The sequence below is a fragment of the Alloprevotella sp. Lung230 genome (assembly GCF_014385435.1).
Taxonomy (GTDB): Bacteria; Bacteroidota; Bacteroidia; order Bacteroidales; family Bacteroidaceae; genus Alloprevotella.
In genome coordinates, this window is record NZ_JACSUD010000004.1 from 115,343 (window position 1) to 167,290 (window position 51,948).

At 54.5% G+C, this 51,948-nt stretch carries 41 protein-coding genes and 1 pseudogene (1 of these 42 running past the window's edge); 20 read left to right on the forward strand and 22 right to left on the reverse strand.

Translation table 11 applies throughout. The features are described from left to right. On the forward strand, window positions 1–82 hold the 3' end of the coding sequence (locus H8527_RS04020) for a co-chaperone GroES (RefSeq protein ID WP_187545817.1). Its footprint begins 191 nt before the window's first position; only the last 82 of its 273 coding nucleotides appear in the window; the start codon falls outside the window, past its left edge; it ends in the stop codon at window positions 80–82. Window positions 83–154: 72 nt separating this feature from the next. Beyond that, on the forward strand, window positions 155–1,792 hold the full coding sequence (gene groL / locus H8527_RS04025) for a chaperonin GroEL (RefSeq protein ID WP_187545818.1): 1,638 nt from the start codon (window positions 155–157) through the stop codon (window positions 1,790–1,792). Between the two features lie 116 nt (window positions 1,793–1,908). Here groL and tilS read toward each other — a convergent pair whose 3' ends face one another. From tilS to H8527_RS04045, 4 genes are read right to left on the reverse strand one after another with little or no spacing between them, the layout of a single operon-like run. Beyond that, window positions 1,909–3,228 (reverse strand): tRNA lysidine(34) synthetase TilS, encoded by a 1,320-nt coding sequence (gene tilS, locus H8527_RS04030; protein ID WP_187545820.1) that lies wholly within the window; start codon window positions 3,226–3,228, stop codon window positions 1,909–1,911. A 15-nt stretch (window positions 3,229–3,243) separates the two neighbouring features. Further along, a complete protein-coding gene (locus H8527_RS04035) occupies window positions 3,244–4,020 on the reverse strand; it encodes a radical SAM protein (protein ID WP_187545822.1) in 777 nt (258 codons plus the stop codon). Window positions 4,021–4,024: 4 nt separating this feature from the next. Then, window positions 4,025–4,690, reverse strand: a complete 666-nt coding sequence (locus tag H8527_RS04040) for a hypothetical protein (protein WP_187545824.1) — start codon at window positions 4,688–4,690, stop codon at window positions 4,025–4,027. 2 nt (window positions 4,691–4,692) lie between these two features. Beyond that, window positions 4,693–5,256, reverse strand: coding sequence for a thymidine kinase (locus tag H8527_RS04045; RefSeq protein ID WP_187545826.1), 564 nt, complete (start codon window positions 5,254–5,256; stop codon window positions 4,693–4,695). A 77-nt stretch (window positions 5,257–5,333) separates the two neighbouring features. On the opposite strand from H8527_RS04045, the gene menA reads away from it, so the two are divergent. Next, the gene (menA, locus tag H8527_RS04050) at window positions 5,334–6,272 is read left to right on the forward strand and encodes a 1,4-dihydroxy-2-naphthoate octaprenyltransferase (RefSeq protein ID WP_187545827.1); all 939 of its coding nucleotides are present in this window, start codon (window positions 5,334–5,336) and stop codon (window positions 6,270–6,272) included. 97 nt (window positions 6,273–6,369) lie between these two features. On the opposite strand, the gene H8527_RS04055 is transcribed toward menA, so the two are convergent. From H8527_RS04055 to H8527_RS04065, 3 genes are all read right to left on the reverse strand, one after another. After that, window positions 6,370–7,272 carry a diaminopimelate dehydrogenase gene (locus H8527_RS04055; protein ID WP_187545829.1) on the reverse strand — a complete coding sequence of 301 codons (903 nt, stop codon included), beginning with the start codon at window positions 7,270–7,272 and terminating at the stop codon, window positions 6,370–6,372. Between the two features lie 658 nt (window positions 7,273–7,930). After that, window positions 7,931–9,277 carry a chromosomal replication initiator protein DnaA gene (gene dnaA / locus H8527_RS04060; RefSeq protein WP_187545831.1) on the reverse strand — a complete coding sequence of 449 codons (1,347 nt, stop codon included), beginning with the start codon at window positions 9,275–9,277 and terminating at the stop codon, window positions 7,931–7,933. A gap of 148 nt (window positions 9,278–9,425) precedes the next feature. Then, window positions 9,426–12,587 (reverse strand): glycoside hydrolase family 2 TIM barrel-domain containing protein, encoded by a 3,162-nt coding sequence (locus H8527_RS04065; RefSeq protein ID WP_187545832.1) that lies wholly within the window; start codon window positions 12,585–12,587, stop codon window positions 9,426–9,428. A gap of 142 nt (window positions 12,588–12,729) precedes the next feature. On the opposite strand from H8527_RS04065, the gene H8527_RS04070 reads away from it, so the two are divergent. The 5 genes from H8527_RS04070 (at window position 12,730) to H8527_RS04085 (ending at window position 16,200) form a co-directional block, all read left to right on the forward strand. Beyond that, the gene (locus H8527_RS04070) at window positions 12,730–13,260 is read left to right on the forward strand and encodes a M48 family metallopeptidase (RefSeq protein WP_187545834.1); all 531 of its coding nucleotides are present in this window, start codon (window positions 12,730–12,732) and stop codon (window positions 13,258–13,260) included. Window positions 13,261–13,966: 706 nt separating this feature from the next. Then, a complete protein-coding gene (locus tag H8527_RS10020) occupies window positions 13,967–14,590 on the forward strand; it encodes a MauE/DoxX family redox-associated membrane protein (RefSeq protein ID WP_370539224.1) in 624 nt (207 codons plus the stop codon). A gap of 6 nt (window positions 14,591–14,596) precedes the next feature. Further along, a complete protein-coding gene (locus H8527_RS04075) occupies window positions 14,597–15,004 on the forward strand; it encodes a DUF1573 domain-containing protein (protein WP_187545835.1) in 408 nt (135 codons plus the stop codon). A 56-nt stretch (window positions 15,005–15,060) separates the two neighbouring features. Continuing rightward, window positions 15,061–15,744, forward strand: a complete 684-nt coding sequence (locus H8527_RS04080) for a bacteriocin fulvocin C-related protein (RefSeq protein ID WP_187545837.1) — start codon at window positions 15,061–15,063, stop codon at window positions 15,742–15,744. A 24-nt stretch (window positions 15,745–15,768) separates the two neighbouring features. Continuing rightward, a complete protein-coding gene (locus H8527_RS04085) occupies window positions 15,769–16,200 on the forward strand; it encodes a hypothetical protein (RefSeq protein ID WP_187545839.1) in 432 nt (143 codons plus the stop codon). Between the two features lie 253 nt (window positions 16,201–16,453). Here H8527_RS04085 and H8527_RS04090 read toward each other — a convergent pair whose 3' ends face one another. The 3 genes from H8527_RS04090 to rsmI all read right to left on the reverse strand — a co-directional run bounded on the left by H8527_RS04090 (window position 16,454) and on the right by rsmI (window position 18,999). After that, entirely contained in the window at window positions 16,454–17,119 is a 666-nt protein-coding gene (locus H8527_RS04090) for a hypothetical protein (RefSeq protein ID WP_187545841.1), read from the reverse strand. A gap of 137 nt (window positions 17,120–17,256) precedes the next feature. Next, window positions 17,257–18,129, reverse strand: a complete 873-nt coding sequence (locus H8527_RS04095; RefSeq protein ID WP_187545842.1) for a hypothetical protein — start codon at window positions 18,127–18,129, stop codon at window positions 17,257–17,259. A gap of 69 nt (window positions 18,130–18,198) precedes the next feature. Then, window positions 18,199–18,999 carry a 16S rRNA (cytidine(1402)-2'-O)-methyltransferase gene (gene rsmI / locus H8527_RS04100; protein WP_187545844.1) on the reverse strand — a complete coding sequence of 267 codons (801 nt, stop codon included), beginning with the start codon at window positions 18,997–18,999 and terminating at the stop codon, window positions 18,199–18,201. A 359-nt stretch (window positions 19,000–19,358) separates the two neighbouring features. Between rsmI and H8527_RS04105 the strand changes: the two genes are divergently transcribed. Then, entirely contained in the window at window positions 19,359–20,474 is a 1,116-nt protein-coding gene (locus H8527_RS04105) for an AI-2E family transporter (RefSeq protein WP_187545846.1), read from the forward strand. 199 nt (window positions 20,475–20,673) lie between these two features. Here H8527_RS04105 and H8527_RS04110 read toward each other — a convergent pair whose 3' ends face one another. Both H8527_RS04110 and cmk read right to left on the reverse strand, forming a co-directional pair. Further along, on the reverse strand, window positions 20,674–21,585 hold the full coding sequence (locus H8527_RS04110; protein ID WP_187545847.1) for a nucleotidyltransferase: 912 nt from the start codon (window positions 21,583–21,585) through the stop codon (window positions 20,674–20,676). Window positions 21,586–21,728: 143 nt separating this feature from the next. Continuing rightward, a complete protein-coding gene (cmk, locus tag H8527_RS04115) occupies window positions 21,729–22,418 on the reverse strand; it encodes a (d)CMP kinase (protein ID WP_187545849.1) in 690 nt (229 codons plus the stop codon). A gap of 179 nt (window positions 22,419–22,597) precedes the next feature. Between cmk and ndk the strand changes: the two genes are divergently transcribed. Then, a complete protein-coding gene (gene ndk, locus H8527_RS04120) occupies window positions 22,598–23,065 on the forward strand; it encodes a nucleoside-diphosphate kinase (protein WP_187545851.1) in 468 nt (155 codons plus the stop codon). Window positions 23,066–23,235: 170 nt separating this feature from the next. On the opposite strand, the gene H8527_RS04125 is transcribed toward ndk, so the two are convergent. Further along, complete coding sequence (locus tag H8527_RS04125; protein ID WP_187545852.1) at window positions 23,236–24,651, reverse strand: alkaline phosphatase; 1,416 nt, start codon at window positions 24,649–24,651, stop codon at window positions 23,236–23,238. Between the two features lie 311 nt (window positions 24,652–24,962). On the opposite strand from H8527_RS04125, the gene H8527_RS04130 reads away from it, so the two are divergent. The 4 genes from H8527_RS04130 to H8527_RS04145 all read left to right on the forward strand — a co-directional run bounded on the left by H8527_RS04130 (window position 24,963) and on the right by H8527_RS04145 (window position 29,533). Beyond that, a complete protein-coding gene (locus H8527_RS04130; protein WP_187545854.1) occupies window positions 24,963–27,635 on the forward strand; it encodes a substrate-binding domain-containing protein in 2,673 nt (890 codons plus the stop codon). A 109-nt stretch (window positions 27,636–27,744) separates the two neighbouring features. Beyond that, window positions 27,745–28,863, forward strand: a complete 1,119-nt coding sequence (gene prfB, locus H8527_RS04135) for a peptide chain release factor 2 (RefSeq protein ID WP_187545856.1) — start codon at window positions 27,745–27,747, stop codon at window positions 28,861–28,863. A 55-nt stretch (window positions 28,864–28,918) separates the two neighbouring features. After that, window positions 28,919–29,059 (forward strand): hypothetical protein, encoded by a 141-nt coding sequence (locus H8527_RS04140; RefSeq protein WP_187545858.1) that lies wholly within the window; start codon window positions 28,919–28,921, stop codon window positions 29,057–29,059. Between the two features lie 6 nt (window positions 29,060–29,065). Then, on the forward strand, window positions 29,066–29,533 hold the full coding sequence (locus H8527_RS04145) for a CYTH domain-containing protein (protein ID WP_187545859.1): 468 nt from the start codon (window positions 29,066–29,068) through the stop codon (window positions 29,531–29,533). A gap of 418 nt (window positions 29,534–29,951) precedes the next feature. On the opposite strand, the gene H8527_RS04150 is transcribed toward H8527_RS04145, so the two are convergent. Genes H8527_RS04150 through nadB form a run of 3 tightly spaced genes read right to left on the reverse strand, consistent with a single transcriptional unit; the run spans window position 29,952 to window position 34,812 of the window. Then, window positions 29,952–32,165, reverse strand: coding sequence for a hypothetical protein (locus H8527_RS04150; RefSeq protein WP_187545861.1), 2,214 nt, complete (start codon window positions 32,163–32,165; stop codon window positions 29,952–29,954). Window positions 32,166–32,177: 12 nt separating this feature from the next. Further along, window positions 32,178–33,206, reverse strand: coding sequence for a hypothetical protein (locus tag H8527_RS04155; protein ID WP_187545862.1), 1,029 nt, complete (start codon window positions 33,204–33,206; stop codon window positions 32,178–32,180). Between the two features lie 22 nt (window positions 33,207–33,228). Next, a complete protein-coding gene (nadB, locus tag H8527_RS04160) occupies window positions 33,229–34,812 on the reverse strand; it encodes an L-aspartate oxidase (protein ID WP_187545864.1) in 1,584 nt (527 codons plus the stop codon). 275 nt (window positions 34,813–35,087) lie between these two features. Here nadB and tyrS point away from each other — a divergent pair, with 275 nt between their 5' ends. Then, the gene (gene tyrS / locus H8527_RS04165) at window positions 35,088–36,383 is read left to right on the forward strand and encodes a tyrosine--tRNA ligase (protein WP_187545866.1); all 1,296 of its coding nucleotides are present in this window, start codon (window positions 35,088–35,090) and stop codon (window positions 36,381–36,383) included. A gap of 25 nt (window positions 36,384–36,408) precedes the next feature. Continuing rightward, window positions 36,409–37,155: a 2,3-diphosphoglycerate-dependent phosphoglycerate mutase gene (gpmA, locus tag H8527_RS04170; protein ID WP_187545867.1), complete on the forward strand. Its 747-nt coding sequence runs from the start codon at window positions 36,409–36,411 to the stop codon at window positions 37,153–37,155. 83 nt (window positions 37,156–37,238) lie between these two features. Here gpmA and H8527_RS04175 read toward each other — a convergent pair whose 3' ends face one another. Further along, entirely contained in the window at window positions 37,239–38,102 is an 864-nt protein-coding gene (locus H8527_RS04175; RefSeq protein ID WP_255498512.1) for a hypothetical protein, read from the reverse strand. Window positions 38,103–39,156: 1,054 nt separating this feature from the next. Here H8527_RS04175 and H8527_RS04180 point away from each other — a divergent pair. From H8527_RS04180 to H8527_RS04190, 3 genes and pseudogenes are all read left to right on the forward strand, one after another. Beyond that, window positions 39,157–39,561: a hypothetical protein gene (locus tag H8527_RS04180; RefSeq protein ID WP_255498513.1), complete on the forward strand. Its 405-nt coding sequence runs from the start codon at window positions 39,157–39,159 to the stop codon at window positions 39,559–39,561. Between the two features lie 115 nt (window positions 39,562–39,676). Next, on the forward strand, window positions 39,677–42,550 hold the full coding sequence (locus H8527_RS10025; RefSeq protein ID WP_222935109.1) for an outer membrane beta-barrel protein: 2,874 nt from the start codon (window positions 39,677–39,679) through the stop codon (window positions 42,548–42,550). 58 nt (window positions 42,551–42,608) lie between these two features. Continuing rightward, window positions 42,609–42,896, forward strand: a pseudogene (locus tag H8527_RS04190) (IS30 family transposase); the annotation flags it as partial. Window positions 42,897–43,023: 127 nt separating this feature from the next. Here the strand turns inward: H8527_RS04190 and rplS are convergent. From rplS to H8527_RS04210, 4 genes are all read right to left on the reverse strand, one after another. Beyond that, window positions 43,024–43,392, reverse strand: a complete 369-nt coding sequence (gene rplS / locus H8527_RS04195) for a 50S ribosomal protein L19 (RefSeq protein WP_187545872.1) — start codon at window positions 43,390–43,392, stop codon at window positions 43,024–43,026. A 314-nt stretch (window positions 43,393–43,706) separates the two neighbouring features. Further along, the gene (locus H8527_RS04200; protein ID WP_187545873.1) at window positions 43,707–46,103 is read right to left on the reverse strand and encodes a zinc-dependent metalloprotease; all 2,397 of its coding nucleotides are present in this window, start codon (window positions 46,101–46,103) and stop codon (window positions 43,707–43,709) included. Between the two features lie 95 nt (window positions 46,104–46,198). Further along, window positions 46,199–47,224, reverse strand: a complete 1,026-nt coding sequence (locus tag H8527_RS04205) for a hypothetical protein (RefSeq protein ID WP_187545875.1) — start codon at window positions 47,222–47,224, stop codon at window positions 46,199–46,201. A 341-nt stretch (window positions 47,225–47,565) separates the two neighbouring features. Next, a complete protein-coding gene (locus H8527_RS04210; protein WP_187545877.1) occupies window positions 47,566–49,164 on the reverse strand; it encodes a DUF6850 family outer membrane beta-barrel protein in 1,599 nt (532 codons plus the stop codon). Between the two features lie 613 nt (window positions 49,165–49,777). Here H8527_RS04210 and H8527_RS04215 point away from each other — a divergent pair. Then, window positions 49,778–50,272, forward strand: a complete 495-nt coding sequence (locus tag H8527_RS04215; RefSeq protein WP_255498514.1) for a flotillin domain-containing protein — start codon at window positions 49,778–49,780, stop codon at window positions 50,270–50,272. Between the two features lie 274 nt (window positions 50,273–50,546). Here H8527_RS04215 and H8527_RS04220 read toward each other — a convergent pair whose 3' ends face one another. Further along, window positions 50,547–51,611 carry a GRP family sugar transporter gene (locus tag H8527_RS04220; RefSeq protein WP_187545879.1) on the reverse strand — a complete coding sequence of 355 codons (1,065 nt, stop codon included), beginning with the start codon at window positions 51,609–51,611 and terminating at the stop codon, window positions 50,547–50,549. Window positions 51,612–51,948: the final 337 nt, after the last annotated feature.

Consider the following 51,948-nt stretch of genomic DNA (forward strand, 5'->3'; position numbering starts at 1 on the left):
ATATGCCGGTACGGAAGTCGAATTTGAGGGCGAGAAGTATCTCATCATGCGTCAAAGCGACGTCCTCGCCATCCTCGGCTAAACCTCTGGTTCTTCCCTCCTTTATGAAGGAAAAATAAATCCTCTCTCAAACGATAAAAAACAACAAGCTATCATGGCAAAAGAAATCAAATATGACGTGGATGCCCGCGAACAGCTCCGCCAAGGTGCTGACGCGCTGGCCAATGCAGTGAAAGTGACCCTCGGCCCTAAGGGTCGCAATGTAGTGATCGACAAGAAATTCGGCGCTCCCCGCATCACTAAAGATGGTGTGAGCGTGGCACGTGAAATCGAACTTGACGATGCTTTCCAAAACGCCGGTGCACAACTCGTGAAGAGTGTGGCTTCCAAGACCGGTGACGATGCCGGCGATGGTACCACCACGGCTACCGTGTTGGCACAGGCCATTCTGACTGAAGGTATGAAAAACGTGGCCGCCGGTGCCAATCCTCTCGACCTCAAGCGCGGTATCGACAAGGCCGTGAAGAGCGTGGTGGAAAGCATCAAAGCACAAGCCGAACAGGTGGACGGCAACTACGACAAGATTGAACAAGTGGCCACCATCTCTGCCAACAACGACAGCGAAATCGGTAAACTCATTGCCGACGGTATGCGTGCTGTGTCGGTGGACGGCGTCATCACCATCGAAGATGCCAAAGGCCGCGACACGGTGCTGAAGACCGTAGAAGGTATGCAGTTCGACCGCGGTTATCTTTCGGCCTACTTCGTGACCGACCCCAAGAAGATGGTTTGCGATATGGAAAATCCCTATATCCTCATCTACGACAAGAAGATTTCGAGCATGAAGGAATTTCTTCCCATTCTCGAACCTGCCGTGCAGAGCGGTCGTCCCCTCCTCATCATTGCCGAAGACGTGGATAGCGAAGCGTTGACTACTCTTGTGGTGAACCGTCTCCGCACACAGCTCAAGATTTGTGCTGTCAAAGCTCCCGGTTTCGGCGACCGCCGCAAAGCGATGCTCGAAGACATTGCTATTCTCACGGGCGGTGTGGTCATCAGCGAGGAAAAGGGCTTGAAACTCGAACAAGCCACCCTCGAAATGCTCGGTACGACCGAGAAGATTTCGGTATCGAAGGACAACACGACCATCGTCAACGGTGCCGGTGCGAAAGAGAACATCGCTGAGCGCATCGAACTCATCAAGAGCGAAATCGCCAACACGACGAGTGATTACGACAGGGAAAAACTCCAAGAACGCCTTGGCAAACTCTCCGGCGGCGTGTGCGTGCTCGAAGTGGGTGCTGCCAGCGAAACCGAGCAGAAGGAGAAAAAAGACCGCTGCGACGACGCTCTCTGCGCTACACGTGCTGCTGTGGAAGAAGGCATCGTGACTGGTGGTGGTGTGGCCTACATCCGCGCGCAAGAAGCCCTCGAAGGCCTCACGGGCGAGAACAACGACGAAACCACAGGTATCCAAATCATCCGTCGCGCCATCGAAGAACCCCTTCGCCAGATTTGCAAAAATGCCGGTGTGGAAGGTGCGGTTATCGTGAACAAGGTGCGCGAGGGTAAGGGTAACTTCGGTTACAATGCCAAGAACGACACCTTTGGCGACCTCCGCGAAGTGGGTGTCGTAGACCCTGCCAAGGTGACGCGCGTAGCTCTTGAGAACGCGGCTTCCGTGGCTGGTATGTTCCTCACCACGGAGTGTGTCATCTGCGACAAGAAGGAAGATACGCCCGAAATGCCTATGGGTGCGCCCGGCATGGGTGGTATGGGCGGCATGATGTAAGCCGACCTGCTCCTTTGAAAACCAAGGTGGCTTTTCCCACCCTTTATAAACGAACCGCCCGAATGCTCAGCCGAGCATTCGGGCGTTTTTTTGTGTGTCGATCTTCGGAAAAGGGGTTATGCAGGTGTCAGGGTCAGCGTGAGTATCTCGCCGGTAGCGGGTGTTACCGCAGCACGGTGGGCGATGGTTTCGCCAACGAGCCAAAGGATGCCGACCTCATCACACACCACGAGCGCACGGAGTTTGTCGATGCGCGAACGATGGCGGTCGGTCAGGTAATCGCTCACGAGTTTGCTGCCGCTCCGCATTCCATAGGGCGTAAAGCGGTCGGCCGGGAGAATGCGTCGCAAAGTTAGTTCACCGACAACGGCATGGGCGTCAATTGTGGCGATGTGGGGTGCGCGGGAGGGGTGAAACGGCGTCGGGCGAGGAACACGGTTTTGCTGTAAAACAGGGAGTGGTGCCAAATCGACCGAAAAGGGAAGTTGCGGGGCTGCATAGAGGGTGCTGAAAGCCGCTACTTCCAAACTGCCGCGGCTCACGGCCGCAAGATGGGTGCGCGAGTAGGCCGTTGCTCCTTCGCGGGCAGTGAGGAGAGCATCTACCGCCTCGGCTGAAAAGCCCAAGGGAGCGAGTTGTTCATACAGCCAAAGCCGTCCCACCTCCCCTTGTTCGCGGAGTGGCAGAAGGGGGTAGCGGGTCGTGCCGCCCTCGGTTCGGGGAGAAAAGAGGGACGTGAGTTGTTGCAGTCCGAGGGTGTAGACGGCTTCCGCGGCTTGCAGATGTTGTTGCGTTTGAAGTAAACCTTTCCGAACAGATGGATTGAGTTCCTGCAACAGCGGCAGCAGACGATGGCGCACAAAATTTCGGCGAAAGGTCGTGTCGGCATTGGTGAAGTCGTCCACGAAAGATTGCTTTTGTTGTGCGAGATAGTGCAGGATGTCGGAGCGGTTTACTGCGAGCAGAGGACGCAGGATGTTGACGCCATTATCAAAACGCATCCCCGTAAGGCCACGAATACCGGTGCCGCGAATGAGGTTGAGCAAGAGAGTTTCGATATTGTCGTCGGCATGATGCGCCACGGCCGTCGGTCGGTCGTGTTGAGCAAACCAAGTATAGCGCAATCGACGGGCGGCCATTTCAACGCTTTCCCCAGTGCGGCGGGCTTCGGCGAGGGTGTCGAAATGCTCTACCTCAAGCGGCACATTCCGCTCTTGACAGAGGCGGCGCACAAAGGCTTCGTCGCGATGGCTCTCCTCCCCGCGCAGGTGGAAGTTACAATGCAGGGCGGTGACAGGGACGCGCAGTTCCTGCAACACCAGGAGCAGCGCCACCGAGTCGGCGCCACCGCTCAGCGCACAAAAAAGCCCCTGCGTTTGTGCCGCTTTAAGATGAGGGGCAAACGTAAGGGCGATATTTTCTGCAAAAGGGGACATAAGCGCAAAAAGAGGTTAGTAAGACACCGAACAAGGCATGCCGAGGGCGCGCACTCGCTCGGCAATGGCATCGAGTGTGGCGGGCGGTGTTTTGCAGAGATGTTTTGCCGGTGTTTCGCGGTCGATGGTGTAGACATAGACCTGTTCGGGCTGAATGCGACGAAGAGCATCGAGCCACGGCAGGAGGTAGCGTTCGGTGGAGTTGTCAAAAGTTTTCCCTTCAAATTCGCCCGTCAGAAAGATGGTTTGTATCTGCACCTTTCCGTTGAAAGTGCACAGCGTCTCAATGAGTTGCTCCACATCGTAAGCGCCGACAGGTCGATCGACGAGCCGGATAAATTCGGCATCGACGGTGTCGAGTTTGAGAATGTTGTTGTCCACACGCATCAGAGCTTCCCGCACAGCAGGACGATGGCTGAAAGTGGCATTGCTCAACACACTCACTTTGGCCAAAGGAAAATAGCGGTCGCGCAGGGCGAGGGTATCGTCGATGACGGCCGCAAAATCGGGATGCAGCGTAGGTTCACCATTGCCGGCAAAAGTGATGACGTCAAGCGGTTTTCCTGCGCTGTGCATCTCTCGGAGGGTTTCGGCCAAGGCATCGGTCACCATTTGGCGCGTAGGAATGGGGGAGCGAGTGCGCCCCGCAGCATTGAAACCGCATTCGCAGTAGATGCAATCGAAAGTGCAGAGTTTCCCATCGGCAGGAAGGAGATTGACGCCCAACGATACCCCCAACCGCCGACTGTGAACCGGACCGAAGATGGGAGCAGGGAAGAGAATGGTGGACATGATGCTATTGTGGGAAATAGATGAAAAGTTTGGAGAGCGAGGCCGGATCTTTCCAACTCCACCAACGATCGTTCATCAAGTTCTTGAAGGCTTCTTTCATTTCAGGGAGCACTTCTTTCTTGATACGGCGTTCGCGGGCTTCGACCACGCGCCCTTTGAGCATAAAGTAATACTCTTGTTTGAGGGGATAACCATGGTTGTCGAGCTGTTCAGCACCGGACAAGTCCATCAGTTGGTTGAGTCCAAAGCCGGCCATGTCGATTTCAAAGAAAGGCAAATCACTGCCACCTCCGGTTTGTGCTTTGTAGCGCTGCATGTCGATGGTGGTAACGCAGAGGAGGAGGTTTTGCCCTTGTTGAGCAATCACCCGTCCCATCGCCACGTCGTTTACTTTCATGTAGCGAATGCTGTCGAACTCAACGCCCACGATGCTCTTATTGACGGCCTGATAGACTTTGTTGTCTTTTTCGTCGAGATAGCAAAGCGCCGCGTTTTTGTAAAGGATATTGGCTTTGGCCTTCACCCGCCGATTGAAAGTTTGCAATACCTTGGCGTTGCGAAATTCGGGGAAGAGCAGTTGGCTGTGGGCACGCAGCTCTTCTTGTTGCTGTTGTGCGGCAAGGGGAAGCAGGGAGAAAGCGGCCAAAAGGAGAAGAAAAATGGGCTTCATGACTATTGCGTTTTGTTGTAGCACTGCCGACAGAGAGGTTCGTACTCTTGCAGTTCGCCGAGCATCACTTGTTTGTCTCCCTCCACGATGCGGTGGCTGACATGGGCAAGATTGCCGCAGCGGACGCAGATGGCGTGCACCTTCGTGACATCTTCGGCAATGGCGCACAAAGCCGGCATCGGACCGAAAGGCACACCTTTGAAATCCATGTCGAGCCCGGCAATGATGATGCGCTTGCCCCGATTGGCCAAAGTGTTGCACACCTCCACCAGCCCTTCGTCGAAAAATTGCGCCTCGTCTATGCCTATCACATCGGCTTCAGTGGCCATCAACAGAATGCTCTGACTGGATTCGACGGGTGTTGAAGCCACGGAATTACTGTCGTGCGAAACGACATCTTCTTCGCTGTAGCGCGTGTCAATCATCGGTTTGTAGATTTCCACTTTTTGCTGCGCAATGCGAGCGCGGTTGAGGCGGCGGATGAGTTCTTCAGTTTTCCCGGAAAACATACTGCCGCAAATCACTTCAATGCGGCCCTGACGGGGAAAATGTTCGTTGTAAGGCATAAATAAGGGAGATGGTTTCAACAGCAAAAGTAGTACTTTTTTTTGGTTGTGCCAAATGAAATACCTATCTTCGCTTTATGAACAATGTACAACCGAACTCTTGGCGAGCCTGGTGGCTGGCGGCACGTCCGAAAACACTCTCGGGCGCGTTGGTGCCGGTGGCAACGGCAGCAGCCTTGGCCTATCATACCTCCCCTCTGCTGCGTCACGCTTGGCTGGCGGGAGCCTTCTGCGCCCTCTTCGCCGGAGGAATGCAGGTGGCCTCCAACTTCATCAACGACCTGATAGATTTCGAGCGCGGCACCGACCGCGCCGACCGCCTCGGTCCAGAACGCGCCTGCCAACAAGGATGGATTTCTCCAAGGGCTATGCGTTGGGGTATTGTGGTCGTACTGACACTGGCCGGCATCGTTGGCTTGGGGCTTTTGGCTGTTGTGTGGGAGCAAACCCCACTCCCCAAACCACAACTGGCGATGGCGCTGCTCGGAATCGGTGTGGCCTGCATGGCCGGAGCCTTTCTCTACACCACTCTGTTCAGCCGCTTGGGACTGGGCGATGTCATGGTGCTGCTCTTCTTTGGTCTTGTGCCGGTGTGCGGCACGTTTTTCGCCTTGACCGGCACCCTTTCGTGGGCGACCCTATGGCTGGGACTGAGCATCGGCTGTGTGGTCGACACGCTGCTGGCAGTGAACAATTTTCGCGACCGCGACACCGACCGTGCCGTAGGCAAGCGCACGTTGGTGGTGGTGCTCGGTGAGTGTGGCGGGCGAGGGCTCTATCTGGCAGTCGGCTGTTGCGGAGCGTTCTTGATGGCTGTTGCGGACGCCTCTCTTCATCAACGTCTCAGCGTTTTGACGCTTTGCATGTTGCCCTATTTGTTCTTCCATTTCCTCACTTGGCGTAAGATGTGCCGCATTGGACGCGGCCGCGAGCTCAATCTCATTCTGGGAGAAACGTCTCGCAATATGCTGCTCTTCGCCCTCCTCACCCTCCTCGGATTGTGGGGAAGTGCCTGAATCTCAACAAGAATAGCTCTCACCACAAAAAATACCCTGTCGTACGATGCCATTTCGCACGACAGGGTATTTTCTTTATGCAAGAGAGAGAGAAAACTTACACCAAGTGAGCAATCAAAGTCTCACGATCGCCGGGAAGATAGTCGATGACGGGAATTTCAATCATCGTGTAAGCGCCCGGTTGCTGCTTCATGGAAGCGCGGGCCACATTCACCAGCACTTGGGCGGTCAGCGCCGGATTGTTGATTTTCATGTTGAACTCAAAGAGCTGGTTGTGCGTCTTGCCCGAAACGCCCTTGCGCGTCAAGTTCACCCCATGCCCCACATCATTGAGTTCGGCCACGCAGGGCACTTGCTGCACGTGGGTTTCGTCGTTCACAAAGTAGGCATCGGCCTTGATGGCAGCCTCCACCGCTTTGAAGTCGGCCCCTTCTTCCAGTTCTACGTACACCATACGGCGATGGATGCTGGTGCCCAAGGGAATGGTCATCGAGAGGGCATCGCGCACCCCTTCGATGGCGCGCACCGCCACGGAGTGTCCCATCGAGCGACCGGGGCCGAAGTTGGTGTAGCTCACGCCTTCGGGAGCGAGACTTTGCATCAGTGTGCGCACCACAGAGTCCGAACCGGGGTCCCAACCTGCCGAAACGACACTCACCGCACCGTGCTTCTTGGCTTCGGCATCGAGCGAACGGCGCAAATCGACAATCTTCGTGTGGATGTCAAACGAGTCGACGGTGTTGATGCCCAGTGCCAGGCACTTCTTGGCATATTCTTCCACTTTGCGAGTGGGGGTAGCCAAGATGGCCACATCCACATCTTTCAACTCGGCAATATCTTTTACCACCGGATAGGCAGCGAGTTCAGAGGGCAAATTTTCTGCACCGGCACGGCGTACAACGCCCGCACATTCAAAGTCGGCAGCTGCTTCAATGGCTTCAAGTGCATAGCGGCCGATGTTACCATAGCCTACGATGGCAGCGCGAATTTTCTTTTCCATAAAAAGGACGGATTTGAGTTGTTTTTAAGTAAGTTGTCGTCCATTCGTAGAGGAGAAATGCGAACTTTTGAGCGTCAAAGCTCCCCTTTCATAGATTTCCTCTCGAACTTCGGATGCAAAAGTAGCAATTAGTCAGTCTCTGACAAAGGAAGAGTGGAATTTTAGTCTAATTTAGTTTTACGCCGATTTTGAAAGCCCCCCTATTTATAGATAGACATCTCACCGACGAAATCAGCCACAAGGCCTTGGATTTAACACAACTTTAACACTCACCATCTGTCCCTGCACGCCGAGATAGACACACTTGCCTCAGAGATAAATCCGACTACCTCTGAACTAAATTCATCTACCTCAGAGATAGTTCAAACTACCTCTGAGAAAAATCATCCCCTCAGCGCTTCGTACGCGCGCGCAACACACTACACTACATTCTTGCATTTTGCCTTCACTGCCTTCACCCATTTGTGTAAACCTCTCAAAATCAAGCATTTCGACAATCCGCCAAAACATGGTCAATGCTCCTCTCTTTGGTGAAGGCAATCTCCCTTTTGCCTTCACCCTTAACGCACTGCACCACAGCGAGATAGACCTTGCGGTGAAGGAGTGAAGGCAAAAAACACAGACTATTGTAGGGTATACGCGCGCGAGGGCAACTCGCTTATTTTTTCTTGAGGGAGGCTTCGATCTCTTCGACTTCGCGGTGGAAGAGTTGGTCCTTGTTAAGGCGGAGTTCGATTTGGGTGCAGGCGTGGCTGACGGTGCTGTGGTCGCGTCCGCCGAGTTCGCGTCCGATTTGGGAGAGCGAGAGAGTGGTGTACTTGTTGGTGAGGTACATCGTGAGGTGGCGGGCCTGCACGTGCTTGCTCTTGCGGCTTTTGGCGGCGATTTCGGAGGGTTTGACCTTGTAGGTGTTGCAGATGGCGGCCACGATGTCGTCGAGGGTGAGTACCTTTTGCGCTTGGTTGACTACGCGGGCCACAACGCGGCGGGCGAGGTCGAGGTCGATGGCGCAGAAGTCGCGGAGGGAGAAGGCGATGAGGGAGTTGACGGTGCCTTGGATTTCACGCACGCTGTCGGAGACGTTTTCGGCGATGTACTGCGTCACCTCTTCGGAGAAAACGATATTTTCACGGCGGAGTTTGGCTTCGAGGATGTCGCGGCGGAGGCGTAGGTCGGGGCGTTCGAGCTCGGTGATGCCGCCCCATTTGAGGCGGGTGAGCATGCGCTCTTCGATGCCTTTGAACTCGGCGGGGGCGCGGTCGCAGGTGATGAGGATTTTGCGCTTGTTGGCCTGGAGGTGGTTGAAAATGTGGAAGAAGGCGTTTTGTGTCTTTTCACCCGTAATCTCCTGGAAGTCGTCGATGATGAGGACGTGGATGCTCTGGTAGAAGTAGATAAAGTCGTTGGTGTTGTTGCGTGCGTCGGTGTATTGGGTCTGAAACTGGCGTGCCGAGACGAAGAGGATGCGCCAGTCGGGGTGGCGCTCGGCGAGGGCGAGGCCGATGGCGTTGACGAGGTGGGTTTTGCCCACACCGGAGGGTCCGTAGAGGAAGAAGGGATTGAAGAGTTGCTGCTCGGGATGGTCGACGATGGACTTGCCCATGGCCAGCGCCACGCGGTTGCTCATGCCTTCGCAGAAGTTTTCGAAGGTATAGTCGGGGTTGAGGTAGGACTTGAGGGGAGCGGGGGCGCTTTGCCGCTGGGGGGTGTAGGGCGTGCCTTTGCCCACGGCAGCGATGCCGGCGCGTGCATTGGGATTTTCATCCTTGGGCAGCACCCAGCGCACTTTGGCCTCCTGACCGAAGTGCTGATAGATGGCTTCGGTCAAGGGTTGGCGTATCTCCTTGACCATGACATCGGCAAAGACCTGCCCGGGCACTCCGATGGCGAGAAGATTGTTGTCAAAGGAGTCGAAACGCAGTTGCTGCACCCACGTGGCGTAGAGTTCGGGGGTGAGCGTTTGTTGCAGTTGTTGCAGGAGGGCGTTCCATTGTGGGTTCATCATGGGGCGGAGGTGGGTTAGGGGATGAGGCCAATAAGAAGTCCTCCGTGGACGTGGAGGACTTCTTATGTTTGTTCAAGGCAAAGGTACGAAATCTTTGCTAATTGGGAAAGGTTTTCGGAGCGAAATACCTACTTTTTTATGGTGCGTTTTATCGAGCAGCTTCGATGATGAAACTCCATTCGTAGTCTTGCTCGTTGAGAAGATACTGATCAAGCGGCCATGCGCCCCAGCTGTCGATGCAGCCCAACCCCATCTGCCGAAGGGCGATATCGACCACCGAGAAGGGGCGCGGGGTGAGGTCGCCTTGGTGCACGTGGCGCGCTTCCTTGACCGGGCCGCCGTCGAGGTCGTCGGTGAGGTAAGGGAGGGTGGCGCATTCCAGCGGTTGCAGGCCGAGGAAGGTGAGGCCGATGCCGGTGCTGTCGACCACGCTCCACGAGCGCACATCGGTGTGGTTGCCCGTCTCTTGCGGACGAACGTAGTTGCCGAGTTGATCGGCTACGCGCTGAGTGTAGCGTCCCAAAAACTGGCTGCTCTTGCGGTCCTGATAGTTCTCCACTGGTCCACGACCGTAGAAGTCGATGCGGTCGTAGCGCTGCGGCATGATGAGCTGCATACCGACACGGAAGGGTTGGTGCTTCTTGTCAACATCGGTGTGGAGGCGTTGCGTCACGATGAGGCGGCTGTCGGGAGTGAGGGTGTAAGTGAGGGTGAGTTGCGCTTTCACCTCGGGGAGGGAGTAGCGTGCCACAACGATACGGGAGTCGCCGATGACGCTGTCGCTCAGATGGGTGAGTTCCATCTTCGGTTGCTTCCAGGCTTGCTTGATGTTTTGCAGACCGGCACCATAGTCGTTATCGGTCGGGGCGCGCCAGAAGTTGGGGCGGAGCGAGCGGCGGTCTTCGAGCATCGGCCGACCGTCGAGGTCGAGGTAGTCCACCCATCCGCCGTCTTTGCCAAAAGTGACGGTCATTCGTGGGGAGATGAGCTGAATATAAGCCAAAGTTTCGTCACGCTTCACGAGCGGAGTTTTTGATGCTTTTTTCGCCTTGGAGGCCACTTTTTCGGTGAGTGCGTTGAAGGTGGGGAAAGCATAGTGGCTGAGGGTAAACTCCTGTTCGGCCAGCACATGTCCTTTCGTGAGAATAGGATCGTCTGTCACCACATAACGTATCACCAAATTGCGCTCTTTTAGTGTATCGCTTGGCAGTTGCCAACCCGACAACGTGAGCGTTTGACGGCCTTGTGCCGGCACGTTGATGCGCCCTGCGTTGCCACTTTGCACCACACGTCCTTCCTCACGCAGTTCCCAGAGCAGTTCGGCGTTGTCGATGGAAGTAAAGCAGCGTTCATTCTGCACCGTCACACTACCGCGCTGTGCATCGAAAGTAGACCATAAGTCTTGATGCTGATATTTGACTTCCGCCGCAGAAGGATGTGGTGTGCGGTCGGGAGCGATAAATCCGTTGCAGTTGAAATTGTGGTCGGTGGCGGGGTAGCGGCCGTAATCGCCTCCATAAGTGAAGATTTCTTTTCCTTCGCGGTTGGTGTCGCGCACGGCTTGATCTACAAAGTCCCAAATAAATCCACCTTGGTATTGGGGTTCGCGGCGAATGAGATCCCAGTATTCTTTGAAACCACCCATCGAGTTCCCCATGGCGTGGGCATATTCGCATTGGATGAGCGGCCGTTCATCTTTGCCTTTGAGATAGTGTTCGCAGCCTTTGGGCGAAATGTACATGGGGCAGAAAATGTCCGTGGCGCGCTCCTGTCCGGCACGCTCGTACTGCACGGGACGCGTCTTGTCCCACGCTTTGAGATAGTCGTAGATGCGGTCGAAGTTTACTCCATGTCCCGCCTCGTTACCCATGCTCCACGTGATGATGGAAGGATGGTTCTTGAGCACTTCCACGTTGTTGAGGTTGCGCTCCAAGTGGGTTTGGTAGAATTCGGGACGACGTGCCAACGTGCCTTCTCCATAACCCATGCCGTGAGTTTCGAGGTTGGCTTCGGCCACAACGTACAGCCCCATTTCATCGCACAGTTCGTACCAACGTGGGTCGTTGGGGTAGTGGGAGGTGCGCACGGCATTGATGTTGTGCTCCTTCATGATGCGGATGTCCTGCTTCATGCGCTCCACACTCACCACGTATCCGCCGTCGGGGTCCATCTCGTGGCGGTCGGTGCCTTTGATGAGGAGCGGCACACCGTTCACACAGAGCTGTCGGAACGTCTTGCCGTTGTGGGTGGCGGGGAGCAATTCCACCTTGCGGAAACCCACTTTGCGCGTGCAACTTTCCACCACCCGGCCGCGAACATCGAGCAGGTCGAGCGCAAGGGTGTAGAGATGGGGCGTTTCGGCCGTCCAGGCTTGCACGCCTTCCACCGTCCATTCCAACTGCCGACGCCCTTGGGCATCGAGGGCTTGGGTGTCGGTGGTGACCACAGCACCCCGACCGTCGCGGAGGGTGGCGCGGAGCCGGTGGCCTTTGGCACCGGTGGTGGTCACGTCGAGGGTGAAGCGGCCGTCGCGGTAGTGGTTTTCAAGGTCGGCTACATAGCGGAAGTCGGCAATCTGCGCCTGCGGACGAGCAAAAAGGTAGACCTCGCGGGCAATCCCCGTGAAGCGCCAAAAGTCCTGATCCTCAAAGTAAGAACCGTCGCACCAGCGCATCACCTGCATGGCGATGAGGTTCTTTTGGCCGGGACGCAGATAGGGCGTGAGGTCAAACTCTGCCGCTACTTTCGAATCCTCCGAATAGCCTACCCATCGACCGTTCACCCACACGCTGAGGTTGCTCGTGGCCGACCCTACGTGCAGGTAGATGCGTTCGCCCTTCCATGTGGCCGGAATTTCCACCTCTTTGCGGTAAGACCCCGTGTAGTTATTGCGCTCTTCGACGAAGGGCGGATTGTTTTTGAACTGCGTGGCCCAAGCATAGCCGATGTTCTTGTAGATGGGCACACCGTGGCCGTTGAGTTCGAAGACGCCCGGCACGGGAAAATCCTCCCACGCCCGGTCGTCGTAGTCGGGGCGTTCGAAGTCGATGGGCCGCTTGTTGTGGTGCTGGTCGAAGCGGAAGCGCCACTTCCCTTCGAGCGAGAGGTAGCGCTGCGACTGTCGCTTGTCGCCGCGGAGGGCCAAATCGGGATTTTCGTAAGCAAAGAAGTGGTCGTGCGGCGCAAGGGTATTGACGCGGTTGATGTCGGCATTGCGCCATGCCTCTTTGGGCGGCGTTTGTGCTGCGAGGGGCAGTGCGGTCGGGGTGAGCGCCAGCCCGAGGAAGAGAGAAAGAAGAGCGTGTTTCATGGTGAAAAAAGAAAAAGAAGTCGAGGCAAAAATACGTAAAAAAGAGGAAGCCACCAACGGATGACCTGACTTTTTTGAAGTGGGACAGAAAAAGCCACGGCCCCCTTTGGCAATGTGGACGAAATACCGTAATTTTGCCGTTATGCGTTTTTACATCACCCCCGATTTCCACATCTCCACCGACCTACTGCAACTCACGCTCACCGTCAAACCCGGTCTCACTGCTGCCCAACTCAACGCCCACCCCGGCGAGGCGCACATCGCCCTGCCCGAAGGGCTGAATTTCGAGCAAGCGGCCGTGCAAGAGTGGCTCAACCGCGTGGTGGTAGAGGCGCTCCGCAAGCAATGCCACTGGTTGCTCACCCCACGCATCCACCATCTGGCGCAGCAAGGCGGGCTCTCTTTCGGACGCATCACCTACAAGGACGTGCGCTCGCGCTGGGGCTCTTGCTCTTCGTTGCGCAACCTCAACTTCTCAGTGTGGTTGCTCCTCGCCTCCGCGCGTTGGGTGGACTATGTCGTGGCGCACGAATTGGCTCATCTCTCCCATCTCAACCACAGCCCGCGCTTCTGGGCAGAGGCCGATCGCCTGCTGGGCGCTCCCGGCTTGGCGCGCCGCTTAGACCGAGAGATGAATGCTTTCGCACGCTCCCTGCGTGGTCGGCTGCGGTGAGTTTTTCCTTAACACAACCCCTGCAATATCAATCGCACGTGGATGCTGGGAGTGTCCTCATCAGAGGGTTGCTCTATTTCGCCCCTGTTGCTATTGGACCTCGGAGGAGTGGGAGGAAAACACATCCCGATAGCCCCGTCCGCAAGCATTCTCCCTCTCAAAAAAACTCAGAGGTAGTTGGATCTACCTCTGAGCTGCGTAAAACTACCTCTGAGGTAGAATCGACTACTTGTGCCGTATAAAAAAAGGACCGAGAAGGGAGTGTCGATGGGAAGAACCCTCCTCGATCGTACATATCCCCCGGCCGACCTCCTCACCTGCTCCTCACGCGCGCACGCACGCGTACGCACTACACTATAAAGTCGTGTTTTTGCCTTCACTGCCTTCACCGTCTTACTTAAACTCAAGAAGTGAGAAGGGGACGGTGAAGGCAAAATTGCCATTTGCCTTCACCCATAAACAAGAGATTATCAGTGCATTAGCAACGAGGTGAAGGCAGTGAAGGCAAAAAACACGCACTATATAGTGTATACGCGCGCGAGAGCAGAGCGCCCTCAATAGCCTTGCAGTACTCCAAAGAAACCTGTAAAAATAAAATTCAAAAAAAAGACATTTTATTTTGTTATCCCAGAAACAATATCTATATTTGCCATCACAAAAGATCATTAGTACTTTAATGGTTTTCATTATCTTAAATATTGAAAATATGAAATCTGCACATGTATTTTCTATAAAGTTCTTAGGATTTGTTTTTATCTTATCTGGAGTACTTAAATCTTTTCATATTGCTGCATTTTCTATTGAATTAGCAGAATATGGGGAATTTTTATTAGGTATATGGGTCATTCTTCATAATAATTTGATAGCGATATTATTATGTAGTATTGAAATACTACTAGGTATCTATGCCTTCTTTTCATACCAAAAATCTCTTCCGTCGTTATGTGTTTTCATTCTCTCTGTATTGTTTTTACTTCTTACGGGAATAAACTATTTATACTTGCCACCAAATGAACGCATTAATAATTGCGGATGTTTTGGAGAGCTTATTGTACTTACCCCTAAATACTCTTTCTATAAAAGCATTCTTTTGATGGGGATATCTGTAATATCTCTAAAAAATATCCATAGCCCTCCTTCCGAGTCCTTTTTATTGAATAGATATTTATTTTACACTTTTATTCTCTGTCTTATACCACCAATTTACTCCTTCTATTTTTATGATATCATGCGTAATTCTCTTTACACTTTTCTGTTTATAATGTTAATCACCTTTATCCTTGGAATCTCTTATAGACTTGTAAACTTACGCACCTCCAACTTTAATTAAGAGAAGATGAAATATAGTTATCACGTTTTTAAGCAATACTACGTATGGGTATTATTCCCAATTCTTCTTGCTTTCTTCACCTCCTCATGCAAAGGAGATAATAACGCGATTATAGTAGACCATAAAAAGTTAGATTTACATAGTTTTTCTACAAAAGATCGGGATTCTATTGCCTACACATTTACCTTAACCAATAATTCCGAAAAAGAAATTGCGATTAACGATATTGATGTATCTTGTAGTTGTGTTGCCGTTCATACTAATCCGAGTACTATTGCACCACATTCCAGTATAAGCATCAATGGGAAAATTGGAACAGAGTCATTACAAGGGAAATTTAGAAAATCAATCTATATAAACTATGCAAATAATGAAATCCTTATTCTAAAAATTATAGGAAAAGCTCTGCCTTAAGGTAGGTATTTCATAACGTCATCTATACAAAATGTTTAATCCTAAAAAGTATTTCTATGATTCGTAATCTTCTTATCATCCTCTCGTTAGGACTATTTTTATTCTCTTGTTCAGAAGAGCAAGAGGTCGTATATAGCTGCGACCAAAAAGAAAATGCATGGGTGAAACAACATCTAAATGAAATAAGAAAAATGAGTCGAACTAATTGGCTGTCATTACCTGCTAATCTTGAGATTCCTGTATTTCGTGCTTTTTCTCAAAAACAAAAACTCCAGGTTTGGAATGAAAAGCTTAATGAAACTACTGAGATATTAAGGAACTCAGCTGAAATTTCGCATATCAATAAGGTTAAGCAATTTATTAACGACAATCCTTATTTATTCGATGGTGATAAACTATCAGAATCTGAGGAAGAGAAAATTGAGAAGTTTTTCTATAGTTGGGCAAAAGAAGGTGAAAAACGATTCAACTGGAATAAGTCCACTATATATTCTATTGTTGGTACTTGTCGTCCAATTACCAATCAGAAAAATAGAGGTATAAAACTACTTAGTACGGTGCCTCGTGTTGATTTTATTAACCCAGGGCTTAATTACAAGTGCAATTGCCATAAAAAATGCTTAATAGCATGTTTCCCTGAGACTGTATTTTGCGAATCAGATCCAGATTGTGAAGAGACAAATAAAGGATGTGGATGGGTATTTGCTCAAGAGTGTGATGGGCGCTGCGATGGCTTATAATTCCCAAACTATAAAATATTTATTATGAAACAGATTTCTTCTCGCACCGCCTTTTGGCTGATCACAGGGATGGGATTTCTCCTCTTTGCCAGTACCTGGTGGTTTATGGCTTTCTCAGGTACTACCGCCACTTGGGTACAATCCGTATGTTTCTTTGCATTGGCTCATTTCTGTGCAGCTCGCTATCGCGACCAACTTTCATTAGGTATGATTGGGTTGGCACTGATTTTAGGACGCTTACTTCTTGAGCTTCCAGTACGTATTATGGATATTCGAAGCGGTTTCGCAACTCTTATCGTGACGTTCATTTGTATTCTCAGTATTATCTTAGGCATCTTGTGCTACAAGGAGAAACGCCCCATTGTCTATGCACTCTCCATCGTTATAGGCGTTGTATTGAACACTTTTGTTTTGCAGCAATGGGCTGCTATTTATTCTCCTAACGATCCATTCTAAAAAGGATTGAACAAACAATTTGCGCGAACTCATTCTTTTCTAAAAGAGCGAGTTCGCGCTTTTTATACAGTTATAACATTTATCAAGAAGAGCACTTCTATAGTGAAGTTTTTCCTATGTGAAATCCTTCATACATAATCTTCTCTATCTCTGCAACGTCTCTCCGTTGGTGAAGGATTGAAGGCAAAAAACACCTACTATAATAGTGTATACGCGCGCGAGGGCAACCCGTGGAGCGCTGTCCCCGATTGCCTCAGCGGGCAGTGCGGATGCTGAACTCCTGCATGACCAAAGGACGGCCGGCGGCATCGGACACCAAGATGGAGAAACCAACCACGCGGTCTTTCAGGCGGCGCTGCGCCACGACGGCTGCCTTGTAGCGCATGCCCTGACCAGGATAGAGGTCGCCGATGATGGCGGTGGGGGAGATGGCGATGCGCTTCTCGTTGCAGCCCACCACGGGAGCGACATTGAGCACGGCTTGCGTGCCGCGATTGTAGATGTCGCAGGTGATGTAGGCCCGTTCGCCTGACTCCAGGACGTGGTTGTTGTTGGCATCGGCAAAGACGATGTTTTCGATGGAGAGTTGTCCGGCCGTGGCAGAATAGTTCCTCGTTTCGTCATAGCGGCCGTAGGAGGGTTCGATCGGCTGTGCGGAGCGATACGAGTTTTCGGCCGCTTCGCGTCGGCGGTTGGCAGCGGCTTCGGCACTGGCGGCCCCCACCACACCGCCCACAGCGCCACCGATGAGTGTACCGGCATCGGCACCACGATAGCCACCCACGATGCTGCCGATGGTGGAACCAAACATGGCGCCGAGCGACATGCCCGTGGTGGTGCGGCTGAAACTGTCGTAAGAACCGCAACTCGTCAGGCCGATCAGGGCGGCCAGTGTGAGGAGAAGGAGAGATTTGTGCATAGGGAATGATTTTGGGGTGGGAAGCAAGCCCCTCTTCATGCTCCGCGTGAGGGAGGCTTTGCTTTGCAAAAGTCCCACTCCCCCCAAGGTGGAGGAATGGGACTCGCAACATAGTTTTTGTCAGTAATTGAAGGGGCTTACTTGACCGTGATGACCAGATATTTGCTCACGCTCCAGAAGCGGGTGGGGTCGGTGATGCGGAGGGTGTACTGCCCTTTGGCATCCTTGTCGAGCGAATAGCTGTCGGAGGGGTGAGTGGTCATCAGGCGTGCGCTCTTGGAGTAGAGGTGGATGACCTTGTCGACGCGAATGTCGATTTTGGTGAAGTAGTCCTTGTTGAAGTTGCCATTCTGCAACACCTCGCCATGAGAGAGGATGTTCTGGTCTTTGAGTTCGCGCTTGGTGCCAAACACGTAGTAGGCCGTGTTGAGTTCTTTGTCTTGCGAAGCCACGGTGCGCGCCTTGGTCTCGTTCTGTACGGCCAGTTCGTTGACGTTGCCTTTGAGGTTGGTGATTTGCTCGCCCTGTTCGGCAATCTTGATGTCCTTTTCGGCGAGTTGTGCGCGAAGGGTCTCCATCTGCTTGGTGAGGTCATCGAGCTGGGCGGTGAGGGAGGCGATGGTGGCTTCCATCGTCTTGCGGAGGGCAGAGTTGCTCGATTTCGACTCCTTGACCTGTTGGCGCAGGTTGGCAATCAGTTCTTGATTGAGGCGCATGGTGTGCTGGATGACCTGCATATCTTCGATGATGGCGGCCTTCTGGTTTTGTTCGCCCTTCTGGCGCTCCACGCTGATGCGACCTTGGGCTTCGTTGATTTTGCGGAATCCGTCTTGGATTTCATTGAGGGTCGACACCATGTCGCTCAGTTCGCCTTCTTTCTGGCTGAGGATTTGTTGGAGCGAGTCGGCCGTGGTGATTTCGACGGCGTTTTCTTTTTCTTTCTTGGTTTCGCAGGAGGAAATCAAGCCCATGCCTACGGCGGCGATGAGGAGAAATGCGATTTTCTTCATAACGTCTGTTTTTTTTGAGAAGTAGCAATAAAGTTGAAAGTGGCTGATCTCATCAAGGCTTATCGAGACTTATCGGTGCTTCTTGCTGCGCCGTTGCTGCGCCTTATCGATGAGGGCCGGGAGTGGTGCGTCAAGCGGTTGTCCTGTGATGGGGTCTACCGCTGCGTGGTTCGTTTTTTTCATCGTGGTGGGCAGTTCGGTATCTTCCGCTGCCCCTTCGACGATGAGGACAAATTCGCCGCGCGGTTCGATGGATTGAAAGTGGTGGAGCACTTCGGTCAGTGTGCCGCGAACGCTCTCTTCGTGGAGTTTGGAAATCTCACGGCAGGCAGAGCAGCGGCGGTCAGGTCCGAAGACTTCGGCCATCTGTTCAAGCGCTTTGACCATGCGGTGGGGACTTTCGTAGAAAATCATCGTACGCGGTTCGGTGCGAAGGGCTTCGAGGCGCGACAATCGGCCCTTCTTCTGCGGCAGAAACCCCTCAAAGCAGAAGCGTTCGCAGGGCAGTCCGCTCACCACGAGAGCCGGAACGAAAGCGGTGGCACCGGGCAGGCACTGCACCTCGACGCCACGCGCCACGGCAGCACGGACGAGCATGAATCCGGGGTCGGAGATGGCGGGTGTGCCGGCATCGCTGATGAGGGCCATCGTTTCGCCGGCAGCGAGACGTGCGGCAAAGGATTCGGCCGTCTGGTGCTCGTTGAACTTGTGGTGGCTCACCAAGCGCGCCGCGATGTCGTAGTGTTTGAGGAGTTGTCCGCTCGTCCGGGTGTCTTCGGCCAGTACGACATCGACCTCTCGGAGGATGCGGAGGGCACGGAGGGTGATGTCTTCCAGATTGCCGACGGGCGTGGGGACGAGGTAGAGCATGGCGTTGAGATTGAGGGTGAAAAAGGGGTTGTGGTCGTGTCTGTTCCGCCCGATTATATCTGCAAAAGTAAGCCTTTCTTCCTATTGCAACAAATAAAATTGACAAAATTCATGTAGAGATAATCGAAAAAGCGTAACTTTGCAGCGCTTCAAACCCTTCTACTTAAGTAGGTGTTCAAAATTAATGGATACTATATTTGTTCCCATTTTTCGTCAAGTCGTCTTTGTCAAGAAGGAGTGTAGCGAGCTACACGAGGGATGAACAAAGGCGAGATGGCGGAGCAGGGAAACAAAGATGGTGTCAGAGTAGAGGACTCCCTACGCAGAAGATGGTTACGATTAATTTTGAAGATCTAATTATGTCCTTTCTCTCAACCCCGATTACTTTCGACCGCTTCGTGCGCGGTCTGCTCTTTTTGGCCGGTGCCGCCGTGCTCATTGCGGCGCTGCGCTGGCTGAGTCCGGTGCTCATCCCCTTTCTGGCGGCATGGGCTTTGGCATGGATACTCATCCCTGTGGTCCACTTCTTTCAGTACACCTGCCGTCTGCGTTCGCGCGCTTTGTCGGTGGGCGTCACCCTCTCGCTGGCGGTTGCGGTGATGGTGCTGCTGGCGTGGTGGGCGATGCCGATGGTCATCGACGGGCTCACGCACATCAAAGACGCCACGTTGCGCTACCTGCAAAGCGATGCCAAAACGCTCCAGCTGCCCGAATGGCTGCGACACTATGTGGAAGAAGGCGTGGCGGCACTGCGCTTGGAGGAGATGCTGCGCGAAGGCAAACTGATCTCAGCGCTGCGCAATGCGCTGCCGCACGTCTGGGGGGTGTTTCTCTCCACGGTCGATGTGGTGATGGGCTTGACCTCAGTGTTTTTCAGTGTGCTCTACCTCCTCTTTCTGCTCATCGACTACGAGCGTTTCTCCACCGGCTGGTTGGCCTATATGCCGCAACGCAGCCGTCACTTCCTCAGCGAACTGGCACACGACATTGCCCACCACATGCGCGGCTACTTTCGAGGTCAGGCCCTCATCGCGCTGTGGAATTGCATGATGTTCTCCCTCGGTTTTTGGATTATCGGACTGCCGATGCCCATTGGGATGGGCTGTTTCGTGGGGTTGATTAGTTTTGTGCCTTACGTTCAGGTGGTGGGCTTCCTGCCCGCTGCGTTGCTCGCACTGCTCCAAATGGCGGAGACGGGCCGTTCGTTCTGGATGCTCATGCTGCTGGTGCTGGTGGTCTATGTGGTGGTGCAAATCATCCAGGACGTGTTCATCACCCCGCGCATCATGGGCGGCATCATGGGGTTGCGACCGGCCATCATCCTCCTCTCCCTCTCGGTGTGGGGGTTCATAGGCGGCATCCTCGGCCTGGTGGTGGGATTGCCGCTCACCACCATCCTCATCGACTACTATCGGCGCTACCTCGTCCCACCCACGGCAGAGGAGACTGTTCCTCAAGAGGGCAAAACCGAATAGCCGCAGTAGGTCGCAAAGTACTGGTAAACCAGCCATGTGGGGACGAAAGTTTGTTTTCCTTCCCTCATCAAGACAGCAACGTCCTTTCTCTACTCAATACAGCAACAGCCCGATGGTGCAAGAGGTGCACCATCGGGCTGTTACTATTGGAGGAGGAAAAGGCGGAGGTGGCGCACTGAACACCGACCTGCGGCCTTACTTAAAACATCTTTTCGGGATAGACACCTTCGGCCCCGAGACGAGCAAACTTTTCCACGACTTCGGGACGGTCCTCGGGATAGGTGACACCGAACCACTTAGAGGTGGTATCGAGCACTTCACAGGTCGCTTGGCCGTTGCGGATGAGGTGGTCGACCATAAGGGGAATGAAAAACTCGCTCTTCAAGTTTTCCATGTTCTTCGGGTCGGAGAGGAACGTCTTGAAGAAAGCTTCGGAGTGGGCAAAATAGTCAGGAGTGAAGCCCCAGAAGTTCATCGAGACGGGGGTGGTGTCGGGGATGCCCACCCACTTGTCGTTTTCGTCGAGAAACTCTACCTGTCCGTTGTGACGCTCAATCTTGGTGCGTTCCACCACGGAGGTGAGGAGGTGGTCGGCGTTCATTTCACACACACCGCGGCTCACGGTGCCACTCTCAGAGAGGGTATTGCCCACACGGAAACCCACCATGGCGTAGCGGCCGGTGCTGCCTTCGGGAAGCTCGGAGAGGAACTTGCCCATCACGCGGAAGGAGTCGCGGTCGTAGAAGTCGTCGCAGTTGAGCACGGCAAAAGGCTCTTTGATGACACCGGCGCCCATCATCACAGCGTGGTTGGTGCCCCAAGGCTTTTGGCGGTCGGCCGGGCAGGTGAAGCCTTCGGGGAGCGCATCGAGCGACTGGAACACGAGTTCGCAAGGGATTTTGTCTTGATATTTGGTGAGCACGATGTTGCGGAAGTCTTCTTCGAAATCCTTACGGATGACGAAAACGAGCTTGCCGAAACCGGCATGGATGGCATCGTAGATGGAATAGTCCATGATGGTTTGCCCCTGAGGGCCGAGGGTGTCGAGCTGCTTGAGGCCGCCGTAACGGCTTCCCATTCCTGCAGCGAGGAGAAAGAGAGTGGGTTTCATGATGATTATGAGGGGTAAATGTTTGTTCTTATGGAAGGCGGTGGCCGAGAACTACCGCAAAGTTAACAATTCTTGCTGAAACGAAAGTGCTTCGCCGGTAGTTTTTTTTGCTGCCTCATCCTCAGGTTGTGTCAGAAAGAGGGTCACTGCACGGCCTCGTGGAAGCGTTCGAGAAGCCATTGACTTTGCTCTTCGCGCGTAAGGTGTGAGTTGTCAAGCACGAGGGCATCGTCGGCTTGGCGCAGCGGGTTGAGCGCGCGATGGGTATCGATGTAATCGCGCTCTTGGACGTTGCGCAGAATGTCGTCGTAGGACGCCGGCATCCCCTTGGCCTGGAGCTCGTCGTAGCGACGCCGGGCACGCACTTCGGCCGAAGCGGTGACGAAGATTTTGAGTTCGGCGTCGGGGAACACCGCCGTGCCGATGTCGCGGCCGTCCATCACGATGCCTTTGGTTTCGCCCATCTGCTGCTGGAGCTGCGTCATGGCTTCACGCACAAAAGGCAGCGCGGCCACCGGACTCACCTGACGGCTCACCTCGATGGAGCGGATGGCTTCCTCCACGCATTCCTCGCCGAGGTAGGTGAGGGGGAGGTTTGTCGCCGGATCGAGGCGGAAATTCACGCGGATGTTGGGCATCTCGCGGTGCAGCCCTTCGGCATCGACGCTGTCGTCGGGCAGAAAGAGGTGGTGGCGCTGCGCATAGAGGGTGACAGCACGGTACATCGCACCGCTGTCGACGTAGATATAGCCCACTTCGCGCGCCAGCTGTTTAGCCATCGTGCTCTTGCCACAAGAACTGTGGCCATCGATGGCAATCACGATTTTTTTCATATCAAGGTTTGGAGTTTAAGCAAAAAAAGAAGGGGCTTTCGGCCCGGGCGAAGCAAAGTTAGCGCTTTCTTTTGGGATAGGCAGGGAGAAAAGGAGAAAAACATTTGTTCAGTTTCCACTTTCTCCCTATATTTGCGTTTGTATTCTCGCATTATTCATCTCTAAAATACCATAATACTATGGCACTCGAAAAGACCCTCGTACTCCTCAAGCCCTGCGCCGTGCAACGCGGCATCATGGGCGAAGTTCTCAACCGCTTCGAAAAGAAAGGACTGCGCGTGTGCGGCATGAAGATGATGCAGCTCACCGATGCCCTCCTCTCCGAGCACTATGCCCATCTCTCCGAAAAGCCCTTCTTCCAGCGCGTGAAAGACAGCATGATGACCGCGCCCGTTGTGGCGCTGGCGCTCGAAGGCGTGGATGCCATCGAAGCCGTGCGCACCATCGTGGGCCCAACCACAGGACGTAAAGCCCCGGCCGGCACCATCCGCGGCGACTACAGTATGTCGTTCCAAGAGAACATTGTCCACGCCAGTGACAGCCCCGAGACGGCCGCCGTGGAACTCCGCCGCTTCTTTGCTCCGGGCGAGATTTTCGACTACAAACTCGCTTACTTCGATTTCCTCTATGCCAATGATGAGTTTTGAGGTCGTCTGATTGACACCAAACAGCCATCCTCCATAAGGGATTCTTCCCCGACAGAAAAACTCCCCACCACATCGGCCGATGTGGTGGGGAGTTGCTGTTGAGGCACCGCCATGAGCGTCAAGACGGATGCGTCGAAAAATTTGGGTAAGGAGATGACAGAACGATGAAGTCACTGCATCTCATATCGCGCAATCTTGGCAATCGTCTTAGGGATTTCGGTGTTGTCGATGCGGCCGCGGAAGGCTTCGGCACCGGCACCGACGGCAAAGACGGGAACGTAGCCGTTGGTGTGGCCGCCCGTGGTCCAGCCGATGTGAGCGTGGGCGCTCATGCACTCTTTGGCGCGGGCTGCGAGCATACATTCAGAGGCATAGAGGCTTTCGGCCGCCTTGTCCGTGCCGTCCACCATGGCTTGGTAGGCATCGCGGAGGGCTTTTTCTTCCTTTTGGGTAATCTTGATGTGCTTCCAAAAACCAAAGTTTTCCTCCAAATCGCGGCGCACCAGTTCCCAGGTGAAGTCTTTTCCTTTTTCCTTGCGGAGCTGCTTGAGGTGGGTGCTGTACTCGTAGCTGCTCATGCGTTGCAGACTGAGGTTGCGGGTGTGGAGGGTGTAGTCGCCCGTGCCGAGGCCGAGGCCGCCGGTTTCGTGGTCGGCGGTGATGAGGATGAGCGTCTCGTCGGGGTGCTGCTCGTAAAATTCATAAGCCACGCGGATGGCCTCATCGGTGTCGATGACTTCGCGCACCATGGCCGCGGGGTCGTTGGTGTGGCTCGCCCAGTCGATCTTTCCGCCCTCAATCATGCAGAAGAAGCGGTCGGGATTTTTCTTTTGCAGAAAAGTGATGGCAGCGCGGGTGATTTCGGCTAAAGTGAGGTCGCCCTTTTTGCGGTCGATGGCATAGGGAAGGCTCGCATTGTCGCGGCGGTTGGCGGCTTCGCTTTGGAGGAGAATCATGCGGTCGGCCTTGCGCTGGAGTTTTTGAAAATCCTTGTAGCCGTGAGCAATGGTGAACCCGGCATTGCGACAGAGTTGGTAGGTATCGGGGGCACCGGGCGTGGCGGGTGACGGCTTGAGGAAGTCGCTCCCGGCGAAGAAGTCGAAGTTGGAAGCGGCCAGTTCGCGTCCGATTTCCGCATACATCTTGCGGTGCTTTTGGTGGGCGTAGAAACAGGCGGGGGTGGCGTGGTCGACGCTCACGCTCGTGGCGATGCCCACGGCCGCACCGGCATTTTTCGCCCAAACGGCAATGGAGTTGATGGGGGTGATGCTGTCGGGCATCAGACCGACGCACTGGTTGTAGGTCTTGCGGCCGGTGGAGAGGGCCGTTCCGCCGGCGGCAGAGTCGGTGATGCCGTTGGTGTAGCTTTGGGTGTTGACCAGCGCCACGTTGGGAAAACTCGCGAAGAGCAACGGGCGGATGCCGATGCGCCCTTCGAGCGCGCCAAGGTAAGTTTCGGTGCAGTTCACTTGGTTGACGCCCATGCCGTCGCCGATGAAGTAGAACACGTACTTAGCGGTCGTTTGCGCCCATGCGCCGAGCGCGCCGAGGAGCACAAGAGTCAGAGAGAGAAGTGTGCGTTTCATTGAAATGAGAAGTTGTTGGGGATAGAAGTTGTCGTTGCTGCGAAAGTCCGCGCCCTCAGGAGCGTGGGTCGGCACTTTCGCTCGTGCAAAGTTACGTTTTTTTTAGAACACGTGTGCGCTTTTCTCCATTTTTTCGTCCATCGGCCGTTTTTCCGAGGCGTGCGGACTTTCATCACCGCTCCTTTTCATTAAGCTGATGATTGGTGCAACTTCAAAACTGGGCTGCATATGGGGCGATTTTTCAAGAATTAAAGCATCGGCTTGGTGCGATCAACATTTTTTTGTAGTTTTGCCGGGTCAAAATCTGTGTTATGAGACACTTCGCATTACCCTTCGCCTTACTCCTTCTGTTTTCCCTCCTTTGCCTCTCCTGCGCTCGAGAGGAGCGGCACTACGTGGTGGGCGTCTCACAATGCTCCGAAGACATCTGGCGCGACAAGCTCAACGAAGAACTGCGGATGGGGGAGTACTACCACAACAACCTCACCCTGCACATCGCATCGGCCAACGACAACGATCGGCGGCAGATTGCGCAAATCGATGAGTTCATCGCCCAGAAGGTCGATTTGCTCATCGTCTCGCCCAACCAGTTGCACACCATTTCGCCCGCCATCGAACGCGCCTATGCGGCCAAAATCCCCGTCATCCTCTTCGACCGCAAGACCGACTCAAAGAAGTACACCGCCTTCATCGGCGCTGACAACTACGAAATCGGGCGCACCATGGGGCGCTATCTAGCGCTGCAACTCGGCGGGCGCGGCAAGGTGGTGGAGGTGATGGGGCTGAAAGGGTCGTCGCCCGCCATCGAACGCCATCGCGGCATGATGGAGGCGCTCAAAGCCTATCCCGAGGTGAAGGTGGTGGGGCGCTGCCACGCCGACTGGCTGGAAGGGGCGGCGCAGGCGCAGATGACCAAACTGCTCGCCACACTGCCCGACTTTGACGCCGTGGTGGGACAGAACGACCGCATGGCCGTCGGAGCACGCAAGGCAGTGGAGGCGGCCGGACGCGGGCACGACATCATCTATATGGGCATCGACGCGCTCCCCGTGGCGGGCGGCGGACTGGAGCAGGTGCGCGACGGCGGACTGCGCGCTTCCTACATCTATCCCACTCGCGGCGACTTGGTGGTGCGACTCGCCATGAACATCTTGGAGGGCAAGCCCTACGCCCGCGACAACTACTTGAAGTCGGCCCTCGTGACGAAGGAGAACGCGTCCCTCCTTCTCATGCAGGACGAAGAGCTCCGGCAGCAAAGTGCAAAGCTCGCCGTGCTGCGCGGTCGGGTGGACACCTATTTCACGCAGTATCAGCACCAGAAGGTCTACCTCGCGTTCATCGTCATCATCTTCCTCTTGATTTTGGGCGTACTCTTCGGGCTGTACCGCTACATTTCGATGAAGCACCGTCTCGTGGAAGCAGCGACACAAGCCCGATTGCAGTTTTTCACCAACCTGAGCCACGAGTTTCGCACACCCCTCACGCTCATCATCGACCCTATCGACCGCCTGCTCGACGACACGCCTCTCGACGACCAGCAGCGCTCGCTCCTCCAACTAGCGCGACGCAACGTGCGTGTGTTGTTGCGGCTCGTCACGGAAATCCTCGATTTGCGCAAGGTGCAGAATGGCAAGATGCAGCTCGTGCTCACGGAGTTTGACCTGCGCGAGCAGTTGCAGGAGTGGGTGAATGGCTTCATGCCCGCCTTTGAGCGCCGCGGCCTGTTGCTCCACCTCGACCTGCCCGATGCGCTACCCATGCGCGCCGATGCCGAAAAGACGGAACAGATGCTCAACAACCTCCTCTCCAACGCCATCAAGTTCACCCCGCGCGGAGGCACCATCAGTGTGCGCGCCACTCTCGAAGATGGGCAGGTGCGCATCGTGGTGGCCGACACGGGAGTGGGCATCGCCAAGTCACGCTTGTCGCACGTGTTCGACCGCTTCTACCAAATCAACGCCCACGACGGCAAAGGCACCGGCATCGGACTGGCCATTGTCAAGGCTTTTGCCGAACTCCAAGGCGGCAGCGTTTCGGTGGAGAGCCGCGAGGGCGAAGGCGCACGCTTCTGCATCGTCCTCCCCTGCCGGCAGGAAGGAGACTCGGAGGCCGACAACAAGGCCGAAACCACACCGCCCGCCGAAGCCTCCGACCATCGTCCCGAACCCGACTTTTTGGAGCCGGACGAGGGCACGTCTCCTACGCTTTCGCCTGAGACTGACCGTCTCACCAATCCCACGCCCCCCGAAGAGCGTCCCCTTGTGCTCATCGTGGACGACAACGAGGAGGTGCGGGAATATGTGCAGTCGCTCCTCGTGCCTCACTACGACATCCTCACAGCGGTCGATGGGGAAGAGGGACTATCGAAGGCACTGGCCCGAGTGCCCGATGCCATTATTGCCGACGTTTCGATGCCGGGCATGAGCGGCATCGACCTGTGCCGCCGCCTCAAAGCCGATGCCATCGTGGGGCACATCCCCATCCTCCTCCTCACCGCCCACGCCCAGCACCGCCTCGAAGCCTACGACTGCGGCGCCGATGCCTATTTGCTCAAACCTTTCAGCAGCAAGGTGTTGCTGGCCCGCGTGCAAAACCTCCTCAGCAACCGCCAACGCCTCAAACTGGTGTTCTCCGGTGAAGACAACCTGCCGCCCAAGCCTGCCGATGCCGACGAAGCTTTTGTCCGCGCCTTCCGCGACAAGGTGCAGCAGCACATGGCCGACCCCGATCTCAACGTCGAAACCATTGCAGCCGAAATGGGCATGAGCCGCGTGCAGCTCTACCGCAAACTCAAAGCCCTCACCGGCAACAGTCCCGTGGAGCTCATCCGCACCACGCGCCTCCGCCGTGCCGACCTCATGCTCCGACAGGGCGGCCGCACCATCGCCGAGGTGAGCTACGAGGTGGGCTTCTCCTCCCCCTCCTATTTCTCGAAGTGCTTCAAAGAACATTTCGGACGTTCGCCGGGCACCAAGCCGGCGTGAGGATGGGCTAAAGGGCGCTTCTCAGCCTTCCAAAATGCGTTTTTCAGGGTTTCTTTTTGTAAAGCCACAGTTTTCTCGTACCTTTGTAGACGAAAAGAAATTACAGACAATGATTACAGCCGAACAACTCAAAGCCGTCCACGACCGCGTGGCGCAACTCCACCGATACCTTGACATCGACGCCAAGCAGATGCAATACGAAGAAGAGCAACTCCGCACGCAAGACCCCGCTTTCTGGGACGACCGCGAGCGGGCCGAAGAGCAAATGAAGCTCGTCAAGGGCATCGAAAAGTGGATTGTAGGCTACAAGGAAGTGAAGTCGCTGGCCGAAGAGTTGCAACTCGCCTTTGAGTTCTACAAGGACGAGATGGTGAGCGAGGAGGAAGTCGACGCGGCCTATACTAAAGTGATTTACGCCCTCGAAGCCCTCGAACTCAAAAATATGCTCCGCCAGGAAGAAGACGCCATGGCCTGCGTGCTGAAAATCAACTCCGGTGCCGGCGGCACAGAGGCGCAAGACTGGGCCTCTATGCTCATGCGTATGTACCTGCGCTATGCCGAGGCCAATGGCTACAAGACCACCATCTGCAACCTGCAAGACGGCGACGAAGCGGGCATCAAAACCGTGACGATGGAGATAGAGGGCGACATGGCCTACGGCTACTTGAAGAGCGAAAACGGTGTGCACCGTCTGGTGCGCGTCAGCCCCTACAACGCGCAGGGGAAGCGCATGACCTCGTTTGCCTCGGTGTTCGTCACCCCGCTCGTCGACGACTCCATCGAAGTCTACGTCGATCCCGCCTGCGTGAGCTGGGACACCTTCCGTTCGGGCGGTGCCGGCGGTCAGAACGTCAACAAAGTGGAGACGGGTGTGCGCCTGCGCTACCAATACAAAGATCCCGACACGGGCGAGGAGGAAGAAATCCTCATCGAAAACACCGAGAGCCGCAAACAGCTCGAAAACCGCGAAAACGCCATGCGCCTGCTCCGCTCCCAACTCTACGACCGCGCCCTTCAAAAGCGCAAAGCCGCTCAAGCCAAGATTGAGGCCGGCAAGAAGAAAATCGAATGGGGCTCGCAAATCCGCTCCTACGTCTTCGACGACCGCCGCGTCAAGGACCACCGCACTAACTTCCAGACTTCGGACGTGAACGGCGTGATGGACGGCAAGCTCGACGGCTTCATCAAGGCCTACCTCATGGAGTTTTCCGGCAACGAGGAGGAGTAAGCCGCCGCCCTCCTCCATCCTTCCCCAGCACCATAACTCCCTAATCCATACTGCCATGAAACGCAAAATCATCCCCCTCCGCAAGCAGCGGCGCGCGGCCCGTGAGGCCGAACAAGGACGCCGCGTCATCGTGTCCATCATTGCCGTTTTGGTCTTTTTCATGGTGCTCGCCATCATCGCCTACACCGTGCTCTAATCCCCTATGCCTCTCGAAATCGAACGCAAATTCTTGGTGCGCGGCGACTACAAGTCGCAAGCCACCGCCCATGCCCACATCTGTCAGGGCTACATCTGTGCACAGCCCGGGCGCACGGTGCGCGTACGGCTGCGCGACGACCGCGGATTTCTCACCATCAAAGGGCCATCGGCCGACGGCGGTCTCTCGCGCTACGAGTTTGAGCACGAAATCAGTGCCGCCGAGGCGCGCGACCTGCTCCACCTCTCCGAAACGCCCGTCATCGACAAGGTGCGCTGGCTCGTCCCCGTGGGAGCACACATCTTTGAGGTCGACGAATTTCACGGCGACAACGAGGGCCTTGTGGTGGCCGAAGTGGAATTGCAACACCCCGACGAGCCTTTCGACCGCCCCGACTGGTTGGGACAGGAAGTCACCGGCGACCGCCGCTACTACAACGCAGCGCTCACCCGCTGCCCCTACTCCACGTGGTGACCCTTCGCCACGGCCTTTGACCGACATTCCCATCGTTCACGCTCCGAGCGTGGTCGATGGGAATGTCGTTTTTTTGTATCCACCCCGAAACGAAGTTCCTCTCATCTTCGGAAAAAGTCATTTTCCTCAGAAGAAAAGTTACGTAAGCACCGCCCAAACTATAAACCAAGCTTTGGTTTATATAAACCAAGCTTTGAATTACACAAACCAAACCTTGAATTACATAAACCAAACCTTGGTTTATAGAATACATCAAAGGAAATCAACTTTGCGCGCCGCTCAGCCCACTTTGAAAAGGAGAGGGGCAAGCTCCTTCCGGCAGCCTCGATGCTCCACAAGGGGCCTCCACAAAAAAAAGCTCCTGCACCCACCGAAATGGTGGTGCAGGAGCTGAGACGGGAGGAAGCGGTGGTCCGCGTCAGTCAAACAGGTTGTCGGCCGCAGACGGCATTTTGCCTTTGGAGGAGTTCTTACCCTTTTTTCCAAATTGTCGGCCGAAGTCGGTGAGGACGTCGCAATAGGTCACGTAATGGGGCAGGACTTTGTGCGTGCGCTTCCAGCGGTAGAGGTCGAGCATCGCTTTGAACTGCCTCGATTGCGGTTTCCACTGCCAGATGAGGTCGTAGTTTTCGTTGTATTCTGCGACGCACATCGGGTCAAGGGGGATGAACGCCTCGGCATAGAGCACCTTCACGCGTAAATCCGGGTCGGTCGTGGTGCGTGCCGCTTTGAGATAGTGGAGTGCGAGGTCGGCCAGGTCGACCGCCCCGATGGGCGTTGGTTCGGCCGCACTTTTGCCGTAGTGACTGAGAAACCAGCAGTCGCCGTGGCAGGAGGATTGGTAGAGTGCGGAGGCGAGGCGGTAGGCTGTGGCGCAGCGCGCTTCGCCGGCAGGTTGCGCTTTGAAGTCGGCTTCAAGTTGCACCATCTCGCGGCAGAAATCGAGTTTGACATTGCGCTGCAAGGAGGTAGGCGTTGGTTCGCCGCCGTAGTAGTCGTCGCGCAGAGGCTGACGTTTGAGCCACCTTTCCACCTTGTAAGAGCGGCGCGCAGCATAGTAGGCGATGTTCTGCCGATTGAGGAAAGCGAGCGAAATCGGCTCAAAGTGAGGAATGGCTTCGGCAAAACGGCCTTCACGAAGCAGATGCGTGCCGATGAGGTCGTTGAAATAGTCTCGATCGCGGCAGAGCGAGTCGAGCACCAAGGCTTCAAATCGGCTCGTGGGCTTGGCGTTGAGGTAGCGCACATAGTCCACCGTTTGGTCGGCCGATAGAGAATCGAGTTGCTGTGTGTAGTCGTTGGAGTAGGAGTAGGCAAATTGTTCCTCTTCGGTGTCCTCTACACGATATTTGATGTCGCTGTTCCACCCGAGCACAGCAACGGCAGCGTTGTGCAAGCCCTGTTGCTTGAATTTGGGATAGAGGATTTCGTAGACGATGCGGTCTTTCACACGCGCCATGTGTTCATCCCGATTGGCCATCTCGGTGAGCCATTTGACTTCGTCGACTTCGGTAGAAGCCGCGGCGAGCACACCCTCGGTGCTCCTCAGCACGATGTAGAGCCTCAGGGCGCGGGCGTTGCTTTGCATCAGCGTGGTGCCGTCGGCTTGCTGTGCGGCCTCGATGAGGGCAAGCGCGGTGGTGTAGTCCTTGTGGTAGGCGCTGAGCAGGGCCGCTGCCGACAGCCACATGGACGGCACGCGGGTGCGCTTCTCGCCGACCACCTTCTGCGCCCATCGGACAAAGTCGTCGGCCTCGGTGTAGCCCACCACGCGGCGGCCGATGGCACGCATCCAACCATCGGGCTCGTCTTGAACCTCCGCCCCACTCTCACGGATTTGGTCGAGCGTCTCCTGCGCATTGTTCACGAAGTCCTGCACGAGATAGGGGAGGAGCGGCGAGTTGGGGTTTTCGGCGTAGATGCGGCGGATGCCGGCCAAATTGCGCTCGTCGCGCACCGCCCAGCGCAAACTCTGCAGGTCGCCCTGTTCGGCATATATGTCCACAGCCTCGGCACGATGTCCCGTGCGGAGGAGTGCGCCGGCATAGAGGTTGCGCATCCAGGCTTTGTAAGGCGAGTCGGGGAGCGACTTTCCGGTGGTCTTCCAGAGGTCGACCACGTCCTGATAGCGTTTTTCCTCGAAAGCACAGCGTGCCTGCAAGAGGGCATATTGTGCGGCCAGGGTGCGCCCCCGATAGCCCCGTGCGGCAATGCCCACCTGCGCCAGTTGCGTGCGGGCCTGGGTCAGGGCTTCGGCCGTGGGATAGTCCCAGCTCTGAGGGTGGAGCGTGGCGATGGAGTGCTGATAGAGGGCAAGATTTTTGAGGTAGTCCAGCCGTTCGGTGTCGTGCTTTCGGCGCACGGCTGCAATAAGGGGATGGCTCGTGGTGTCCCATTGGGCAAAGTCGATGCGGTCGAAATCGAAGAGCTGGTAGCGGATGTCGTCGGTCGGACGGTCCACGTACCGAGCCCAGTCTTCGACCGTCTGCTCCAAAAAGGTGGGCTCTTCCCCGGCATCGGGGAGGATGCGATAGAGGTAGTAATTGTGGGTGATTTCGAAAATGCACGACGAAGCGGGCAGAGCGCTCCACAGCGTGAGGAGGAGCAAAAGTAAAGGGCGGACGACTTTCATGCCAGAACAGACTTAGGGGTGAAAAATGTGCCGGTAGTTTGCGGGCTTGTGGCGCACGATGTTGCGGCGGTCGAGCGGATAGAGGATGACCTGCCGGTGGAGCTCGGGCCGCAGACGCGACAAGCGGGCTTTGACGGCGAAAATCTCCTGTGGTTCGCTTTCGTGCACAAATATCGTATCACCTACATGAAGATGAACATCACTCTGAGCAGTGCTACCAACATAAGTACTCACATAGCGGCTTTGGCGCACGAGGTAGGTGCGGTCGTTCAGCGGTAGGAAGAGGGTCGAGTCACTAAGGTTGGCGTCATAAAGAAAACCCTTAAACCGACCTTCTCCCACCAGACGATTCCACCGAAAGTCGGGATAAGCCGCACAGAGTGGCAGGTCGTAGGTCGAGAGGTAGCGCTCGTAGGGGCGCACATCGCGGTGGTCGAGGATGGGGTTGCGGCCGGTGGGGTGGGTTGGGTCGGCGGTGTTGTAGAGCATCAGCACGCCATAGTCCACCGGCGGGGGCGTCATCGAGAGTTGGTGCAGACGGATGGTGGCCGAGAGGCCGACGCCACTCTCGCGCAGATGTTCGCGCATCTTTTCCAAGAAGTCGAAATAGGCCGCTTGGGAGCGCCCCGTCCAGTCGCAGTCTATCTGTATCTCGCGCACACCACGCACACCGTGGGTTTCGACCATTTGCAGAACGCGTTTGGCCACCTTCGTGGCAAAATCCTTGGGAGCATGACGCAGGCACGGCTCGGTGATGAACACCACCGGCACCACTTCCAGTCCATCGGGAAGAGACTGTGCAAATTGCAGCGTGGCCACGGGCATGGGCCGCGCATCGGCATCGAGGGCCACGTCAAAGAAGCGCACGTACATTTTCTTCACGCGATAGTGGCGGAGAAAGTCGCGCTCACACCCATCAAGGGAGAGTGTGGTGCGCCAGAAGTAGACCGAAGGTGCGGGCCGCGGCACCGACGGGTGATGCCGCTCACAAGCCGCCAGCAGAAGAGGCAGCAGAAGAAAGAAAAGCCATCGTTGAAGCATAAACAGAGCGCAGCGCCGGGGTTTAGATGGTTTTGTGAGGATAGTCGATGGTGTAGTGCAGGCCGCAACTCTCCTTGCGCTCCAGGGCTTGGCGCGTGATGAGGTAGCCCACGTTGATCATGTTGCGCAATTGGCACAGTTCGGTCGTGGCCGTGACGCGCTTAAAGAGTTCCTCGGTCTCTTCGTAGAGGAGATCGAGCCGCTCCCAGGCGCGATGAAGGCGCAAATCGGAGCGCACGATACCCACGTAGGCCGACATACACTGCCCCACTTCGCGCGCCGCCTGCGTGATGAGCACCCGCTCTTCGTTGGAGAGCGTCCCCTCGTCGTTCCATTCGGGGATGTCGTTGTGGAAGGTGTAGTCGTCGAGGTGCTGCAAGGAGTGTTGCGCGGCGGTTTCGGCATAGACCACGGCTTCAATCAAACTATTGGAAGCCAAGCGGTTTCCCCCGTGCAGCCCCGTGCAGGAACATTCGCCCAAGGCATAAAGGCGATGGATGCTCGAACAGCCGTTGAGGTCGACCTTGATACCGCCGCAGAGATAGTGGGCTGCGGGCGCTACAGGGATGTAGTCGCGGGTGATGTCGATGCCGATGGAGCGGCATTTGGCATAGATGTTGGGAAAATGGCGGCGCGTCTCTTCGGGATCTTTGTGGGTGACATCGAGGCAGACGTGGTCGAGCCCGCCGCGCTTCATTTCGGCATCAATGGCACGTGCCACGATGTCGCGCGGAGCGAGCGACAGGCGTTCGTCATATTTCTGCATAAACTCTTCGCCAGTGGGAAGGCGCAGGATACCCCCGTAGCCGCGCATCGCTTCCGTGATAAGATAGGCGGGGTGTGTTTCGGCAGGATTGTAAAGTACCGTGGGGTGAAACTGCACAAACTCCATATCTTGCACCGTGGCTTTGGCGCGGTAGGCCATGGCGATGCCGTCGCCGGTGGCGATGTTGGGGTTGCTCGTGGTGGAATAGACCGCACCGCAACCTCCGGTGGCCAAAATCGTAACCCGCGAGAGGAAGGTGTCGATTTTGCCCGTGGCTTCGTTGAGGATGTAGGCCCCGTAGCACTCGATGTCGGGCGTGCGGCGCGTCACCCCCATGCCGAGGTGGTGCTGGGTGATGATTTCAACGGCAAAATGATGCTCAAACAAAGTGATATTCGGCACAGCACGCACGGCGGCTATCAGTCCACGCTGAATTTCGTAGCCGGTGTCGTCGGCATGATGCAGAATGCGAAATTCCGAATGCCCTCCCTCGCGGTGGAGGTCGAAAGTACCATCGGGCGTACGGTCAAACTTTACGCCCCACTCCACCAGGCGGCGGATGCCTTCGGGAGCGCGCTCCACCACCAGGCGCACGGCTTCGGGGTCGTTGATGTGGTCGCCGGCGATGAGGGTGTCGGTGATGTGCTTTTCAAAATTGTCGACCGCCAAATTCGTGACGGCCGAAATGCCGCCTTGGGCTTTGGCGGTGTTGGCCTCGTCGATGGTGGTTTTGCAGACGAGGGCGATGCGGCGGTCGGGACGTGCGGCCGCCACTTGCAGGGCATAGCTCAAGCCGGCCACGCCCGAACCGATGACCAGAAAGTCAAATTGATGTGTCATGGGAGGAGTGAGATTGTACGACACAAAAGTAATCATTCTTTTTCGCTCAGCGAAAGATGCAACCACAAAATGCAACAAAAAACACCGCGAGACGAGAAAATAGATTAAAAACTTGGCAACCCCACGGATAAGTCGTACTTTTGCACCACATAGGCGCACTCCTCTTTTATGGGACGAACAGCCTTGAAGGACGTCGACCTGCGAGGCAAAACTGCCCACAGATTTCAGTCGGCACATAGGATCACTCACAACCACTCAAAAACAAAATACAATCGATGAATTTCGTAGAAGAACTTAAATGGCGCGGTATGCTCCATCAAATGATGCCGGGAACGGAAGAATTGTTTGACAAAGAGCAAGTTACCGCCTACGTGGGCATCGATCCCACGGCCGACTCCCTCCACATCGGGCACCTTTGCGGTGTCATGATGCTTCGCCACCTTCAGCAATCGGGACATAAGCCCCTCGCCCTCATCGGCGGCGCTACCGGTATGATTGGCGACCCATCGGGAAAAAGCGCCGAACGCAACCTCCTCAACGAAGAAACGCTGCGCCATAACATGGCTTGCATCAAAGCCCAATTAGCGCGCTTTCTCGACTTTGAAAGCGATGCTCCCAATGCCGCCGAACTCGTCAACAATTACGACTGGATGAAGGACTATTCCTTCCTCGACTTTGCACGCGAAATCGGAAAGTGCATCACCGTCAATTATATGATGGCGAAGGACAGCGTGAAGCGCCGTCTCAACGGCGAATTTGCCGAAGGTATGTCTTTTACCGAATTTACCTATCAGCTGCTCCAAGGCTATGACTTCCTCCACCTCTACCAAGAGAAGGGCTGCAAACTCCAAATGGGAGGCTCCGACCAATGGGGCAACATCACCACCGGAACGGAACTCATCCGCCGCAAGCTCGGCAGCGACAACGAGGCTTTCGCCCTCACCTGTCCCCTCATCACCAAAGCCGACGGTAAGAAGTTTGGCAAAACCGAGCAGGGCAATGTTTGGCTCGATCGCCACCGCACCACCCCCTATGCCTTCTATCAGTTCTGGCTCAATGTAGGCGATGAAGAAGCCGAACGCTACATCAAGATCTTTACCGACTTGAAGTGCGAAGAAATTGACGCCCTCATCGAGGAGCACCGCCAAGATCCCGGCCGACGCCTGCTCCAAAAGCGTTTGGGCGAAGAGGTCACCATTCTCGTACACGGCCGTGCCGACTACGAAATGGCGGTCGAAGCCACCAATATCCTCTTCGGAAAAGCCACGAAAGAAAGCCTCCTCAAACTCGATGAAGCCACCCTCCTCGCCGTCTTCGATGGTGTGGAGAAGTTTGAAGTCAGCCGCGACCAAGTGGTCGGTGCCAAAGCCGTAGATCTTTTGGCCGAAACCACAAAATGCTTCCCCTCAAAGGGCGAAATGCGCAAACTCACCCAAGGGGGCGGTGTGAGCCTGAACAAGGAAAAACTCACCGCTTTCGATCGTGAACTCACCGCCGACGATCTCCTCGACGGCAAATATCTCCTTGCGCAGAAAGGTAAGAAAAACTACTACCTGATTATCGTCAAATAACATATCATTCAAATACCCCTTACACATGAAAAGAATTGTTTTGCTCCGTCACGGAGAGAGCCAATGGAATCTCGAAAACCGCTTCACCGGTTGGACCGATGTAGACCTCACTGAAAAAGGTATGGGCGAAGCCCGCAAAGCCGGTCAAACCCTCAAAGATGCCGGATTTAAGTTTGGCATGGCCTACACTTCCTACCTCAAGCGTGCCATCAAGACGCTCAACAACGTGCTGGACGTGATGAACGAGGATTGGATTCCCGTGCAGAAGAGCTGGCGCTTGAACGAGAAGCACTACGGTATGCTCCAAGGTCTGAACAAGAGCGAAACCGCTGCCAAATACGGCGAAGAGCAAGTGCTTGTTTGGCGTCGCAGCTTCGACATCGCTCCCGATGCCATTGCCGAAGACGACAAGGAACGCAATGCCAAGTACGAAGCCCGCTACGCTGAAGTGGCCGACGCTGAACTGCCCCGCACCGAAAGCCTGAAGGACTGCATCGGCCGCACCCTCCCCTACTGGACGGCTGTGATTTTCCCCACCCTCAAGAAGGTAGACGATCTCCTCGTTGTGGCTCACGGCAACAGCCTCCGCGGTGTCATCAAGCACCTCAAAGGCATCAGCGACCAAGACATCATCAGCCTCAACCTTCCCACGGCACTTCCCTACGTCTTCGAGTTTGACGACGACCTCAACCTCGTGAAGGACTACTTCCTCGGCGATCCCGAAGAGATCAAGAAGCTCCAAGAAGCTGTGGCCAACCAAGGCAAGAAGTAAGCACTTCGCCTCTCTAAAATTCATCTGCGCCCCTCGAAAATCTCCTTTCGAGGGGCGCAGTGCTTTCTGTTCTCTTCGGCTGCTTACTCTGCTACGCCTGCCGCCTGATCCCTCGTGCGATAATCCGGCTGGATATCCAAATAGTTTTTCAGTACCGCCCTGAATTTCTCTTCGGCGAGTTCTTCCTCTGCCATGTGAATGTAGTACTTTTCATAGAGGTAGGAATAGCGCGTCTCTTCCGTCGGTTTCTCAAGGTCTACACAGATATAAACCTGCTCGTTGAAATCAAGCACATGAGAGTGCACAAACACCCACTTCGCCATTTTTTGAAACCGGCGTTCATATTTTTTGCGAAGTTCCGTCACATCGGTTTCCGGATTTATAAAAATCAACTTAAATCCACCATAATGGGTCGAAAAGTTGATGCACGGTTGCCCCTTCATATAGTCCTCGGTCACTTGGACTTCCCAACTTTCCGGCAGTTCGTACGACTTGAAGTGCTGTGTCAGTGAGTCGATTTGAGGAAAGAGTTGCCTAATGACCTCCGGCTTATTTTCCTTTACAGCGATGCAGGACTGCTCCAAAACATCAATCAAACTCCCTTTGCGCATCTCTTCTTTCCGCAAAGCATATTGTGCCCCATCTTGCAAATCGAAGAAAAAGCAGGTTTTCAAAAAACCTATTTTCTTACGCACAAAATGACTCGAAGAGAGGACGGCAAAACGCAGCAAAGAAGAGATTTTCATTTGACACACGCTGTCGCTGTTCATCGTGTACTCTCCCGTTGCATCCTTGAACACAAGCGCGTGCTTTGGGCGCTCTAAGAGGCTTCCCTTGATGACTTGCAGAGCATACTTCTCCGGCTGTCCATCCACCACAATGTATTGTTGCGAGGCCAAAGGGTTGAACCACTTTGCAAGCTGCGAAGCGTAGAGTTCATAATCCATTTTGTCGCAGGGTGAAAGCCGGTTTTGCGCAGTCGCCATCACGATGGAGAGTAGGAACAAAAAGGACAACAACAGCCTCTGAACTATGGTTTTGCTACATTTTCTCATGGGATAAAAACTTGATTATTGAGGATATTCTTGACGGAGGAGAGCGAAAAAGTAGACCACTTCTCCTCGACAGAGGGAAGCAAAGATACAGAATTATTTTCTACCGATGAGCCTTCTCGGTTCGCTTTTTGAGGCAGGAGAAGAAAAAACCGAAGTCTTGGAAAAATGCTTACTATTTCCTTCTACTTGGGCAATGGAGTCTTTAATCATTATCGGCTCTAATTATATATAGACATCTCGACCTCTATTCTTACCACTCCCAGCCTACTTTAACACAAAATTAACATCTTGCCAAACCCTGCGATGATTCCTTGAGATGGCGGCTTCGCGCGCACACGTATTCCCCACTATAGGTGTGGTTTTTATCCTTCAAACCTTCACCGCTGCTTCTTTCTGTCTGTATATCAAAGCATTGTGTGTGAAGGATGTGAAGGAACAAACACGAATGTCGTGTAGTGTATGCGCGCGATGATGCACGCGCGAGGGTGGTAGACAAAAATGGGGAATTGTGCAACGTACCTCAGAGGTAGAAAAAACTACCTCTGAGGTAATTTGATTTAGCTCTGAGGTAGTTCGATTTACTTCTGAGAGAGTTTAATCTGGTTCTGAGAGAGTAGTCTCTCCTCCCTCACGTATACGCGCATCACTTACCTAAGTTTTTGTTTTTTTCGCCTTCACCATCATTCATAACGCGCAAGAAATGGACAACTTACGGGTGAAGGCAAACGACATCTGCCTTCACCTTCAGTATCCTGTTATTCAACAGATTAGATCGAGTGGTGAAGGCGTGAAGGATTTTTGCACGCTCTATTGTAGGGTATACGCGCACGCACGCGCGAGTATTATTTTCAGAAAGCCACTGCGGTGTGAGGCGCTTTCGATTTATTTTCTTATCTTTGTCCAAGAAAAAATCTTTACCCTTGACCTTCTGTACAAAAATTATTCTATGATGAAGAAAATCCTGTTCTCCCTTCTCTTGAGTTTCATTGCCCTCAGTGCCGTCGCACAATCCCAGAAATTCTATTGCGAAATTCATGCCGTCGAGCAGAACGTGCCCACAGGTTTCGAATTCTTTTTCGACTTTGGCAGCAACAATGTCTATTCCCGTTGGGGAGGGCTGAGCGAGAAGCAGCAGCTCGTGGATGAGGATGGCAGATACATCAAATTTAAGAGTATGGTCGGAGCCGGCAACTACCTCGCAGAGCGAGGGTGGACGTTCCTCCAAGCCTACACGTCAGTCTATAAAGGGCTGAACCTCCTCCACTGGGTTTTCTGCAAAGAAGCCGAAACCCCGGAAGAAGCCTACCGAGGGCTCATAACGAAAGAGGAATATAAGAACCGGACGAAATAACGCACATCCGTACTACCAACTATCGTAGAAGAGTTGAATCAGCTGAATTTATTATCTAACGAGGAAATACTTTTGTTATTTTCGCAAATTCTTCATAACCAGAATAAAAACTACAGTGAAAGTGAAAGCTACCACACGCGATAAGGTATCCCTTGTTTTTATTGTGCTATTTTTTGTTTCTCTCGGAGTCTCAGCACAAGAGCATTATTTTTATGGTGGCGTCTTTGATGCAGCAACGAGAATTATTGTGGATAGTGTTAAGGTGACCTTGTTCTCGGAGAATGGAGTCGCCCAAGACTCTATGGTGACGGATAAGAACGTCAAAGTGGGCTACGATAATGCAACATGGTACTTCTGGTGTGGTAAGCATGTACCGAAAGGGAAGTTGCTATTCTCTGCGGTTGGGTATGAGGAGCGTGAGATAGAGTTGCCTGCGATTAGTTTTAAGTCAAGAGAAACTATGCGCCAAATGCCCAACGTCTATTTGCGAAGAAAACCGAAAGAGAAAGTGTTGGGAGAGGCGGTAATACAGGCTACAAAAATCAAGTTTTATCATAAAGGCGACACGCTTGTGTTTAATGCCGATGCCTTTGAGGTAGGCGAAGGGTCGATGCTCGATGCACTTATTCGGCAGCTGCCCGGGGTAGAGTTGAAAAAGGGCGGAGAAATCTTTGTCAATGGCAGGCGCGTGGAGGATCTACTGCTGAACGGACAGAAATTCTTTGGAGAGGACCGCAGCCTAATATTGGACAATTTGCCGGCATACACGGTGAAGCGCGTGCAGGTCTTGGAAAAAAGTACAGAACTGAGCCGTCGTATGGGCAAGGAAGCCGAGAAAAAAATCTTTACGATGGACGTTCGGCTGAAGAAAGCGTATAGTGTCGGTTGGCTGGGGCATCTTCTAGGAGGAGTCGGCACGCATAATCGCAAAGTGGGGCAACTCTTTGCGATACGCTTCACGCCTCATTCGCGACTCTCGGTGTATGGCAATGCGAACAATATCAGCGACGAACACAAGCCTGGGGAAAACGAGGACTGGACGCCAAACGACCTTTCTGACTACCAAGTGACTACTAAGAAAGGTGGATTTGATTACCTTTTCACCCATCCCGAAGAGCGCTACAAGGTCTATGGAAACACGCAGGTACTCTCGCAAAAGAGTTTTGCGGAACAACAAGAGACGGGCATTTCCTTTGTGGCAGACGGCAGTCTGTGGAAGTACAAAACCTTGGAGGACCACCAACGTGACTTTGGCGTAACCACACAGAACACTTGGGAATTTCATCCTTGGAAACACACGTGGACATGGCTGAGCCTCAATGCATCGTATCAGGACATGAAGAAGCAGGGCGCGAACTTGCAAGGGCTTTTTTCGCAATCTCCCTTTACGCAGTTGGGCCTCACGGACAGTCTTCGTGTGCTGTCGCCACATGCCACCTGGGGACAATCGCTTTTGCACCGACTCACGTCGGAGTATTTGAATAAGCGTAAGGCGTTTGTGGGGAATGCTTCCTTCAGTCTGCAACGGAGAGTGTGGGGCAATGACATGATTTTGGCGAATAGTTCGATATCGTATTCGCAAGAAAGGAGCAAGGATTTTCTGAATCGTTTGGTCGTCTATCCCCATTCACAGACGGTGGCTAGCAATTTTGACCGACTTTTCAGTAAAATGGATCCCTCCTCGAGTCTTTCGGCAGAGGGCAGTGCGACCTATATGGCGTGGATGAACGCTACCTTGCTTTTTACCGCAGATTATAGTCTCCGATATAGTAGGACACGTCAGGATTTCCGACATTATTTGCTGGGCAGAGTGGCTGGCTGGGGCGAAAACGCTCGCCGTGAGATTGGGACTTTGCCCTCCGAGGTAGAGTATTTGAAGCATATTGACCGACAGAATTCTTTTGAACTGTGTTCGCACGCTGTGTGGCACAATTTGGCGTTGAATTTGAAGTACGAGACCTCCCTATGGTATGTGTTGCTGAAATTCCCCTTCACGCGCGAGCATATTGATTTTAAATACGCGCGAGGAGGATTCGATGGAAGGATTCGGAAGAACTATCTTTTCTTTGTCCCAGAAATTGACCTCCGCCGCCGCTGGGATGAAGGAAATAGTTATGTAAATTTCAAGTATAGCCACAGCGCCCAACAGCCCACGACCACCGACTTGGTCGAGGAGGACAATACGCTCGACCCGTTGAACATCATGAAGGGAAACAGTGCCTTGAAGCCGGAGCATACACACAACTTGGAGGCGGAATTGCAATGGAAGCCTAGGGAAGATAATACGACCTATAGCCTTAACTCCTCTTTGAGTTGGGAGCGCAATAGCATTGGCTACGCGTCGGTCTACGATCGGCACACGGGCGTCACGGTCTATACGCCTCGTAATGTGGATGGCAATTGCAACTGGGACATCAAACTGACGCACTCGCGCTTCTTAGACAAGAAGCAGCAGCTGAGTTTGGAAATCACGTCCTATCTTATGCTGAATCGAGGAGTAGATTTTCTTGGAGCATCGAACACAGTCCCCTTACGAAGCGTTGTGCATACGCTTTGGACGACCTCCGATATCGAATTAGGCTACAACCATAAGAATTTTTCTTTAACGCTTCTCGGTGGTGGTGGCTTTAACCAAGCAACAAGTAAGCGTGCAGATTTTACAGCCGTTCGCGTTGGAGAGTTCCACTATGGTTTCACACTGAAATCTCCTCGCCTATGGAATTTTCAGCTTTCTACGGATTTGAAAATGTATAGTCGGCGTGGGTATGAAAATCCTGCGGCGAATACCAATGAACTCATCTGGAATGCGCGTTTACACCATGAGTTGAGTAAGCGGTGGAGCGTAGAATTGGAAGGTTTTGATATCTTGCGCCGTTTAAGTAATACGACACAGACCATCAATAGTCAGGGACACGTTGAAACCTTCAAGAATGTGATTCCCGCTTACTTTATGCTGAAATGTCGCTTACAACTAACTAAAAGGGGGTAGTATTAAGTAGATGTTGAGAATTAGTTTATATCAGATATTTTGCGTACTTTTGTAGCAACACATCAAGACCATTACCACTGACAATGGTCTTGAATTTGCAGCACACAAGCTGATTACTAAATATTTGGGAGCGGTCGTCTATTTCGCCGATCCTTATGCTTCATGGCAAAAGGGGGCTATAGAAAATACAAACAAACTCATCAGACAATATATCCCAAAGCACACCAACTTCGACGAAGTTACAGATAAAAAGATTGCGCGTATACAAAAGAAAATCAACAGCAGACCTAGGAAAAAATTAAAGTTTGAGACACCAAAAGCTGAGTTCTTCAAAAGAATAGCTTAATTTTGCACTTGCTGGTTGACTCTACGCATCTCTCTTTGGAGAGAGCTTGTAAACAAGAATAAAGGCAAATCCCTCTTTCGAGCGATTTGCCTTTATGGTGTGGAGTTGTGCGGTTCGCAGCTTGTGATTAAGCCTGAGCCTTGGCAACGGTACGCTTTTCTTTGATGCGTGCCTTCTTGCCGGTGAGACCACGGAGGTAGTAGAGCTTGGCGCGGCGCACCTTACCTACCTTGTTGACTTCGATGCTTTCGATGGCGGGAGATTCGAGGGGGAAGATACGTTCCACACCGATGGTTCCGGACATCTTGCGCACGGTGAAGCGCTTCTTTTCACCATGACCTACGATTTTGATAACAACGCCGCGGTACAGCTGTACGCGCTCTTTGTTACCTTCGACGATTTTGTAAGCTACCGTGATGGTGTCACCAGCCTTGAAAGCGGGGTGTTGCTTGCCGGTAGCAAATGCTTCTTCAGCAATTTTCAGGAGATCTGCCATTGTTTTGGATCTGTTTTAATTGTTCATCGCCCCAGCCCAACATTCTCCGGATTCTACTGCACTCGGTGGCGAGAGTCGCCTACGTGGATGAGTGCGCCGGACAGCGGTTGAGCGGAAAAGCGGTGCAAAGGTACTATCTTTTCGTGAAACCACAAAGAGATGTCACTGAAAACTAAGCACAAAGGCTTGCGTAGAGTCAACGCATAGAGTCAACCGGCAAGTGCAAAATTAAGCCAATTCTTTTCTCAGTTCACCTATTGCACACTTCATTTTATCCTGTTGACGAAACGGCAATGGGAAATCGCATCGTGGAATTACTTTCCTTCGAAGGCCAACTTGATTTGCTGACGCAGGTCGTCGTAGTGGGCTTGGGTGGCAGCATCGGCCGAGCGAACGGTGGAGAGGCGACTTTGGATTTTGCGAAGGAGGGCAGCGGTGTAGGGGCGACCATCGCTGTCGGGCACCATACGCCAAGCCTTGAGGAGGCGCAGGACGGCTTGCTGCTGGATGAAGCGGCGCCAAGTGCCGACGCGCGCCCCAGTGGTCGTTTCGCGGAAGAAGATGTGGAAAAGGTCGTCGACGTACTCCGTGGGCGTGTAGGGCTGCGGGCCGTAGGCATAGCGTGCCAGGCGGTCGAAAGTGGTGGCCGACACCAGCGGAGCAACGGCCATTTCGGCCAAGGGGCGGATGAGGGCTTCGGGCGAAGTGCCCAGGCGAGAAACGTAGTCTTCGGAAATCATCCATCGGGGTTGGGTGAAGACATTGGCATCAATCCAAGCGAGGGCACGCTTCTGGCGTTCGCGCGTCATGGGGGTGTAGACAGCGCCGGTTTGCTCTACGCTCTTATACTCGTGGTGAATGCCACCGATGTTGCGAGTGACGTGTCCGATGTAGCGGCGGAACTGTCCGAGCACACTGCCATACATCTGTTCAAGATTGGTGCCGAGATCGCCTTCTTCATAGGTCCACTGCGGGAGATGCTTGACGATGTAGCGGAGATTTTTCAACCCGTAAGTGCTCGCTTTCATGGCGTCGTCGCCGAGGTCTTCGGTTTGCGCGCAAGGGTCGTTGTCGGAGCCTTCACCGCCAAACCAAAGTCGGCGATTGCCGGTGATGCGGTTGTTGGTGATGCGATTGAGGGCGAGGCGCTCTTCTTTCTCGCTTTGGGCATCGGGGAAATACTTGTAGCCCCACTCGATGGCCCACATGTCGTAGTCGTTGATGCGGGGGAACATTCCGGCATCGCCGATGTTATCTTCCGGCTGGGCAACGTAATTGAAGCGCGCATAATCCATGATGGAGGAAGTATGGCCGTGCTCTTCGACCCAAGCCTTGTTGCGAAGGTTTTCCACGGGAGTGGCACTGCTGGCCCCCATGTTGTGACGCAAACCGAGGGTGTGCCCCACCTCGTGAGAGGAAACAAAGCGAATGAGCTGCCCCATGAGTTCGTCGTCAAACAGCATCTTGCGAGCACGCTTGTCGACGGCACCGGCTTGCACCAAATACCAATCGTGCACCAACTTCATCACGTTGTGGTACCAACCGATGTGGCTTTCGAGGATTTCTCCGCTGCGAGGGTCGTGGATTTGCGGCCCATAGGCGTTGGAAACGGGCGAGGCGAGGTAGCGAATGACCGAGAAACGAGCATCTTCCATACTCATCGTCGAATCGTTCGGCCATTCGTAGGCACGGATGGCATTTTTGAAACCGGCTTTTTCAAAAGCCTTTTGCCAGTCTTCAACCCCCATGATGAGGTATTTACGCCACTGCTTGGGGGTGGCAGGGTCTACGTAAAAGACAATGGGTTTCTTGGGTTCGACGAGTTCGCCACGGCGATATTTTTCCATATCCTCAGCACGCGGTTCGAGACGCCATCGGGTGGCAATCATCTTGCGGCGTACCGACTGCTGAGCATCGGTGTACTCCACGAAAGAGTCGGTGAAATAGCCCACACGCGGATCGAAGGTACGAGCGCGCATCGGTTCTTTGGGGAGCAACACAAAGGAAGTGTTCAGGCGGAAGGTCATCTGCCCCGTCAAGTAGGCCGAGGGATTGCTGCCACCAGGCTTTGCGCCGTAGGTCTTGACAGAAATGATTTCGGTGTTGATGGGAAAAGTCTTGATCGTATCGACATAGGAAAGTTCTCCTTTGAGAGCGGTGACGTTGAAGCGCGTTTTGCTCATCTGGTTCATTCCGATGACGGCATTGTCGCCTTTCAGCAAGTCGGTCACCTTGACACGATAGCCACGGCCACCGGCAGCGAGAGCAGTGCGGTTGGCACTATCCTTAGGGGTAGCTTCGATTTTGAGGGAAGCGATGATGGGGTTTTCGGCACTGTTGCGCACAGCGGCGGCAATAGCTGCGGTGCTGTCGGCGGTGGAGTCGAACATCAGGGCGCGGAGCAGCAGTTGGTCGCCGCGTTTCTCCCAGTAGAGCACCTGATTGTTGGCCAACTCTCCACCGTGCACTTCGATGCCCACGGGTGTGGTGACAAAGCGCGTGACGGTCAGGATGGGGCGAGCGAGCAGACTGTCGGGGATGACAAAATACCAATCGTCCTTCTGATGCTGCACGCCGAACAGTCCCGGACGGACGGGGGCGAGCGCTTCTTCCTTTTTGGGCGGTTGGGGCGTTTCTTTTTTCTTCTTGGCTTCCATCGGCAGACCTGTGAGGAGGAAAAGGCCGAGCAGCAAGACATACAATTTGTTCATAAAAAGTGGGATATTGAAATAGAGTGGATAAGCGAGCAATGGTGCAAAGTTACGCATTTTGCCGCTTATCCACTCTAAAAGGATGCAGAAGTTGCTTATTTCACGAGGGTTTTCGTGCCGTCGATGATATAAACACCGGCCGGCAGACCGCGGGTCGCATCACAACGGCGTCCGTTGAGGTCGAACACTCCCTTGGCTTTCGGCGCGTCATCGGCGAGGCGCGTCAGGCCGGTGATGTGATCTTTGTTTTTCCAAGGGATAAAGGTCAGGTCGGTGGCTGCGGTGCCGAGCAGCGCACTGACAGCAGCGTCGTTCAAGCGGGTGTAGACCTCGCGCGGAGAGTCGAGCATTACGGTGCTGCCATCCCCATCACCGCGCACAAATCCGGTGCGTTCGGCAGTGCTGACGAACTTGTAGGCAAAGCGGTTTTTCATCGCTTTGCTCCGGCCTTTCACACCGGCGGAAAGGGACGTGGTGCCGGGGCCGGTGTTGGAGTCTTTGTCCACCAGCACCACAGCATAAGTGCCGGGGCGGCCTTGGAGGATATAGCCGGCACTGCCGGCACCGACCACGGTGGTATTGGCCGCCAAGACTTTGTAGGTGAAATCGCCTTTCGATTTGGCCGAGGCGCTGGCACTCACCACCTGCAGTTCGCGCTCGTTGGGAATGGTCCAGTTGCCGCCGGCCCAGAAGGAGGCGTAGCCCGTGGCACCCACTGTGAGGTGAAGGGCATTTTCGAGACGAGCAACGTGGAAAATCAAACTGTCGCCCGACTTTTTGAACACGCCTTCAAGGAGCAGGTCGTGCTTGTTGTCGGCATCGTTCAAGCCTTCGGCCATGTGATTGCCTGCGCGTGCCACGAGAGCGTAGTGTGCATTGCCCACGATGAAGGACGTTTCCCGTTCGGCGGCCGCTGCGAGAGGTGTCGGCACGCTGTTGCCAAAACCGAGGAGGTCGGCGGTGAGAAACACGGATTTGCCCGCTGCGACGAGGGCATCGGCCTGCGCCTGCACTTCGATGGGTGTGAGGGGCGATGCCTTTGTGCCGTCGCCGGCTTGGGCGGTGAGGGTTGCGGCTGCACAAAGGGCGAGCAGCCAGCGCTTGGAAGTAGAATTTGTCATAAGAAAAGAGTTGAGTGAAACCATTGTGTTGAAGTCATTCCCTGGGGAATGGGTACTGTATAAATGCAAAATCGCTGCCGGGCAGTTTCGGAGGCTCTACGCAGGAAGTTCAAATTGTGTGCGCATTCTTTTGAAATTGTCTTATAAGAGAATTCAAATTGTCTTATAGGACAATTTCAAATGTCTTATAAGACAATTTTGACGCCCTGCGCACCCTCTGATTATCAACCTATTAGAACATTCGGATTTGCAGCGCTCAAAAGGGGAATTTTGCCCACACGGCGAGGGATTTGGATGGGCATATCATCCGCGGCTGATACGAAGAAGTTTGCATTTATACATCAATGAAAGATGCCGAATGTCAAGGCGGCGGCGCAGGCTTCCGTGTGGCGGTCGGTGCGCAGATAGTGTCCCTCGGCACGGACAAAGCAGGGAAGGCGACGGCCGTGCAGGGCGAGAGGGAAGCGGTAGGTGAGGGCGGCCTCGGCATGCCCGTGGTGGGCGCCGTAGTAGTCCCGATCGGGCCGGAGCACGGCCTGCGCATAGGGCGCGGCGGCATCGGCGAGCGAGAGGCGCGAGTGCAGGGCAAAGTGGTAGCCGGCGCGAACTTCGGCCCACCACCTTGGGGCGATGCGTCCGCCGCATTCGGCGCGGAGGTCGAGGGCAGCACGCCGGAAGGTGGAGGTGGGCACGATGTGCTTGAGGTTCACCGCGGAGAAGTCGGCCAGCAGACCGGCAAAGCGCGTGACGGTTTCGCCCTGAGCGGCCGGAATGCGATAGTGGAGCACGGCATCCCAGCGGTGGGTTTGGTAGCGCTTCTTGAAGGTGAACTGCGTGTCGTAGCGGCGCGAGATGTTGCCCGTTGCGGGATCGGTGGTGAGCACCTGCTGTTGGCGGTATTCGTCGGCAAAGCCTTGTCGGTATTCGGCCCGAAGGTCGAAGGCATGGATGGCGCTCGCGGTGCGCAGGCGATGCCGGGTGGCGGCAGCGTAGCGATAGGCCACATATCGACCCGGCGAGGACTTGGTTTGTCCCCAGACGTCTTCGGCGGCGCGGGCGATGCCCAACGTGGTCACGCTCCGATGGCGGTCGGTGTGGCTAGCGTAGGCAGCCTCTGCCCCCAGCTCATGGTTCACCCACTCGCGCTGATAGCCCGTGTAGGCACCGGCTGAGCCTTCGGCGTGCTCCAGCCCCGTGAAGACGTAGTAGAGCAAGTTGGGATCGGTCTGCACGGTTGTGATGTTGGCTATTTTTTCCTTGTCGCGGGCATACCATCCGGTCAGGCCCAAAGTCTGGTGGGCATCCAGGCGAAGGGTGGCGGAAGGGGCAAGGCGGTAGGCCAACTGCGTGGCGCGGGAGCGAGGGTCGCGCAGTCGGGAGAGGTCGCCCACGCGGTAGTCCACGGCGAGGCCGTAGGTCAGCGGCCCCACGGACGTAGTGGCGAGGCGGAAAGTGAGGTCGAACTTCTGATGGTCGTAGTTCGCCGCAACAGGACTTCCCGAGAGATAGGGATTTCCCTCGTCGGTGCGCGACACATCGCTCCACGCCCGATGGTGGGTGCGCCCCATGTCAAAGCAGAATGTGCCATAAGCGCGCAGCCACGTTCCGATGGGCCGAAACTGATGGGATCGGAAGCGCAGGCCGTCGCTGCCATCTCCCTCTTGCACGCGGAAGTGCGTGCCGTCGGTGTGGCGATATTGGAAGAAACTGCTGCCGCGCGCAGCCGTGCTGTCGAGCGACAGGCCGGCGGCGTTGCGGGTGTGCTGCCAGAGGAGCAACTCATCGGCATAGCGGTGGGCTTCGACGGGGGAGAGGTCGGTTTGCGCCGCACCGGGCAGACGGCCACTCCCCACACCACAGGAAGCGAAAACACCAAAAACTCCGCCACACCGAACGAAGGCGCGAAAACCACCGCCGCACCGACCGGCACTTCGCACCATTCCTCCTCGTCAAGCGAACACAAACCGGCCACGCCCGTGCAGAGTGCGCCGGCCGAAAAGAAAACCGAAGACTGAAGAAACAGGCGAATACACGAGCACGACTGCCCGCATCGCCTTCTTCTTCGCTCACCGATAGAAAGCCGTCCGGCGAATCCACCGCGATTCGCCGGACGGCGCTTTTGTTTCCGCACCAACTCCCCACGGCGCACATCGCGGTTCGCTTTTTGTCGACGGCGGCACCCTCCTCGGCCACACCTTCCCAACTTTGAATAAAAAGCTCACGACTTTTGTGCGAAACACCACTGCTTTTCGCTTTTTTCTCTCTACTTTTTCCTGCAAACACCGCGAAGCGTAGAAAAAACGCCACGTATTGCCAAAAAAACAGACACCTTCGATCTGCACTAACTTCTTGAAAGAGAAAGAATAGCGCATTTTTCTCAAAAACGAAAAGCCGAAACGACAAAAAACGAACACCTTTTTTTGGAAAGTAAGAACTTAGTCTGTATATTTGCGGTGTGACTCCCGTTCATTTTGTTCGGAGTCCGCAAAGTCCACCGGGGTCGCTCGACCATGCGTCCCTTTTTCTGAAAAACGCACACGAGCTCAAGTCCGGATGCAAGCCAACGTCATCGTGGCACAAGAGGTGGAAAAGCGCCGTATTGTGATCGAAGCCGAGGCCGAAGCCGAACAAAAACGTGTACAAGCCAAGGGTGAAGCCGATGCCATTTTTGCCAAGATGGGAGCCGAGGCAGAGGGTCTTTATGAGATTCTGACCAAGCAGGCCAAAGGTTACGACAAGATGATCCGCGCTGCCGGCGGCGACGCCAACAAGGCCTACATGCTTCTCCTCCTCGAGAAACTCCCGGAACTCGTGCGCACGCAGGTGGAAGCCATCAAGGGTATCAACATCGACAAGGTGACCGTTTGGGACAACGGCGGACAAAGTGCCGACGGCAAGGGTTCGACGGCGAACTTCGTCAGCGGTTTGCTCAAATCTGTTCCTCCGCTCGCCGATCTCTTCGAGCAAGCCGGTATGAGCCTGCCCGAATATCTCGGCAAGCGCAATCAGTCCGGCGAGAACGAAACGGCGGAAGCAGAAGAAGTCTAAACCTTCGTTTCCCTCACGGGAACCTCTTTTTGAAAGCTGCGCGCCACCCGCACCTCGGCGCGCCTTTCCTACTCATTCGTGGGAAAGTTTTTTTCCAATGACCGCAAAAAAGCGGCCGTGCAAGTCCGAATGGGACTGCACGGCCGCTCTTTTTGGGTACGTTGAGGATAACCGATGAAAAAGGGAAATAGTCGAGGTGCAAGGTGAATGCACTTGGAGAAATGCACAGCGAAACTATCGCCTGCAGAACCTTGTTAGCACATCAACTGAACGGTTAAAGCAGATTCGCCACAATCTCTGTGGAGGTGAGGCCAATCATTACGCCCCCAATCAAGACAATGAAGAGGCCGATGTAGACATTCCACAATTCCCAGCGTGTCTTGCGCTCACCGAGGATGTAAATACCGCCCAAGGTGGCGAGAATCACGTTCATTTGCGTCAGTGAGGCGGCAACCGACACACCATTCAAATTGATGGAGATCAGATAGAGCAGGACGGCCACTGCAAAGATGAAACCGCCGAGCATATTCTTCACACTCGCCCGCGAGAAAGGACGCTGCTTGAGATAGAAGAGCGAGAAGAAGAGAGCACCTATCGTCATGCCGATGGCTTGAGGCAGAAAAGCGGCGCGCCCGTCGACGTGGAATCGCGCAGGGAAAAAGGAGAAGCCGACATAGCCTATCGTACCGATGGCCAAGACAAGAATGCCGGTCTTCATATTGGAAGTCGCATCGGCTGCGGAGTTTGCATTCTCCGTGGCAGTCACTTCATGCGTCCGTTCCACAATGTCATCAGTCCCCGATTGCACGGCATGACCCTCATCCGTCGTTCTAAGCGCCGCTGAAGCCTTTTCGCCTATTGAGTCGACACATTGTCCGGATTGCGCATTCGTCGCGAGCTGAGGGGATTTCTTAGCCGTTTTGGCAGGATCTCTGCGTGTAGTGAGCCAGATGCCGAAAATGATCAAGGCTATCGCGCTGAAACCGACCAAGCGCTGCCCCCAAGTCGGCCAGTCCCCGAGAAAGAGCGCGCCGACGATGGAATTCGCCGTCAACTGCATACCAGTAGAAATGGGCATACCACCGGAAACGCCGATCAATTCGAAAGAACGATACTGCAACATTTGCGCACCGGCCCACATGGCACCGGAAAGAAAGCACCACCAGAAGTTGGCCGTGGTAATATCGGGTTGTACAATGAGGTAAACCACAATAGCCACGAGCAGTGTACCGGTTGTGGTACCGATAATTTGATGAATGGGACGACCGCCGACCTTAGAAATAGCCAACGGGAGTACTCCCCAAAGCAGAGCGGGAAGTAGGGCAATCAAAAGGTTCATCTTGAATTATTTTTTGGTGTGTTGGAAATATAAGTTCTATCTGTTTTGTCCTCCTCGCTGCGAAGCTCTGCTCGCTCACACAACAATGGTTGATCCTCCACCTCGAAAACTTTGCATAGGTTCCGTTGCGACAAGGGGGTTGACTTCCTTCGCGTGAACACATCCTTCTCGGGCTTTAATGTAGAATCTCACAAATTGATAGGAAACCATGCAGTCCTTTTCTTCTCTTGATAGCACTTGTGACAGGCATTTGGGAGGGGAAATACCGCTTCTCGAACGAGAAAGATTATTCTGAAAAACAAAGCCCCGAGTCTCTATCGAGTCTCGAGGCTTGTTG

Coding starts and splice junctions, on each gene's coding strand:
- H8527_RS04075 (WP_187545835.1), top strand. CDS start 14,597: ATGAAATATAGTTATCACGTTTTTAAGCAATACTACGTATGGGTATTA.
- H8527_RS04040 (WP_187545824.1), bottom strand. CDS start 4,690: ATGAAGCCCATTTTTCTTCTCCTTTTGGCCGCTTTCTCCCTGCTTCCC.
- H8527_RS04205 (WP_187545875.1), bottom strand. CDS start 47,224: ATGACAAATTCTACTTCCAAGCGCTGGCTGCTCGCCCTTTGTGCAGCC.
- dnaA (WP_187545831.1), bottom strand. CDS start 9,277: ATGATGAACCCACAATGGAACGCCCTCCTGCAACAACTGCAACAAACG.
- H8527_RS04145 (WP_187545859.1), top strand. CDS start 29,066: ATGCCTCTCGAAATCGAACGCAAATTCTTGGTGCGCGGCGACTACAAG.
- H8527_RS04055 (WP_187545829.1), bottom strand. CDS start 7,272: ATGGAAAAGAAAATTCGCGCTGCCATCGTAGGCTATGGTAACATCGGC.
- H8527_RS04090 (WP_187545841.1), bottom strand. CDS start 17,119: ATGCACAAATCTCTCCTTCTCCTCACACTGGCCGCCCTGATCGGCCTG.
- H8527_RS04095 (WP_187545842.1), bottom strand. CDS start 18,129: ATGAAGAAAATCGCATTTCTCCTCATCGCCGCCGTAGGCATGGGCTTG.
- groL (WP_187545818.1), top strand. CDS start 155: ATGGCAAAAGAAATCAAATATGACGTGGATGCCCGCGAACAGCTCCGC.
- H8527_RS04220 (WP_187545879.1), bottom strand. CDS start 51,611: ATGAACCTTTTGATTGCCCTACTTCCCGCTCTGCTTTGGGGAGTACTC.
- H8527_RS04080 (WP_187545837.1), top strand. CDS start 15,061: ATGATTCGTAATCTTCTTATCATCCTCTCGTTAGGACTATTTTTATTC.
- H8527_RS04215 (WP_255498514.1), top strand. CDS start 49,778: ATGCAAGCCAACGTCATCGTGGCACAAGAGGTGGAAAAGCGCCGTATT.
- rsmI (WP_187545844.1), bottom strand. CDS start 18,999: ATGCTCTACCTCGTCCCCACGCCCGTCGGCAATCTGGAAGACATCACC.
- H8527_RS04125 (WP_187545852.1), bottom strand. CDS start 24,651: ATGAAACGCACACTTCTCTCTCTGACTCTTGTGCTCCTCGGCGCGCTC.
- H8527_RS04200 (WP_187545873.1), bottom strand. CDS start 46,103: ATGAACAAATTGTATGTCTTGCTGCTCGGCCTTTTCCTCCTCACAGGT.
- H8527_RS04070 (WP_187545834.1), top strand. CDS start 12,730: ATGCGTTTTTACATCACCCCCGATTTCCACATCTCCACCGACCTACTG.
- tilS (WP_187545820.1), bottom strand. CDS start 3,228: ATGTCCCCTTTTGCAGAAAATATCGCCCTTACGTTTGCCCCTCATCTT.
- H8527_RS04150 (WP_187545861.1), bottom strand. CDS start 32,165: ATGAAAGTCGTCCGCCCTTTACTTTTGCTCCTCCTCACGCTGTGGAGC.
- prfB (WP_187545856.1), top strand. CDS start 27,745: ATGATTACAGCCGAACAACTCAAAGCCGTCCACGACCGCGTGGCGCAA.
- rplS (WP_187545872.1), bottom strand. CDS start 43,392: ATGGCAGATCTCCTGAAAATTGCTGAAGAAGCATTTGCTACCGGCAAG.
- H8527_RS04130 (WP_187545854.1), top strand. CDS start 24,963: ATGAGACACTTCGCATTACCCTTCGCCTTACTCCTTCTGTTTTCCCTC.
- gpmA (WP_187545867.1), top strand. CDS start 36,409: ATGAAAAGAATTGTTTTGCTCCGTCACGGAGAGAGCCAATGGAATCTC.
- H8527_RS04140 (WP_187545858.1), top strand. CDS start 28,919: ATGAAACGCAAAATCATCCCCCTCCGCAAGCAGCGGCGCGCGGCCCGT.
- tyrS (WP_187545866.1), top strand. CDS start 35,088: ATGAATTTCGTAGAAGAACTTAAATGGCGCGGTATGCTCCATCAAATG.
- H8527_RS04045 (WP_187545826.1), bottom strand. CDS start 5,256: ATGCCTTACAACGAACATTTTCCCCGTCAGGGCCGCATTGAAGTGATT.
- H8527_RS04085 (WP_187545839.1), top strand. CDS start 15,769: ATGAAACAGATTTCTTCTCGCACCGCCTTTTGGCTGATCACAGGGATG.
- menA (WP_187545827.1), top strand. CDS start 5,334: ATGAACAATGTACAACCGAACTCTTGGCGAGCCTGGTGGCTGGCGGCA.
- H8527_RS04180 (WP_255498513.1), top strand. CDS start 39,157: ATGATGAAGAAAATCCTGTTCTCCCTTCTCTTGAGTTTCATTGCCCTC.
- H8527_RS04065 (WP_187545832.1), bottom strand. CDS start 12,587: ATGAAACACGCTCTTCTTTCTCTCTTCCTCGGGCTGGCGCTCACCCCG.
- ndk (WP_187545851.1), top strand. CDS start 22,598: ATGGCACTCGAAAAGACCCTCGTACTCCTCAAGCCCTGCGCCGTGCAA.
- H8527_RS10020 (WP_370539224.1), top strand. CDS start 13,967: ATGAAATCTGCACATGTATTTTCTATAAAGTTCTTAGGATTTGTTTTT.
- H8527_RS04155 (WP_187545862.1), bottom strand. CDS start 33,206: ATGCTTCAACGATGGCTTTTCTTTCTTCTGCTGCCTCTTCTGCTGGCG.
- H8527_RS04210 (WP_187545877.1), bottom strand. CDS start 49,164: ATGGTGCGAAGTGCCGGTCGGTGCGGCGGTGGTTTTCGCGCCTTCGTT.
- H8527_RS04110 (WP_187545847.1), bottom strand. CDS start 21,585: ATGAAACCCACTCTCTTTCTCCTCGCTGCAGGAATGGGAAGCCGTTAC.
- H8527_RS04175 (WP_255498512.1), bottom strand. CDS start 38,102: ATGGATTATGAACTCTACGCTTCGCAGCTTGCAAAGTGGTTCAACCCT.
- cmk (WP_187545849.1), bottom strand. CDS start 22,418: ATGAAAAAAATCGTGATTGCCATCGATGGCCACAGTTCTTGTGGCAAG.
- H8527_RS04105 (WP_187545846.1), top strand. CDS start 19,359: ATGTCCTTTCTCTCAACCCCGATTACTTTCGACCGCTTCGTGCGCGGT.
- nadB (WP_187545864.1), bottom strand. CDS start 34,812: ATGACACATCAATTTGACTTTCTGGTCATCGGTTCGGGCGTGGCCGGC.
- H8527_RS04035 (WP_187545822.1), bottom strand. CDS start 4,020: ATGTCCACCATTCTCTTCCCTGCTCCCATCTTCGGTCCGGTTCACAGT.